The 50,629-nt window shown below is 65.5% G+C and carries 47 protein-coding genes (1 of these 47 only partly in view); 22 read left to right on the forward strand and 25 right to left on the reverse strand.

Going from position 1 to position 50,629, the window contains the following annotated elements; genetic code table 11:
• The 9 genes from gltB to F3I62_RS09615 all read right to left on the reverse strand — a co-directional run.
• A protein-coding gene (gltB, locus tag F3I62_RS09575; RefSeq protein WP_160489416.1) for a glutamate synthase large subunit crosses the window boundary here: on the reverse strand, positions 1-2,435 show its 5' portion. Its footprint begins 2,011 nt before the window's first position; the window shows 2,435 of its 4,446 coding nt (coding positions 1-2,435); its start codon is at positions 2,433-2,435; its stop codon lies off the left edge, out of view.
• 245 nt (positions 2,436-2,680) lie between these two features.
• On the reverse strand, positions 2,681-4,279 hold the full coding sequence (locus tag F3I62_RS09580; RefSeq protein ID WP_160489474.1) for an AAA family ATPase: 1,599 nt from the start codon (positions 4,277-4,279) through the stop codon (positions 2,681-2,683).
• Between the two features lie 10 nt (positions 4,280-4,289).
• Positions 4,290-5,393, reverse strand: a complete 1,104-nt coding sequence (gene aroB / locus F3I62_RS09585; protein WP_160489417.1) for a 3-dehydroquinate synthase — start codon at positions 5,391-5,393, stop codon at positions 4,290-4,292.
• A 49-nt stretch (positions 5,394-5,442) separates the two neighbouring features.
• Entirely contained in the window at positions 5,443-5,961 is a 519-nt protein-coding gene (gene aroK, locus F3I62_RS09590; protein ID WP_160489418.1) for a shikimate kinase AroK, read from the reverse strand.
• Between the two features lie 4 nt (positions 5,962-5,965).
• Positions 5,966-8,071, reverse strand: a complete 2,106-nt coding sequence (gene pilQ / locus F3I62_RS09595) for a type IV pilus secretin PilQ (RefSeq protein WP_160489475.1) — start codon at positions 8,069-8,071, stop codon at positions 5,966-5,968.
• Positions 8,072-8,125: 54 nt separating this feature from the next.
• Entirely contained in the window at positions 8,126-8,650 is a 525-nt protein-coding gene (gene pilP / locus F3I62_RS09600) for a type 4a pilus biogenesis lipoprotein PilP (protein WP_160489419.1), read from the reverse strand.
• Positions 8,647-9,270: a type 4a pilus biogenesis protein PilO gene (pilO, locus tag F3I62_RS09605; protein WP_160489420.1), complete on the reverse strand. Its 624-nt coding sequence runs from the start codon at positions 9,268-9,270 to the stop codon at positions 8,647-8,649. Before pilO ends, pilP begins: the two co-directional genes overlap by 4 nt.
• Entirely contained in the window at positions 9,270-9,893 is a 624-nt protein-coding gene (locus F3I62_RS09610; RefSeq protein WP_160489421.1) for a PilN domain-containing protein, read from the reverse strand. Before F3I62_RS09610 ends, pilO begins: the two co-directional genes overlap by 1 nt.
• Positions 9,893-10,957, reverse strand: coding sequence for a pilus assembly protein PilM (locus tag F3I62_RS09615; RefSeq protein WP_160489422.1), 1,065 nt, complete (start codon positions 10,955-10,957; stop codon positions 9,893-9,895). Before F3I62_RS09615 ends, F3I62_RS09610 begins: the two co-directional genes overlap by 1 nt.
• 184 nt (positions 10,958-11,141) lie before the next feature.
• On the opposite strand from F3I62_RS09615, the gene F3I62_RS09620 reads away from it, so the two are divergent.
• Entirely contained in the window at positions 11,142-13,553 is a 2,412-nt protein-coding gene (locus F3I62_RS09620; protein WP_160489423.1) for a penicillin-binding protein 1A, read from the forward strand.
• Positions 13,554-13,642: 89 nt separating this feature from the next.
• Here the strand turns inward: F3I62_RS09620 and F3I62_RS09625 are convergent, their stop codons facing one another.
• From F3I62_RS09625 to rpmE, 4 genes are all read right to left on the reverse strand, one after another.
• The gene (locus F3I62_RS09625) at positions 13,643-14,911 is read right to left on the reverse strand and encodes a malic enzyme-like NAD(P)-binding protein (protein ID WP_160489424.1); all 1,269 of its coding nucleotides are present in this window, start codon (positions 14,909-14,911) and stop codon (positions 13,643-13,645) included.
• A gap of 95 nt (positions 14,912-15,006) precedes the next feature.
• The gene (locus F3I62_RS09630) at positions 15,007-16,446 is read right to left on the reverse strand and encodes a M48 family metalloprotease (RefSeq protein ID WP_160489425.1); all 1,440 of its coding nucleotides are present in this window, start codon (positions 16,444-16,446) and stop codon (positions 15,007-15,009) included.
• Positions 16,443-17,243, reverse strand: a complete 801-nt coding sequence (locus tag F3I62_RS09635) for a thermonuclease family protein (RefSeq protein ID WP_160489426.1) — start codon at positions 17,241-17,243, stop codon at positions 16,443-16,445. Before F3I62_RS09635 ends, F3I62_RS09630 begins: the two co-directional genes overlap by 4 nt.
• A 26-nt stretch (positions 17,244-17,269) precedes the next feature.
• A complete protein-coding gene (rpmE, locus tag F3I62_RS09640) occupies positions 17,270-17,482 on the reverse strand; it encodes a 50S ribosomal protein L31 (RefSeq protein ID WP_160489427.1) in 213 nt (70 codons plus the stop codon).
• Positions 17,483-17,642: 160 nt separating this feature from the next.
• Between rpmE and F3I62_RS09645 the strand changes: the two genes are divergently transcribed.
• The 10 genes from F3I62_RS09645 (at position 17,643) to F3I62_RS09690 (ending at position 30,359) form a co-directional block, all read left to right on the forward strand.
• Entirely contained in the window at positions 17,643-19,862 is a 2,220-nt protein-coding gene (locus F3I62_RS09645) for a primosomal protein N' (protein WP_160489428.1), read from the forward strand.
• A 124-nt stretch (positions 19,863-19,986) separates the two neighbouring features.
• The gene (gene argS / locus F3I62_RS09650; RefSeq protein ID WP_160489429.1) at positions 19,987-21,726 is read left to right on the forward strand and encodes an arginine--tRNA ligase; all 1,740 of its coding nucleotides are present in this window, start codon (positions 19,987-19,989) and stop codon (positions 21,724-21,726) included.
• Complete coding sequence (locus F3I62_RS09655; RefSeq protein WP_160489430.1) at positions 21,727-22,419, forward strand: SPOR domain-containing protein; 693 nt, start codon at positions 21,727-21,729, stop codon at positions 22,417-22,419.
• A gap of 96 nt (positions 22,420-22,515) precedes the next feature.
• Positions 22,516-23,046 (forward strand): ATP-dependent protease subunit HslV, encoded by a 531-nt coding sequence (gene hslV / locus F3I62_RS09660; protein ID WP_160489431.1) that lies wholly within the window; start codon positions 22,516-22,518, stop codon positions 23,044-23,046.
• 23 nt (positions 23,047-23,069) lie between these two features.
• Positions 23,070-24,410 (forward strand): ATP-dependent protease ATPase subunit HslU, encoded by a 1,341-nt coding sequence (gene hslU, locus F3I62_RS09665; RefSeq protein ID WP_160489432.1) that lies wholly within the window; start codon positions 23,070-23,072, stop codon positions 24,408-24,410.
• A gap of 55 nt (positions 24,411-24,465) precedes the next feature.
• Positions 24,466-24,837 (forward strand): gamma-butyrobetaine hydroxylase-like domain-containing protein, encoded by a 372-nt coding sequence (locus F3I62_RS09670; protein WP_160489433.1) that lies wholly within the window; start codon positions 24,466-24,468, stop codon positions 24,835-24,837.
• 266 nt (positions 24,838-25,103) lie between these two features.
• A complete protein-coding gene (phaC, locus tag F3I62_RS09675) occupies positions 25,104-26,783 on the forward strand; it encodes a class II poly(R)-hydroxyalkanoic acid synthase (protein WP_160489434.1) in 1,680 nt (559 codons plus the stop codon).
• A gap of 183 nt (positions 26,784-26,966) precedes the next feature.
• The gene (gene phaZ / locus F3I62_RS09680; protein ID WP_160489435.1) at positions 26,967-27,824 is read left to right on the forward strand and encodes a poly(3-hydroxyalkanoate) depolymerase; all 858 of its coding nucleotides are present in this window, start codon (positions 26,967-26,969) and stop codon (positions 27,822-27,824) included.
• A 159-nt stretch (positions 27,825-27,983) separates the two neighbouring features.
• The gene (phaC, locus tag F3I62_RS09685; protein ID WP_160489436.1) at positions 27,984-29,666 is read left to right on the forward strand and encodes a class II poly(R)-hydroxyalkanoic acid synthase; all 1,683 of its coding nucleotides are present in this window, start codon (positions 27,984-27,986) and stop codon (positions 29,664-29,666) included.
• Positions 29,667-29,744: 78 nt separating this feature from the next.
• Positions 29,745-30,359, forward strand: a complete 615-nt coding sequence (locus F3I62_RS09690) for a TetR/AcrR family transcriptional regulator (RefSeq protein WP_160489437.1) — start codon at positions 29,745-29,747, stop codon at positions 30,357-30,359.
• A 50-nt stretch (positions 30,360-30,409) separates the two neighbouring features.
• Here the strand turns inward: F3I62_RS09690 and F3I62_RS09695 are convergent, their stop codons facing one another.
• From F3I62_RS09695 to F3I62_RS09705, 3 genes are all read right to left on the reverse strand, one after another.
• Positions 30,410-31,159 (reverse strand): phasin family protein, encoded by a 750-nt coding sequence (locus F3I62_RS09695; protein WP_160489438.1) that lies wholly within the window; start codon positions 31,157-31,159, stop codon positions 30,410-30,412.
• 10 nt (positions 31,160-31,169) lie between these two features.
• Entirely contained in the window at positions 31,170-31,619 is a 450-nt protein-coding gene (locus F3I62_RS09700) for a phasin family protein (protein WP_160489439.1), read from the reverse strand.
• 118 nt (positions 31,620-31,737) lie between these two features.
• Positions 31,738-32,016: a polyhydroxyalkanoic acid system family protein gene (locus tag F3I62_RS09705; protein WP_160489440.1), complete on the reverse strand. Its 279-nt coding sequence runs from the start codon at positions 32,014-32,016 to the stop codon at positions 31,738-31,740.
• Between the two features lie 114 nt (positions 32,017-32,130).
• On the opposite strand from F3I62_RS09705, the gene ubiE reads away from it, so the two are divergent.
• The 10 genes from ubiE (at position 32,131) to F3I62_RS09755 (ending at position 38,595) form a co-directional block, all read left to right on the forward strand.
• Entirely contained in the window at positions 32,131-32,901 is a 771-nt protein-coding gene (gene ubiE / locus F3I62_RS09710; protein WP_160489441.1) for a bifunctional demethylmenaquinone methyltransferase/2-methoxy-6-polyprenyl-1,4-benzoquinol methylase UbiE, read from the forward strand.
• Entirely contained in the window at positions 32,901-33,515 is a 615-nt protein-coding gene (locus F3I62_RS09715; protein WP_160489442.1) for an SCP2 domain-containing protein, read from the forward strand. The genes ubiE and F3I62_RS09715 overlap by 1 nt, the downstream gene beginning before the upstream one ends.
• Positions 33,512-35,101, forward strand: coding sequence for a ubiquinone biosynthesis regulatory protein kinase UbiB (ubiB, locus tag F3I62_RS09720; protein ID WP_160489443.1), 1,590 nt, complete (start codon positions 33,512-33,514; stop codon positions 35,099-35,101). Before F3I62_RS09715 ends, ubiB begins: the two co-directional genes overlap by 4 nt.
• A 127-nt stretch (positions 35,102-35,228) precedes the next feature.
• A complete protein-coding gene (gene hisI, locus F3I62_RS09725; protein ID WP_160489444.1) occupies positions 35,229-35,630 on the forward strand; it encodes a phosphoribosyl-AMP cyclohydrolase in 402 nt (133 codons plus the stop codon).
• Positions 35,623-35,958 (forward strand): phosphoribosyl-ATP diphosphatase, encoded by a 336-nt coding sequence (locus tag F3I62_RS09730; RefSeq protein WP_160489445.1) that lies wholly within the window; start codon positions 35,623-35,625, stop codon positions 35,956-35,958. The genes hisI and F3I62_RS09730 overlap by 8 nt, the downstream gene beginning before the upstream one ends.
• 21 nt (positions 35,959-35,979) lie before the next feature.
• Complete coding sequence (locus F3I62_RS09735) at positions 35,980-36,243, forward strand: twin-arginine translocase TatA/TatE family subunit (RefSeq protein WP_160489446.1); 264 nt, start codon at positions 35,980-35,982, stop codon at positions 36,241-36,243.
• A 9-nt stretch (positions 36,244-36,252) separates the two neighbouring features.
• Positions 36,253-36,621: a Sec-independent protein translocase protein TatB gene (gene tatB, locus F3I62_RS09740; RefSeq protein WP_160489447.1), complete on the forward strand. Its 369-nt coding sequence runs from the start codon at positions 36,253-36,255 to the stop codon at positions 36,619-36,621.
• Entirely contained in the window at positions 36,618-37,406 is a 789-nt protein-coding gene (tatC, locus tag F3I62_RS09745; RefSeq protein ID WP_160489448.1) for a twin-arginine translocase subunit TatC, read from the forward strand. Before tatB ends, tatC begins: the two co-directional genes overlap by 4 nt.
• On the forward strand, positions 37,403-38,110 hold the full coding sequence (locus F3I62_RS09750) for a 16S rRNA (uracil(1498)-N(3))-methyltransferase (RefSeq protein ID WP_160489449.1): 708 nt from the start codon (positions 37,403-37,405) through the stop codon (positions 38,108-38,110). Before tatC ends, F3I62_RS09750 begins: the two co-directional genes overlap by 4 nt.
• Before the next feature lie 71 nt (positions 38,111-38,181).
• Positions 38,182-38,595, forward strand: coding sequence for a UPF0158 family protein (locus tag F3I62_RS09755; protein ID WP_160489450.1), 414 nt, complete (start codon positions 38,182-38,184; stop codon positions 38,593-38,595).
• A gap of 112 nt (positions 38,596-38,707) precedes the next feature.
• On the opposite strand, the gene dtd is transcribed toward F3I62_RS09755, so the two are convergent.
• Entirely contained in the window at positions 38,708-39,145 is a 438-nt protein-coding gene (gene dtd / locus F3I62_RS09760; protein WP_160489451.1) for a D-aminoacyl-tRNA deacylase, read from the reverse strand.
• Positions 39,142-40,113: a prolyl aminopeptidase gene (pip, locus tag F3I62_RS09765; protein ID WP_160489452.1), complete on the reverse strand. Its 972-nt coding sequence runs from the start codon at positions 40,111-40,113 to the stop codon at positions 39,142-39,144. The genes dtd and pip overlap by 4 nt, the downstream gene beginning before the upstream one ends.
• A 143-nt stretch (positions 40,114-40,256) precedes the next feature.
• On the opposite strand from pip, the gene F3I62_RS09770 reads away from it, so the two are divergent.
• Positions 40,257-40,688, forward strand: a complete 432-nt coding sequence (locus tag F3I62_RS09770; protein WP_160489453.1) for a hypothetical protein — start codon at positions 40,257-40,259, stop codon at positions 40,686-40,688.
• Between the two features lie 83 nt (positions 40,689-40,771).
• On the opposite strand, the gene F3I62_RS09775 is transcribed toward F3I62_RS09770, so the two are convergent.
• The 7 genes from F3I62_RS09775 to F3I62_RS09805 all read right to left on the reverse strand — a co-directional run bounded on the left by F3I62_RS09775 (position 40,772) and on the right by F3I62_RS09805 (position 50,421).
• On the reverse strand, positions 40,772-41,341 hold the full coding sequence (locus F3I62_RS09775; RefSeq protein WP_160489454.1) for a lipocalin family protein: 570 nt from the start codon (positions 41,339-41,341) through the stop codon (positions 40,772-40,774).
• Positions 41,341-41,595 (reverse strand): outer membrane protein assembly factor BamE, encoded by a 255-nt coding sequence (gene bamE, locus F3I62_RS09780; RefSeq protein ID WP_160489455.1) that lies wholly within the window; start codon positions 41,593-41,595, stop codon positions 41,341-41,343. The genes F3I62_RS09775 and bamE overlap by 1 nt, the downstream gene beginning before the upstream one ends.
• 73 nt (positions 41,596-41,668) lie before the next feature.
• A complete protein-coding gene (locus tag F3I62_RS09785) occupies positions 41,669-42,268 on the reverse strand; it encodes a DUF924 family protein (protein ID WP_160489456.1) in 600 nt (199 codons plus the stop codon).
• A 3-nt stretch (positions 42,269-42,271) separates the two neighbouring features.
• On the reverse strand, positions 42,272-43,279 hold the full coding sequence (locus F3I62_RS09790) for a class 1 fructose-bisphosphatase (protein ID WP_160489457.1): 1,008 nt from the start codon (positions 43,277-43,279) through the stop codon (positions 42,272-42,274).
• Positions 43,280-43,364: 85 nt separating this feature from the next.
• Complete coding sequence (estP, locus tag F3I62_RS09795; RefSeq protein WP_160489458.1) at positions 43,365-45,323, reverse strand: esterase EstP; 1,959 nt, start codon at positions 45,321-45,323, stop codon at positions 43,365-43,367.
• Positions 45,324-45,457: 134 nt separating this feature from the next.
• Positions 45,458-46,822: a DUF3999 domain-containing protein gene (locus F3I62_RS09800; RefSeq protein WP_160489459.1), complete on the reverse strand. Its 1,365-nt coding sequence runs from the start codon at positions 46,820-46,822 to the stop codon at positions 45,458-45,460.
• A complete protein-coding gene (locus F3I62_RS09805) occupies positions 46,819-50,421 on the reverse strand; it encodes a DUF2339 domain-containing protein (protein ID WP_160489460.1) in 3,603 nt (1,200 codons plus the stop codon). The genes F3I62_RS09800 and F3I62_RS09805 overlap by 4 nt, the downstream gene beginning before the upstream one ends.
• Between the last annotated feature and the right edge of the window lie 208 nt (positions 50,422-50,629).

The raw sequence follows: 50,629 nt of genomic DNA on the forward strand, positions 1-50,629 counted from the left end.
TCGTAGTTGCCCTGCTGCACGGCGGCCTGCAGGGTGTTGACCACGTCCGGGTTGTAGGCGTGGTACTCGCCGCCGTAGACGAACTTGAGCAGACCGCCCTGCTGGATGGCCTTGCGGTTGTTCCAGGCCTCGAAGGCCAGCAGCTTCTGCTCGGCCTCGATATCGACGAAGCGCGCGCCCTTCAGGCGGCTGGCGACGCCACGGAAGCTCAGCTCGACCACTTCATCGGCCAGGCCGACCGCTTCGAACAGCTGCGCGCCGCGGTAGGAAGCGATGGTGGAGATGCCCATCTTCGACAGGATCTTCAGCAGGCCCTTGGAGATGCCCTTGCGGTAGTGCTTGAACACTTCGTCCAGGTCGCCGAGCACTTCGCCGGTGCGGATCAGGTCGGCCAGCACTTCGTAGGCCAGGTACGGGTACACCGCCGAAGCGCCGAAGCCGAGCAGCACGGCGAAGTGGTGCGGGTCGCGGGCGGTGGCGGTCTCGACCAGGATGTTGCTGTCGCAACGCAGGCCGGTCTCGGTCAGGCGGTGGTGTACGGCGCCGACGGCCAGCGAGGCATGGGCCGGCAGCTTGCCCGGGGCGATGTGGCGGTCGGTCAGCACCAGCTGGGTCTTGCCGGCACGCACCGCTTCCTCGGCCTGGTCGGCGATGTTGCGCACCGCCGCTTCCAGCCCGACGCTCTCGTCGTAGTTGAGGTCGATGACGTGGCGTTCGAAGCCCGGCTCGTCGAGGGCCATCAGCGAGCGCCACTTGGCCGGCGAGATCACCGGCGAGCTGAGGATCACGCGGATCGCATGGTCGGGCGACTCCTGGAAGATGTTGCGCTCGGCACCGAGGCAGATCTCCAGGGACATGACGATGGCTTCGCGCAGCGGGTCGATCGGCGGGTTGGTGACCTGGGCGAACTGCTGGCGGAAATAGTCGTAGGTCGAACGCACGCGTTGCGACAGCACCGCCATCGGCGTGTCATCGCCCATCGAGCCGACCGCTTCCTGGCCCTGTTCGGCCAGCGGACGCAGGACCTGGTCACGCTCCTCGAAGGTGACCTGGAACATCTTCATGTATTGCTTGAGCTGGTCGGCATCGTAGCTGGCCACGCCCTGGTCGTCGGCCAGGGTCGCCTGGATGCGCACGGCATTCTGGCGCAGCCACTGCTTGTAGGGGTGGCGCGACTTCAGGCGGTTGTCGATGTCGTCGGTGCTCAGCACCTGGCCGGTCTCGGTATCCACTGCGAGGATCTGCCCCGGGCCGACGCGGCCCTTGGCCAGCACGTCTTCCGGCTGGTAGTTCCACACGCCGATTTCCGAGGCGAGGGTGATGTAGCCGTTCTTGGTGGTGACCCAGCGCGCCGGGCGAAGCCCATTACGGTCGAGCAGGCAGACGGCGTAGCGGCCGTCGGTCAGCACCACGCCGGCGGGGCCGTCCCACGGCTCCATGTGCATGGAGTTGTACTCATAGAACGCACGCAGGTCGGCGTCCATGGTTTCCATGTTCTGCCAGGCCGGCGGGATGATCATGCGCACGCCGCGGAACAGGTCGATGCCGCCGGTGACCATCAGCTCGAGCATGTTGTCCATGCTCGAGGAGTCGGAGCCGACACGGTTGACCAGCGGGCCGAGCTCTTCCAGATCGGGGATCAGCTCGTTGGCAAACTTGGTGCGCCGGGCCTGGGCCCAGTTGCGGTTGCCGGTGATGGTGTTGATCTCGCCGTTGTGGGCGAGGAAGCGGAACGGCTGCGCCAGCGGCCATTTCGGCAGGGTGTTGGTGGAGAAGCGCTGGTGGAATACGCAAATGGCGGTCTGCAGGCGCTCGTCACCCAGGTCCGGGTAGAACTGCTGCAGGTCGGCCGGCATCATCAGGCCTTTGTAGATGATGGTCTTGTGCGAAAAGCTGCAGATGTAGTGGTCGGTGTCGGCGGCATTGGCCACCGAGGAGCGACGACGGGCGCTGAACAGCTTGATGGCGAAGTCCTGGTCGGACAGGCCTTCGCCGCCGACGAACACCTGCTCGATCTGCGGCAGACGCTCCAGGGCCAGGCGGCCGAGGACGCTGGTGTCGACCGGCACCTTGCGCCAGCCAACCAGGGTCAGGCCGGCAGCGAGGATTTCGCGGTTCATGTTCTCGCGCGCGGCTTCGGCCTTGGCCGGGTCCTGGTTGAAGAACACCATGCCCACGGCGTACTGCTGCGGCAGTTCGACACCGAAATGCTGCACGGACATGGCGCGCAGGAACAGATCCGGCTTCTGGATCAGCAGACCACAACCGTCACCGGTCTTGCCGTCGGCGTTGATACCGCCGCGGTGGGTCATACAGGTCAGGGCTTCAATGGCAGTCTGCAGCAAGTTGTGACTTGCCTCGCCCTGCATATGGGCGATCAAGCCGAAGCCGCAGTTATCCTTGAACTCATCAGGATGGTACAGACCTGCTTTCATAGGGACTCTCACCAGGCTGCCTTTATAGGCAAATTGCTTTCTAATTCATCGACCTACCTGCCACGCGCGCAGGGGAAAACCCCAGCATGGCGCAGGCAAAGGGCAGACATTGTACATACGCACCCCTGGCGTCACAAATCTTCGTGACGGGGGGATGAAATCTTATGTCGCGCAGAAGAAAGGCAGTGACCGGCCGTTCGTGTTAGCACCGACCAGTCACCGAACCACTCGCAAATAATGGACCACTAACGGGCCTGCACGGCCTCTTGCTGGATACTGGCAAAACTGCGCGGCCAGGGTTTGCCCGCCTGTACGCTGGCCGGCAGCGACTTGATCGCCGCCTGCGCCGCCGCCCGACTGGAAAACTTGCCGTAGGTCACCACATACAGCGGCTGGCCCTGGTGCATTTTCTTGAAGTAGCGGTACTCCGCGCCGTTCTTGCTGATGAAGGCCTGCGCCCCACCCTCCGAGCGGGTACCGAGAATCTGCAGGGCAAACTGGCTGGCGGGTTGCGCTCCATACCAACCCGCGCTCGCGGAGCCGGTCTTGGCCACGGCGACGACAGCCGGCTTGGGCTGGGGCGCGGCCGGCTTGGCCACGGCCACCGGCTTCGGCGCGGCTGCCGCCACCGGCACTGCAGGCGCAGCGACTGGCTGCACGGGCGCCGCGACGGGCGTAACGGCAGCCGGGGGCGCGTTCGGCACGGCAACCGGCGCGACCGGTTGCGCGGGCGGCAAGGCCGCCAGGTTTTCCGCCTCACCACCCTCTTCGCCTTCGGCCATCCCAGAGGCCTGCGCCAGCGGCTCGCGAATGACCGGCTGGGCCTCGCCCACCAGCGGCAGCGGCAACGGCTGACTGGAGCCGGCGAACTCGATGGACGCACCGCCCTCGGACTTGGCTGCCGGGTCCGGCTCCGCACCAGCCGTTGCGTCCGCGACCGGCGCCACGGCCTCGGACTGCACCTGCGCCGGCGACTCCTGCGCCAGACGCTCCTGCCGCCCCTGCATGAACCACGCAGCGCCGAGCCCGATCGCCACCACCACCAGAGCCAGCAGGTGCTTTCGCGGCAAGCCCAGCAGGCCCGCCGAACCGCTCGCCGCGTTGCGCTGGGCCAGCATCGCCTCGATCAGCACGTCACGCGCCACCTGGTTGATCCGCCCGGGCCAGCCACCGGAAGTGAGGTAGATATCGGTTACCTGGTCATCCGAGAGCAACTCGATACCCTGTCCCGCACCGTCCAGACGCTGGGCCAGGTATTCCCTCACCTCATCCTCACTGTAGGGTTGCAGCTCGATGGCGTGAAAACGCTCTTCGCCGTCGGCCAGAGCCTCGAGCCGCGAGATCAGGGCAGTTTCGGCAAACAGGAACACATGCGGGCGCGCCTCGCCAGCACCCGCCGCCAGGGCGAACAAACCCTCCAGCGTGGCATCCGCCAGCTGCTCGGCATCATCCACCAGCAGGTAGACCTCCTGACCGGTCAGCGCCAGCTGCGCCACCTGCGCGAGAATGCTGCGCACATCGAACTGCTGCATCCCCAGGCCCTGGGCGATCTGGCGGAACAACCCGGCCGGATCCCCCGCGCCGCGAGCCGACACCACTACACTCTGCACCGCCTGCTTGTTGGTGCTGGCGACCAGCGCCTGGCGCAGCAGCGTCTTGCCGCTGCCAATCGGCCCACTGACCACCAGCAGCAATTGGCTGTAGCGCGCCAGGTGATGCAACTGCCCCAGCACCGGCTTGCGCTGCGCCGGGAAAAAACGGAAGCCCGGCACGCGCGCGGCGAAGGGGTCATGGCTGAACTGGTAATGGCCGAGGTAGGCCTCATCGGCATGCAAACTGGTCATGGAACTCTCGTTATGATTCAAGTCGAGCCGCCAGGGCGCGGTAATCCGCAGCCAGAGTGGCATCCAGCACTTCGCGCGGGAATTCATCGGTCACCACCGCATCGCCCATCCGGCGCAGCAGCACCAGACGCAAGCGACCGTCGAGGACCTTCTTATCCACCGCCATATGTTCGAGGAAATCATCCGCCGTCATCTCGGCGGGCGGCACGACTGGCAGCCCAGCCTTGATCAGCAGGCGCAGACCGCGGTCGCGCTCGGACGCGGATATCCAACCCAGGCGAGTAGACATCTCGAGCGCCATGGCCGTTCCTGCAGCGACGGCCTCACCGTGCAACCAGACGCCATAACCCATGTGGGTCTCGATGGCGTGCCCGAAGGTATGCCCGAGGTTGAGCGTGGCCCGCACCCCCGACTCGCGCTCATCGGCACCGACCACACGCGCCTTGGCCGCACAGGAGCGCTCGATCGCCTCGATCAAGGCCCGACCATCCAAGGCCCGCAAGGCCTCGACATGCGCCTCGAGCCAGCCCAGAAAGGCCTCGTCGCAAATCAAACCGTACTTGATGACCTCGGCCAGTCCGGCGGACAGCTCGCGGGCCGGCAGGGTAGCCAGCACCGAGGTATCGATCACCACCGCCTTCGGTTGATAGAAGGCACCGACCATGTTCTTGCCCAGCGGGTGATTGATGCCGGTCTTGCCACCAACCGAAGAGTCGACCTGAGACAGCAGCGTGGTCGGCACCTGGATGAAGTCGACACCACGCTGGTAACAGGCCGCCGCAAAACCGGCCATGTCGCCAACCACGCCGCCGCCCAAGGCGACAACCGTGGTGCGTCGATCATGGCGCGCCTGCAGCAGACCGTCGAAGATCAGCTGCAAGGTCTGCCAGTTCTTGTGGGATTCGCCGTCCGGCAAGATGACGGAGGTCAACTCACAACCAGCCAGGCTGGCTTCGAGGGCCTTCAGATAAAGCGGCGCCACGATCTCATTGGTGACAATGGCAACCTGCCGGCCAGCAAGGTGCTGCTTGAACAGCTCCGCACGAGCCAACAGCCCCTCACCTATGTAGATGGGATAACTGCGCTCACCTAGATCGACTGTAAGAGTCTGCATGACGCCCCCTGAAGAAAGGGCAATAGGATAGCGCAGTTAGGCCCTGGCTTTAACGGGGAGGAAGCGCATCGAGACGATCAATGATTTCCTGCACCACCATGCGCGGCGGACGCTCATCGGTCTCGATGATCACATCCGCAATCTCTCGGTACAGGGGATCACGAATCTGCATAAGACTTGCGAGCACCTTGGCCGGATCGGAATTGCGCAGCAGCGGGCGATTGCGGTCACGCGAGGTGCGATCCAGCTGCTGCTCTACCGAGGCATGCAGGTAGATCACCCGGCCGCCAGCACGAAGCGCCTGGCGATTCTCCGGCCGCAGCACTACACCGCCGCCGGTCGCAATCACCACACCACCAAGCTCGCAGAGCTCCGCGATCATCGACTGCTCGCGCTCGCGAAACCCCTGCTCACCCTCGACATCGAAGATCCAAGGAATGTCAGCACCGGTGCGCTGCTCGATCTCCTTGTCGGAGTCCTTGAACTGCAACTTCAACTCTTTTGCCAACAACCGCCCGATGGTGCTCTTACCAGCCCCCATCGGGCCTACCAGTATCAAATTCCTCACAACATCAACGACTCACGGCGATGGCTTGGTTGTTCATGATGCGTGGAGTGATGAATACCAGCAGCTCATTCTTGCTTTCCTGGACAATATCGCGCCGGAAAAGACGACCAAGAAAAGGCATATCCCCCAGAAGAGGCACTTTCTCCACCGCTTTACTTTGGGTGTTAGAGAAGACGCCACCGATGACAATAGTCTCACCATCACTCACCAGAACCTTGGCGTTCACCTCGTTCTTTCTGATCGGTGGAACACCCAGCACCGCGTTCTCGTAATCCGGCTCGTCCTTATTAACCTTAACTTCCATGATGATACGGTTATCCGGTGTGATTTGCGGCGTAACCTCCAAGGCAAGGGCTGCCTCTTTGAACGAGACGGTTGTCGCGCCACTGGAGCTTGACTCCTGATAGGGCACTTCGGAGCCCTTGAGGATCTTGGCCGTTTCCTTATCAGAAGTTACAACCTTGGGCTGTGAAATTACCTCGCCATTACCGGTCTTTTCCATGGCAGACAGCTGCAGGTCAAGGATCACATTATCCGTCAAGAAACCGATGCCGATACCCGAAGTGCTATTTGCAACCCCCATATCGACAAAGGGCACATTCATGGTCGCATCTTGCGAAGTGTAATCCCCGGCAGTTTTGGTGCCTGGCAACAGGAGGTTGCCATCATCATCAAAGCCCCTCGCGCCATCCTTGCCATAGAAACTCCAATTATTGTCACCAAGGAATGCCCCGCCCCAGCGGACACCCAGACTCTTATCAAAACCGACACTGGCCTCAACAATCCGAGCCTCAATCATCACCTGACGAACTGGTATATCCAGTTGCGCAACTATGCGGCGCAATTCATCCAAATTCTCCTGGGTTTGAAAGGCGATTATACTATTGGTGCGATCGTCAACAGTAACGGAGCCCCGCTCCGCCTTATCCCCGGACTCCAAACCTGCAACAGATTGAAACAGCGCAGCAATATCTGAGGCCTTGGCGTAGTTAACCTGTATCAACTCCCTACGCAGAGGCGCAAGTTCGGCTATTTGATTCTTGGCCTCCAACTCCTGACGCTCACGAGCAGCAATTTCATCTGCCGGAGCGACCAACAGCACATTGCCCACCTTGCGCTTATCAAGCCCGCGGGTCTTGAGCACCAGATCCAGCGCCTGATCCCAAGGCACGTTCTGCAGACGCAGGGTTATATTGCCCTGCACGGTATCGCTGGCCACCAGATTGAGATCAGTGAAGTCAGCAATCAACTGAAGGACCGAGCGAACATCGATATCCTGAAAATTCAGGGACAGCTTCTCGCCCGAGTAAGCAAAGCGCTCAGCCTTACGCTTCTCCACATCATCCTGGGTTAGCGGCTTGACACTGACAGTCAGCTTGTTGTCCGTCTGGAAGACCAAATAGTCATACAGACCGGACGGCTCAATGGAAATATTGGTTTTATCCCCCTCAGTGACAGCACTGACGAACTGAACGGGCGTTGCAAAGTCCTTTACATCCAAGCGCACCTTCAATGCGTCAGGCAACTGGGTCTTAGCAAAACTCAAGCGAATCTTGCCACCCTGCTCCTGAATATCGGGGCTAACCGTGGCATCTGACAATTCGATAACAACATTGCCTTCACCGAGTTCGCCACGCTGGAAATCAACACCCTTAATTTCCCTCCCAACTGACGGCAAGGGACGAGCAGGCTGAGCAACAGCAGGAGAGGACGGTGCCGCAGAACTCGCAGATGCATCACCCACTACTACGTATATGTTATTACCCTCAGCACGAGTACTGTAGGGCATTAGCGTAGACAAATTCACAATCAAACGGGTGCGATCCTTCGCCTCCACCACGGTAACGCTGCGAGCATTACCAACACCTAGCTCGCGGTTCTTGGTACCTAGCTTATTCGCCACTCCCGGCAAATCGAGGGCAATACGGGCAGGCTGCTCAATCGTGTAGCCGCGCGGAGCAACTACAGGCTCATCAAATGTCAGCTTTAACTCAACCTTGTCACCTGGCAGCGAGGCCACATCCAAACCTTGCAAGTTTGCTGCAAGCAGACTGGGCGCAAAAATAGCGACAGCAAGCGAGACACCAAGACGAGATAAATAGCCGTTCATCAGCTTGCCCCATTGTGCAGATATATAATTATTTTCCATGCCTGAAATCGCCATTTAAGAGCGCTCCTTGAGAGACAGAGACCGAGGTCGCTCAAGCCACCCCCCCTCACCATCGGGAACAATTTCAATCACATCCACTTTAGCCTCATCGATCACCGTGACGCGGCCGTGGTTGCGCCCGAGGTAGTCCCCCGCCTTGACACGATGCACTCCGCCCGCCCCACGAATCAGTGCATATACTGAACCTTGGTTCGCAAGCGTTCCGACCATTTCAAAAGTTTCTATATTGAAGCCCTCAAGAAATTGGCGAACCCGTGTTTCGTCGGGTTTTACATCTTTCGAGCCTTTTTGCTGACTCGCGAGATCAATCTTGACAGGCGGCTGGAACGGATTGCGAAGAGCAGCAGCACCGTAGGTAAACGCCTCATAAGGCTGAAACTTTGGCAAGGGCTCAATAGAACCCTTCGGGCGCGCGCGTTCTTGATCCATAAAAGCTTGAAGATCGGAAAAGTCATCGCCACCAACGCACCCAGCAAGAGCCAGCGCACACATTAGAAACAGCAGGCGAGCCACTGTCATTTCTTCAGCTCCTGGTCGTTATACCGGTAAGTCTTGGCGAGAACGCGCATGCGCAACTTGGAAATGTTGCCCTCCTCACTCGGCTTGATCTCGAAATCATGCAGCGTAACAATCCGCGGCAGACTGGCAACACCACTGACGAAAGACGCCAAATCGTGATAACCACCCACTACCGACATCTGAATCGGCAGCTCGATATAGAATTGCTGAGCAACTTCCGGCTGCAACTTGATCTCTTCGAACTCCAAGCCACTCCCCAGACCGGTTCGAGTAATATCCTCAAGCAGCCCCGGCACCTCCGTATCGCTAGGCAACTGACGCAGCAAAGCCCCGAAAGACTCCTCCATTTCCTTCATCTGAACCTTGTACGCTTCCAGATTGGCAGCCTGAAAAGCCTTGCTTGAGAATTGCTGCTTTAGCGTTTCCTCTTCTGCACGCTTCCCATCCAACTGAGCCTGCAGATCTTTAAGATAAAAATTGTAGCCAAGCGCCATGGCCGCAATGAGCAACAGCATGCAAGCAATAGCCTTTACCGCAGCAGGCCAAGAGCCCAGATTGTTCAGATCAAGCTCTGACAGATCTACCTTGCGCAAGGACTCCAGAGATTCAGTAAGGCTCATTATTTTTTACCCCCTGCTTTTACTGGAGCTTTTTTATTAGCGCCCTTCTCTAAAATCGCCTCTTCCTCTGCCTCTTCTCCGGGGCGAGTCTGTTTGACCGTGAGTTTGAAAACGTTGGCCTGGTCAACCGCCCCTGCAGTCACCGCCTTGACCTCAGTCAAATTTGGCTCTTTCAACCAGTCCGAAGAGTCCAGATTACGCATCAGATTGGAGACCCGATTGTTCGACTCGGCTGCGCCGGTGATGGCGATCGACTTGCCTTCCATCTTCAACTCTGAGAAATACACCCCATCCGGCAGCGTGCGGACGAACTGATCGAAAACCCGCCCAATGATCGGCCGGTTGCCCTGCAGATCCTGAATGATCTTCATCCGTTCAAGCAGTTGCGCACGCCGGGTTTTCAGCTCGCTGATTTCCTTGATTCGCGCATCCAGCACGGCAATTTCCTTGCGCACGAACTCGTTACGTGCGGTTTGCTGCTCGATGGCGCCGTTCAGGTACTGGCCGCCGAGGAATACCAAGCCAGCAGAAATCACGAGCACGCCGGCAAGAGCGACCAGAAAGCGCTGCTTGCGCTCTTCGCGCAGCTGTTCGCGCCAGGGAAGAAGGTTGATCCGTGCCATCAGTCAAAACTCCTCATCGCCAGACCACAGGCAATCATCAACGAAGGCGCATCGCTTGCCAGCGCACCAGCATTGACCTTGCCACCCAGCGCCATATCGGCGAACGGGTTGGCCACCAGGGTTGGAGTACCGATTTTTTGCTGGATCAGTCGATCGAGGTCGGGGATGGACGCGGTCCCACCGGCCAGAAGGATGTAATCGACATCGTTGAACTGCCCGGCGGCGAAGAAGAACTGCAGCGAGCGTGAGACCTGCTGCACCACCGCCTCCTTGAAAGGCTGCAGCACTTCGCTCTCGTAGTCGTCAGGCAGGCCGCCCTGCTTCTTGGCCAGGCCGGCCTCCTCGACCGACAGGCCATAGCGGCGCTGAATCTCTTCGGTCAACTGGCGACCGCCGAACATCTGCTCGCGGGTGTAAATGGTGCGACCGTTATGCAGGACGCTGAGGGTCGTCATGGTCGCACCGATGTCGACTATCGCAACCGTCAGCTCGTCGTGGCCGCTACCCAACTGGGCCGCGAGCAGACCATAGGCGCGCTCGAGGGCGTAAGCCTCGACATCCACCACCTTGGCCGTCAGACCGGACAACGCCAATGCGGCTTCGCGCACCTCGACGTTCTCTTTGCGGCAGGCCGCCAGCAGCACTTCCACGCGGTCGGCGTTGCGCGCCGAAACACCCTGCACCTCGAAGTCGATGGCAACCTCTTCGAGCGGGTAGGGGATGTACTGGTCCGCCTCGATCTTCAGCTGGTTTTCCAGCTCGTCGTCGTTGAGACCGGCCTCCATCTCGATCGTCTTGGTGATCACCGCGGAGCCGGCGACTGCAACGGCAGCCGACCGCGTGCCAGTCTTGGCCTTGGCCAGCACGCGCGACAGCGCCTGACCAACGCCTTCCAGCTCGGCGATGTTCTTTTCGACAACAGCATTGGGTGGGAGCGGCTCGACAGCGTAGGCCTCTACTTTGTAGCGGCTTCCCGAGCGACTCAATTCGAGGAGCTTGACCGAGGTCGAACTGATGTCGATCCCCAGAAGCGTGTTCGCTTTCTTATTGAAGAGCCCTAGCACGACCGATTTCCTATCTGCATCCGAGACTTACGGACTATTTATGTTTTTCCACATTAAATAACAGTCTTGACAGAAGCGCAAATGGCTACCCGGCAAAAAAACCGCTTATAATGTGAACAGTTTTCCTCTTTTCACACTGCCCCACGCTTAACTCATTCTTTTATCTGGAAATCCAAGAGTCCTAATGCGTCTGCTGAAGTTTTTCTGGTGGTCTTGCGTCGCCGTTTTTTGTGGGCTAGCCCTCAGTTTCAGCGGTGCCTTCCTCTACCTTAGTCCTGGCCTGCCCTCGGTCGAGTCACTGCGCAGCATCCAGCTACAGATCCCCCTGCGCGTCTACAGCAGTGATAACAAGCTGATCGCCGAGTTTGGCGAGATGCGCCGTTCCCCCATTCGCTTCGATGACATCCCCCAGGACTTCATCCACGCCCTGCTGGCGGCAGAAGACGACAATTTCGCCAACCATTATGGCGTCGACTTTACCAGCCTGATGCGTGCTGCCACTCAGTTATTGTCGAGCGGACACATCCAGACTGGCGGCAGCACCATCACCATGCAGGTAGCGAAGAATTTCTTCCTTACCAACGAACGCAGCTTTTCACGCAAGATCAGCGAGATACTCCTCGCTTTGCAGATAGAACGCGAGCTCAGCAAGAACGAAATCCTCGAGCTCTACGTCAACAAGATATACCTGGGCAACCGCGCCTACGGCATCGAGGCAGCCGCCCAGGTTTACTACGGCAAATCGATCCGCGACACCAGCCTGGCGCAGATGGCGATGATCGCCGGCCTGCCCAAGGCACCCTCGCGCTACAACCCGCTGATCAATCCGAAACGCAGCATGGAACGCCGCGACTGGATTCTCGGCCGCATGCTGAAACTGGGCGCCATCGACCAGGCCCGCTATGACGCCGCCATCGCCGAGCCGGTGGACGCACGCCATCATGTGCAACCGCCGGAACTGAATGCGCCCTACATCGCCGAAATGGCCCGCGCCGAAATGGTCGGCCGCTATGGCAGCGACGCCTACACCGAAGGTTTCCGTGTCACCACCACAGTACCCGCCGCGCTGCAGGAGGCCGCCAACCAGTCCCTGCATGACGGTCTGATCAGCTATGACCAGCGCCATGGCTACCGCGGCCCGGAAACCCGCCTGCCCGGCCTGACCCGCGAAGCCTGGCTGCAGGAACTGAGCAAGCAGAAAAGCATTGGCGGCCTGGAGCCGGTGATCGTCAGTCAGGTCGAGAAGAGCGGCATCCTGGTACTCAAGCGCAACGGTGAGGAAGAGCCGGTGGCCTGGGACAGCATGAAATGGGCCCGCCCCTTCCTCAACACCAACAGCCTGGGGCCAAGGCCGCAGAAACCGGAAGACGTGGTGCAGATCGGCGACCTGGTCCGGGTCGAACGCGAGACGAAGAACAACAGCCTGCTGTTCCGCCAGATTCCGGCCGCACAGAGCGCCCTGGTCTCGCTGGACCCGCAGAATGGTGCCATCCGCGCCCTGGTCGGCGGCTTCTCCTTCGAGCAGAGCAACTACAACCGCGCAGCCCAGGCCAAGCGCCAGCCCGGCTCGAGCTTCAAGCCCTTCATCTATAGCGCCGCACTGGACAGTGGCTTCACCGCCGCCAGCCTGGTCAACGATGCGCCCATCGTGTTCCAGGAAGCGGGCATGGATGAAGCCTGGCGCCCGAAGAACGACAACAACACCTTCCTCGGCCCGATCCGCCTGCGCGAGGCCCTGTACAAGTCGCGCAACCTGGTATCGATCCGCCTGCTGCAGACCATCGGCATCGACTTCGCCCTCAACTACATCAGCAACTTCGGCTTCAACAAGCAGGACCTGCCGCGCAACCTGTCGCTGGCCCTCGGCACGGCCAACCTGACCCCGCTGGAGATCGCCACCGGCTGGACCGCCTTCGCCAACGGCGGCTACAAGATCCAGCCGTACCTGATCGAGCGCATCGACAGCCGCGAGGGCAAACCGCTGTTCATCGCCAACCCGGCGCGCACCGCCAGCAGCGCGGCGAACCTGGAAGAACAGAACGCCATGCCGCTCTCGCTGGAGGCGAATGCCGCCCCGGTCAAGCCGGTGATCGCCGAACAGATCATCGACGAGCGCACCGCCTACATCCTCACCAACATGCTGCAGGACGTGATCAAGCGCGGTACCGGGCGCCGCGCTCTGGCCATGGGCCGCGGCGACCTGGCGGGCAAGACCGGCACCACCAACGAGTCCAAGGACAGCTGGTTCTCCGGCTACAACGCCGATTACGTGACCACCGTGTGGTCCGGCTTCGACCAGCCGGAAAGCCTGGGCCGCCACGAGTACGGCGGCACCGTGGCCCTGCCGATCTGGATGGACTACATGAGCGCCGCGCTGAAGGACAAGCCGGAACACCTGCCGCCCGAGCCGGCCGGCCTGCTCACCCTGCGCGTCGATCCGCTCAGCGGCCGCGCCGCCTCGCCAGGCGCGCCGGACGCCTACTTCGAGCTGTTCAAGAGCGAAGACTCGCCGCCCCCGACCAGCGAGCTGGACGGCCTGGCCATCCCCGGCAGCCCGCTGCCGCAGGATGAAGCCGCCCCCATCGACCTGTTCTGAGGGCTTGCGCTCGACCACGCCGAGCCCGGACCGCAAACGCCACCCACAAAAAAGCCCCGCAGTTGCGGGGCTTTTTTATGCGCTACGGCTTAGCCGTTGAACACGTCATCCACCGACTTCAGCGGGTAGTTCTTCGGGTACGGCAGGGTCGCCACGCCGGTCTCGATCGCCGCCTTGGCCACGGCATCGGAGATCACGGTGATCAGACGTGCATCCATCGGCTTCGGAATGATGTACTCGCGACCGAAGCTCAGCGCGATGCCGCCATAGGCGTCGCAGACTTCCTGCGGCACCGGCAGCTTGGCCAGGTCACGCAGGGCCAGCGCGGCGGCGATCTTCATCTCTTCGTTGATGCGGGTCGCACGCACGTCCAGCGCACCGCGGAAGATGAAGGGGAAGCCGAGCACATTGTTGACCTGGTTCGGGTAGTCCGAACGACCGGTCGCCATGATCACGTCCGGGCGCGCTTCGCGGGCCAGTTCCGGCTTGATCTCCGGATCCGGGTTGGAGCAGGCGAACACGATCGGGTTCGGCGCCATGCGCTTGAGGTCTTCCGCGCTCAGCAGGTTGGCGCCGGACAGGCCAACGAACACGTCGGCGCCGTCGAGGGCGTCGGACAGGGTGCGCTTGTCGGTCTCGTGGGCGAACACCGCCTTGTACTGGTTGAGGTCGTCGCGACCGGCATGGATCACGCCCTTGCGGTCGTTCATGAAGATGTTCTCGACCTTGGCGCCCATGCTCACCAGCAGCTTCATGCAGGAGATCGCGGCGGCACCGGCGCCGAGGCAGACGATCTTGGCCTCCGGCAGGTTCTTGCCGGCGATTTCCAGGGCGTTGAGCATGCCGGCCGCGGTGACGATGGCGGTGCCGTGCTGGTCATCGTGGAACACCGGAATGTCGCACTGTTCGATCAGCGCGCGCTCGATCTCGAAGCACTCGGGTGCCTTGATATCTTCCAGGTTGATGCCACCGAAGGTGATGGAGATGCGCTTGACCGTGTCGATGAAGGCCTGCGGGCTCTCGGAGTCGACTTCGATGTCGAATACGTCGATACCGGCGAAACGCTTGAACAGCACGCCCTTGCCTTCCATCACCGGCTTGGAGGCCAGCGGGCCGAGGTTGCCCAGGCCGAGAATAGCGGTACCGTCGGAAATCACTGCCACCAGGTTGCCCTTGCCGGTATAGCGATAGGCCAGTTCGGCATCGCGGGCAATCTCGCGCACCGGCTCAGCCACACCCGGGCTGTAGGCCAGGGACAGGTCGCGGGCAGTGGCAGTGGGCTTGGTCAGTTCCACGCTCAGTTTTCCCGGACGGGGCTGGGCGTGGTACTCGAGAGCGGCAGTTTTCAAATCGGACATGTTGGCTATTCCCGCTTTTGCTGTGAAACGCAGGCGAGCGAGCATACGCAAGATGGCTGACGCCGACAAGGCCGCTCTACGCGGGCTGCGGCGCCCTAGCGCACCATCTTCAGCCAGGCCTCGGGGCGCGGTTGCCCGCTCGGGTACAGGCCGTTGAGCAGGCGCAGGCGCGTCAGCGGATCGCCCTCGACGCTCATCTGCCCGCTCAGCGCCTCCAGCCCCTGGCCGGGCTTGAGCTGCACCAGACGCAGGCGGCGCGGCTCGGTCAGCTCACGCTCCTGCGCCTGCAGCGGACGGAAACTGCGGATCACCTCGAGGAACCGCTCATCCTGGCTTTCCAGCGAAGCACGACCCTTGACCGCGGCCACGAAGAGGAACGCCTGCTTCTCGCGCATGATCACCGCCACCCGCTTGGCCGCCGCCCCCGGCACCACGCCAGTGGCGACCTCCAGCCCGGCCTGGCGGAAACTGTCCTGCTGCACCAACTGCTGGCGGCCGGCACGGCGGCCGAGGTATTCCTGCGCCGTCGCCGGCTGCGCCAGGGGCTCGAGGCTCATGACCACGAACGCCTGCTGATCGGGGGCGTGCATGATCACCGCATCGGCCCGATTGATCAGCTCCCAGCCCGGCGGGAAGGCCAGGGTGAAATCCAGCCCACCATGATAGAAGCGCTGCCCGCGGCGCACGCCGGCATCGGCCGAGTCGCCGAAGGGCATGCCCTCGATCTGCTGCAGATAGGCATCCCGGCCGACCTCGCCCTGGCCGCTGGCCAGCGGGCTGGCGGCGGCCACCACCTGACGCAGGCGGGTATCGTTGTCCGGGTGGGTGTCGAATAGGCCGTGGTAGCCGGACGGTGGCACCTCCTGCCCCTTGGCCTGGGCCTGGTCGCGGGCGAAGTCCTCCTGAGCCTTGAGCACCTTGACCACCTCGATCATCGCCTGCGGGTCATAGCCGCTGCGCGCCAGGTATTGCGCGCCGAGGCCATCGGCCTCCAGCTCCATGTCGCGCCCGTAGCCGCTGACGAAGGCACCGCCCAGGACATTGGTCAGATCGCCCGCCGCGCCGACCCCGGTGCCCACCGCCACTGCCTGGCCGAGGATGTTCCAGGCCGTCGACTGGCTCTGCTGGCGCACGCTGTGGCGAGCGGTAACGTGGCCGACCTCGTGACCGAGCACTGCCGCCAGCTCGGCCTCCGAACCGAGGTAGGCCATCAGCCCGCGGTGGATATAGATATGCCCGCCCGGCACGGCGAAGGCGTTGATGTCCGGGCTGTCGATGACCGTGAAGCGGTACTGCAACTGGCTGCGATGACCATGGCGGGCAACCCGCTCGCCGACCTGCTGCACATAGGCCTGCAGCTTTTCATCGGGGTAGCGCGGGTACTGCTTGAGGATTTCCTGGCTGTAGCGCTGGCCCAGCTCGATTTCCTGCCGCTCGCTCATCATCACGAAATCGGTGCGCCCGGTCGCCGGATTGACGGCGCAACCGACCAGCTGCCACAGCACGACCAGCAACAACGCACAACGCACAATCATGGCAACACCTCGAGCATGGCCGCATGGGTAAGGGACAGCATCCAGCGCGCCTGCTGCGCATTTACGCCGCCTCTTCGCGCCCGGTCAACCACCCAGCCGCGCGCCTCGACCTCGCGCCCGACCAGCCCCTGCAGCGCGGCGAGATCGAAATACCCCAGAAGCTTAGGCTCTATCCGCAGCACCAGCGGCCCCTGCAGCTCCAGCCACAAGCCGCCGCGATTGCGCTGCACGCGCTCGACGCGCCCGCGCACCAGGGCGAAGCCGCCGCGCTCGAGCGCCTGCGCCGCCACCACTGGGCTGCTGCGCCACAGGCCCAGACGGCCGCCGCGGGCCTGCCGCTCGGCCTGGCGCTGGCAGTCGACCAGCCCGCTAGCCGGCTCGAACGCCACCTGATAGGCCAGCCCCTCGGCAAGCAACTGCGCCTCCAGGTTGCGCCCGGCGTCATCGTAGACGTGCGCCAGGGTGCGCCCGTAGTGATCGCGCGCCGGCTCGCCCGGACGCAGGCCGACGCGCCCGCCATTGGCCTCGACCAGCAGCTGCAGGCGCCGGCGCGCCGCCTCGGCGAACGGCTGTGCGCCCTGGCCGTTGCGCGCCCGCTCGGGCGCATTGAGGCCGATCAGGCGCACGCTGCGGCCGTCGGCCAGGCGCAGGGTATCGCCATCCACCACCCGCTCGACCTTGAGCTGCGGCAGCGCCGGCGGCAGCGGACAGAAAGCCCAGGCCGGCACAAGCAGAAACGCGGAAACGAAAAAGGCGCCCACCAGGGACGCCTTTTTCAGCAGCGCGGCACAACCCATGAGGTCGCCCGTGGCAGCTCGGATGCTTACTTGGAGCCGAACACGCCGAAACGCTGGTTGAAGCGATCGATACGGCCGCCGGTGTCCAGCACTTTCTGCTTACCGGTGTAGAACGGGTGGCACTCGGAGCAAACGTCCAGGCTCAGCGACTTGCACAGAGTCGAACGGGTCTTGATCACGTTGCCGCAGCTGCAGGTTGCGCTGACTTCTTCGTACTGGGGATGGATATCGGCTTTCATCGCACTTTCCTCGGTTGGTGTGCCGCCACCAGGCTTGCTGCCGGGTACCGCACGGAAATAGGCCGCGGATCATACCAGAGCACGCCGGCCGCGCAAGCCACCCGTCGATCAGGGCGACGCGCGGCCGTGTTAGCATCGCCGCGTCCATTGGGAGCCTGCTGTGCCCGACACCATTCTACGCCTCGCCCTGCCCTCGCCGCTGCGCCGCCTGTTCGACTACCGCGCGCCCGCCGGCGTGCCGCGCAGCGCCCTGCAGCCGGGCATGCGCCTGCGCGTGCCGTTCGGCCGCCGCGAGATGATCGGCGTGCTGATCGAGGTGGTCGAACACAGCGAAGTTCCCCTGGACAAGCTCAAGCCGGCCCTGCAGCTGCTCGACCGCCACACACCGCTACCGGCGCCCCTGTTCAAGCTGTGCCTGTGGACTGCCCAGTACTACCAGCACAGCCTCGGCGACACCCTCAGCTGGGCCCTGCCGGTGCTGCTGCGCCAGGGCGAACCGGCCGAGGCGCGCCAGGAGCGTTTCTGGCACGCCAGCGCGGCGGCCGACCTCAACGACCCGCGCCTGGCCCGCGCACCGCGCCAGCGCGAGGCGCTGCGCACCCTGGCCCAGCATCCCCACGGCGTGGCACACGGCCTGCTGAGCAAGCTGCAACTGAACAAGGACAGCCTCGACCTGCTGCTGGAGAAGGGCCTGGTGCAAGTCGAGATCCGCCGCAACGCCGCGCCGGTCCGTCACGGCGGCTGGCTGGCTCAGCCGGAGCTGCCGCTGAACGCCGAGCAGCGCGCCGCCTTCCACAGCGTGCAGGCCGGCATGCACGGCTTCCATGCCTTCCTCCTGTACGGCGTCACCGGCAGCGGCAAGACCGAGGTCTACCTGCAGCTGATCCGCCACTGCCTGGAGGCCGGCAAGCAGGCCCTGGTGCTGATCCCGGAGATCAACCTCGGCCCGCAGACCCTGGAGCGCTTCGCCCGCCGCTTCAACGCACGGATCGCCCTGCTGCACTCCGGGGTCAACGACCGCGACCGCCTGGACGCCTGGCTGGCGGCGCGCGACGGCGAGGCGGACATCGTCATCGGCACCCGCTCGGCGCTGTTCACCCCACTGAAGAACCCCGGGCTGATCATCATCGACGAGGAGCACGATGCCTCCTATAAGCAGCAGGAAGGCCTGCGCTACCACGCCCGCGACCTGGCCCTGGTGCGCGCCCGCCAGGAAAACCTGCCGATCGTCCTCGGCTCGGCCACGCCCTCCCTGGAAAGCCTGCACAACGCCCACGCCGGCCGCTACGCCCTGCTCAAGCTGACCCAGCGCGCCGGCGGCGCCCAGCCGCCGCGCTTCCTGCGCCTGGACGTGAAGAGCCTGCCGCTCGACTCCGGCATCTCCGGTCCGCTGCAGCAGGCCATCGGCCAGACCCTGGCCGCCGGCCAGCAGGTGCTGGTGTTCCTCAACCGCCGCGGCTTCGCCCCGACCCTGCTGTGTCACGACTGCGGCTGGATCAGCCAGTGCCAGCGCTGCGACGCACGCATGACCCTGCACCAGCGCTCCGGCGAGCTGCGCTGCCACCACTGCGGGCATGCCGAACGGCCGCCGCGGCAGTGCCCGGACTGCGGTACCGTCGACCTGCGCCCGGTCGGCGCCGGCACCGAGCGCGCCGAGGAGCGCCTGAACATCCTCTTCCCGGATTTTCCGGTGCTGCGCATCGACCGCGACACCACCGCGCGCAAGGGCACCATGGACAAGCTGTTCAGCACCATCAGCCGCGGCGAGCCGTGCATCCTAGTCGGCACGCAGATGCTCGCCAAGGGTCACCACTTCCCGCGCGTCACCCTGGTGGCCATCCTCGATGCCGACGGCGGCCTGTACTCCGCGGACTTTCGCGCCAGCGAGCGCATGGCCCAGCTGATCGTCCAGGTCGCCGGGCGCGCCGGACGGGCCGAGGAGCCGGGCAAGGTGATCATCCAGTCGCACCTGGCCGACCACCCGCTGCTGGTCCAGCTCACCGAGCAGGGCTACCCGGCCTTCGCCGAGCAGGCCTTGAGCGAACGGCGCGGCGCCGGCCTGCCGCCGTTCGCCCACCTCGCCCTGCTGCGCGCCGAGGCGCACAAGCCGGGCCAGGCCGAGGCCTTCCTCGACGAGGCCTGCACCTACGCCGAACAGCTGCAACAGGAACTGCAGCTACCGGCCATCGAACTGCTCGGCCCGGTCCCCGCGCCGATGGAGCGCCGCGCCGGCCGCCATCGCGCCCAGCTGTTGCTGCAGGCCGGCAGCCGCGCGCCGCTGCACAAGCTGCTGGGCGCCTGGCTGCCGATCCTCGAAGCCATGCCGGGCGGCCGTGCGGTGCGCTGGTCGCTGGATGTCGACCCCATCGATCTGTTCTGAACGCCCCATTCCAGCAGGCTGCACGCAGCTTTTGCCGACCGCCTGGAGCGTGCGACTTGAAGCCACGCCCCCCGGCCACGGATAATGCCCAGTTTTCGACCCGCCACGGCCGACCGAGCAGACCATGAAAGACACTATTCGCCACCTGATCCAGCAAGCCCTGACCCGCCTCACCGCCGAGGGCGTGCTGCCCGAGGGCCTGAGCCCGGTGATCCAGGTGGAGAACACCAAGGACAAGAGCAACGGCGACTTCGCCAGCAACATCGCCATGATGCTGGCCAAGCCGGCCGCCATGAAGCCGCGCGAGCTGGCCGAGAAGCTGGTCGCCGCCCTGCCGGACGACGCCCAGGTGAGCAAGGTCGAGATCGCCGGCCCCGGCTTCCTCAACTTCTTCCAGAACAGCGACGCCCTGGCCCAGCGCCTGGAAGCGGCGCTGGCCGACGCCAGGCTCGGCGTGCGCAAGGCCGGCCCGGCGCAGCGCGTGGTGGTCGATCTGTCGGCGCCCAACCTGGCCAAGGAAATGCACGTCGGCCACCTGCGTTCGACCATCATCGGCGACGGCGTGGCGCGCGTCCTGGAGTTCCTCGGCGACACCGTGATCCGGCAGAACCACGTCGGCGACTGGGGCACCCAGTTCGGCATGCTGCTGGCCTACATGCAGGAACAACCGGTCGACAGCGAGGCCGGCCTGGCCGACCTGGAGGGCTTCTACCGCGCGGCGAAGAAGCGCTTCGACGAGTCGTCCGAATTCGCCGACCGCGCCCGCCAGCTGGTGGTCCAGCTGCAGGCCGGCGACGCCGACTGCCTGCGCCTGTGGCACCGTTTCAACGACATTTCCCTGAGCCACTGCCAGGCGCTGTACGACCGCCTCGGCGTGAAGCTCTCGATGGCCGACGTCAAGGGCGAGAGCGCCTACAACGACGACCTGGCCAACGTGATCGCCGACCTCAAGGCCAAGGGCCTGCTCAGCGAGAGCGAAGGCGCCCAGTGTGTGTTCATGGACGAGTTCAAGAACGCCGAAGGCAACCCGCTGCCGCTGATCGTGCAGAAGGCCGGCGGCGGCTACCTGTACGCCACCACCGACCTGGCCGCCACCCGCTACCGCGCCAGCGTGCTGAAGGCCGACCGCGTGCTGTACTTCGTCGACCAGCGCCAGGCCCTGCACTTCCAGATGGTCTTCGCCGCCGCCCGCCTGGCCGGCTTCGTCCCGGCGGAGATGCAGCTGGAGCACATGGGCTTCGGCACCATGAACGGTGCCGACGGCCGTCCGTTCAAGACCCGCGACGGCGGCACGGTGAAGCTGGTCGACCTGATCAACGAGGCCGAAGAGCGCGCCTACAGCCTGGTCAAGGCCAAGAACCCCGAGCTGGACGACACCGAGCTGCGCCAGATCGCCCGCGCCGTGGGCGTGGGTGCGGTGAAGTACGCCGACCTGTCCAAGCACCGCACCAGCGACTACAGCTTCAACTTTGAACTGATGCTGAGCTTCGAGGGCAATACCGCGCCCTACCTGCTGTACGCCTACACCCGCGTGGCCAGCGTGTTCCGCAAGCTGGGCAAGAGCGTCGAGGAAATTGGCGGGCAAATCAGCCTGGGCGCCGAGCAGGAACAAGCCCTGGCCGGCAAGCTGGCGCAGTTCGCCGACGTGCTTAACGGCATCGCCGACAAGGGCACCCCACACCTGCTGTGCGCCTACCTGTACGACCTGGCCGGGCTGTTCTCCAGCTTCTACGAGAACTGCCCGATCCTCTCCGCCGAGGACGAGGCGCTGCGCAACAGCCGCCTGCGCCTGGCCGCGCTGACCGGGCGCACCCTCAAGCAGGGCCTGGAGCTGCTCGGCCTGGATACCCTGGAGCGCATGTAAGTGGCGGCAAAGAAGAAGCCCGCGCCCAAGCGCGGCGCCAGCCGCTACCAGGCACCGGCGAAGAAGCCGGTGCCTGGCTGGGTGTGGCTGGCCTGCGGCCTGCTGATCGGCGGCTTCATGGTGTTCCTGTTCAGCCTCGAGCCGGGCCGCGACGGCATCAAGCGCGCCAAACCCGAGGAGGCGCAGCGCCCCGGCAGCACGCCGACCGGTGGGCCGGCCAAGCCACCAGCCGGCAAGCCGGAAGCGCCCAAGCCGAAGTACGACTTCTACACCCTGCTGCCGGAATCCGAGGTCATCGTGCCGCCGGAGGCTCTGCCGACCGAGAAACAAGCGGCCGAGAGCAAGCCGGTGACGCCGGAGGAAGCGGCGAAGATCGACGCCGCGCGCGCCGAAGCCCTGCTCAACGGCCAGACTCCGCCACCGCCGCCGGTGGTGGCCAAGACGCCGGCCACCACCCAGTTCTTCCTCCAGGCCGGTTCCTTCCGCAAGCAGGACGACGCCGACAAGGTGCGCGCGCAGATCATCCTGCTCGGCCAGAACGTGCAGGTGGAATCCGGCACGGTGCGCGAGGAAACCTGGTACCGCGTGCTGGTCGGCCCCTACGCCAATCGCGAGCAGCTGGCCAGCGCGCAGAAGCAGCTGGCTGGCAGCGGTTTCAGCAATCTCTTGCTACAACAGCGGCAGAGCCGCTGATCCGCGATTTGTGACCGCCCGGTTGAAAAGCCGGGCCGGCCACCCCATCTGATCTCCATTCGGGCAACTTCGCCCCGCTGCGTGGAGATTCTCCCCTTGACCACCATCGTTTCAGTGCGCCGCAACGGCAAAGTCGTCATGGGCGGCGACGGCCAGGTCTCGCTCGGCAATACCGTGATGAAAGGCAACGCCAAGAAGGTTCGCCGCCTGTATCACGGCCAGGTGCTGGCCGGCTTCGCCGGCGCCACCGCCGACGCCTTCACCCTGTTCGAGCGTTTCGAGGGGCAACTGGAGAAGCACCAGGGCCACCTGGTGCGCGCCGCCGTCGAATTGGCCAAGGACTGGCGCACCGACCGTTCGCTGAGCCGCCTGGAAGCCATGCTGGCGGTGGCCAACAAGGACGCCTCGCTGATCATCACCGGCAACGGTGACGTGGTCGAACCCGAGCAGGGCCTGATCGCCATGGGCTCCGGCGGCGGCTTCGCCCAGGCCGCGGCCATGGCCCTGCTGCAGAAAACCGATCTCTCCGCCCGTGAGATCACCGAAACCGCATTGAACATTGCCGGTTCCATCTGTGTCTTCACCAATCAGAATCTGACCATCGAGGAAGAAGACTGCGCCGAATAAGCGCGGCTTCCGGAGCCCACCCCATGCCCATGACGCCCCGTGAGATCGTTCACGAACTCAACCGCCACATCATCGGCCAGGACGACGCCAAGCGCGCCGTGGCCATCGCCCTGCGCAACCGCTGGCGGCGCATGCAGCTGCCCGCCGAGCTGCGCCAGGAAGTGACACCGAAGAACATCCTGATGATCGGCCCCACCGGCGTCGGCAAGACCGAGATAGCCCGGCGCCTGGCCAAGCTGGCCAACGCCCCGTTCCTCAAGGTCGAGGCAACCAAGTTCACCGAGGTCGGCTATGTCGGCCGCGACGTCGAGTCGATCATCCGCGACCTGGCCGATGCCGCGCTGAAGATGCTGCGCGAGCAGGAAGTGCAGAAGATGGGCATGCGCGCCGAAGACGCCGCCGAGGAGCGCATCCTCGACGCCCTGCTGCCGCCGGCCCGTACCGGCTTCAACGAGGACCCGACGCCGAGCCATGACTCCAACACCCGCCAGCTGTTCCGCAAGCGCCTGCGCGAGGGCCAGCTGGACGACAAGGAGATCGAGATCGAAGTGGCCGAGCAGCCGGCCGGCGTCGAGATCATGACCCCGCCGGGCATGGAGGAGATGACCAACCAGCTGCAGAGCCTGTTCGCCAACCTGGGCAAAGGCAAGAAGAAGAACCGCAAGCTCAAGGTCAAGGACGCCCTCAAGCTGGTGCGCGACGAGGAAGCAGCGCGCCTGGTCAACGAGGAAGAACTCAAGGCCAAGGCCCTGGAAGCGGTGGAGCAGCACGGCATCGTGTTCATCGACGAGATCGACAAGGTGGCCAAGCGCGGCAATGTCGGCGGCGCCGACGTCTCGCGCGAGGGCGTGCAGCGCGACCTGCTGCCGCTGATCGAGGGCTGCACGGTCAACACCAAGCTGGGCATGGTCAAGACCGATCACATCCTGTTCATCGCCTCCGGCGCCTTCCACCTGTCCAAGCCCAGCGACCTGGTCCCCGAGCTGCAGGGTCGCCTGCCGATCCGCGTCGAGCTCAAGGCCCTGTCGCCGCAGGACTTCGAGCGCATCCTCACCGAACCGCACGCGGCGCTGACCGAGCAGTACTACGCGCTGCTGCAGACCGAAGGGCTGCACATCGAGTTCCTCCCGGACGGCATCCAGCGCATCGCCGAGATCGCCTGGCAGGTCAACGAGAAGACCGAGAACATCGGTGCGCGACGCCTACACACCCTGCTCGAACGCCTGCTCGAGGAAGTCTCCTTCAGCGCCGGCGACCTGGCCGGGAAACAGAACGGCGAGCCGATCCGCATCGATGCCGCCTACGTAAACAGCCACCTCGGCGAACTGGCCCAGGACGAAGACCTGTCGCGCTATATCCTCTGACGGTTGCGGGTGGATAATGCCCAGCGTTATCCACCCGCTACTCGGAAGCCCATCCATGCGCATGCCCAGCTCGATCAAACTGCACAAGGCCTCCAAGACCCTGGAGCTGCATTACGGCGAGCAGAGCTACAGCCTCAGCGCCGAATTCCTGCGCGTGCACTCGCCCTCGGCCGAGGTGCAGGGCCACGGCAACCCCATCCTGCAAACCGGCAAGCTCGGCGTCGGCCTCAGCCGCCTGGAGCCGGCCGGCAATTACGCACTGAAACTGTGCTTCGACGACGGCCATGACAGCGGATTGTTCACCTGGGACTACCTCTATCAGCTGGCCACCCGCCACGACGAACTCTGGGCCGACTACCTCGCCGCGCTGGCCTCGGCCGGGAAATCCCGCGACCCGGACGAGTCCATCGTCAAGCTGATGCTCTAGATCGGCCTCGCGCAATATTGTCTTAACGGTTAGGGCGCACTTTCTAAAGTGCCTGGGCATACTGCCGCGCGCAATCCCATCAGGATTGGCGAACTTGCGCAAAAGTGGAAACTCGGGTAACCAAGGAACTGGCAGGTTCCATGCATTTGGCATAGCCAGGTATGAGCAAGCGCGGAGAGCTTCCGCAACCGGTAACCCGAGCAGTACCAGCCCCTCGCCCTGTGTCAGCGTGCAGGTATTCGTCTCAGGACAATGGAGCGTCGTAGATGAGCAACAAGAACAACGAAGATTTGAAGCAGCAGGCCTCGGAAAGCACCCTGGGCCTGAACCCGGTGATCGGCCTGCGTGGCAAGGACATCCTGACCTCTGCCCGCATGGTCCTGGCCCAGGCCATCAAGCAACCGTTCCACAGCGCCAAACACGTCACCCACTTCGCCTTCGAGCTGAAGAACGTTCTGCTCGGCCAGTCGGAACTGACCCCCGAGGAAGGCGACCGTCGTTTCGCCGACCCGGCCTGGAGCCAGAACCCGCTGTACCGCCGCTACCTGCAGACCTACCTGGCCTGGCGCAAGGAGCTGCACGAGTGGATCGAGGACAGCCACCTCAGCGAACAGGACACCAGCCGCGGCCACTTCGTCATCAACCTGATGACCGAAGCCATGGCACCGACCAACAGCATGGCCAACCCGGCCGCGGTCAAACGCTTCTTCGAAACCGGCGGCAAGAGCCTGCTCGACGGTCTCTCGCACCTGGCCAAGGACATCGTGCACAACGGCGGCATGCCCAGCCAGGTCAACATGGATGCCTTCGAGGTCGGCAAGAACCTGGCCACCAGCGAAGGCGCCGTGGTGTTCCGCAACGACCTGCTGGAGCTGATCCAGTACAAGCCGATCACCGAACAGGTGCAGGAGCGCCCGCTGCTGGTGGTGCCGCCGCAGATCAACAAGTTCTATGTCTTCGACCTGTCGCAGGAAAAGAGCGTCGCCCGCTTCCTCCTGCGCAACGGTATCCAGACCTTCGTGGTCAGCTGGCGCAACCCGACCAAGGCCCAGCGCGAATGGGGCCTGTCGAGCTACATCGAGGCGCTCAAGGAAGCCATCGAGGTGGTCCTGGCGATCACCGGCAGCAAGGACCTGAACATGCTCGGCGCCTGCTCCGGCGGCCTGACCACCGCCTCCCTGCTCGGCCACTACGCCGCCCTCGGCGAGCAAAAGGTACACGCCCTGACCCTGCTGGTCAGCGTGCTGGACACCAAGCTCGACACCCAGGTCGCCCTGTTCGCCGACGAGAAGAGCCTGGAGGTGGCCAAGCGCCGCTCCTACCAGTCCGGCGTACTGGAGGGCAGCGACATGGCCAAGGTGTTCGCCTGGATGCGCCCCAACGACCTGATCTGGAACTACTGGGTCAACAACTACCTGCTCGGCAACGAGCCGCCGGTGTTCGACATTCTCTACTGGAACAACGACACCACTCGCCTGCCGGCCGCCCTGCACGGCGAATTCATCGAGATGTTCAAGACCAACCCGCTGACCCGCGCCGGCGCGCTGGAGGTCTGCGGCACGCCGATCGACCTCAAGCAGGTCACCTGCGACCTGTTCTGCCTGGCCGGCACCACCGACCACATCACGCCGTGGGACGCCTGCTACAAGTCGGCCCACCTGTTCGGCGGCAAAGTCGACTTCGTGCTGTCCAACAGCGGGCATATCCAGAGCATCCTCAACCCGCCGGGCAACCCCAAGGCACGCTACATGACCAACAGCGAGATGCCGCTGGATCCGCGCGCCTGGCAGGCCGGCGCCACCAAGCACGCCGACTCCTGGTGGCTGTACTGGCAGACCTGGCTGGCCGAACGCTCGGGCAAGCTGAAGAAGTCGCCAACCAGCCTCGGCAGCAAGGCTCATCAGCCAGGCGAGGCGGCTCCCGGCACTTACGTGCACGAGCGCTAGACACACGACAACAACATCACCTGTATCACTGCACCTTGCGCAGTACTGCCGACGACACCTGGAAGTGCCGTCCGCTGCCCCGGCCGGCAAGGCCGGGGCAGTGCCTGCCCACCCAGCCGGTGGGTCACTGGAGAGCCGCGCTGGATATCGGCTCGCCACGGATCAAACCATAGGGCTTAGCGCATGCCGCAACCTTTCGCATTCCGTACCATCGAACTGGACGGCCAGACCATCCGCACCGCGGTCCGCCCCGGTAACAGCAAGCTCACGCCGCTGCTGATCTTCAACGGCATCGGCGCCAACCTCGAGCTGGTGATGCCATTCGTCCAGGCCCTGGACCCCGAGCTGGAAGTGATCGCCTTCGACGTCCCCGGCGTCGGCGGCTCCTCCACGCCCAACGCCCCGTACCGTTTCCCCGGCCTGGCCAAGCTGGCCGCGCGCATGCTCGACTACCTGGACTACGGCCAGGTCAACGCCATCGGCGTGTCCTGGGGCGGTGCGCTGGCCCAGCAGTTCGCCCACGACTACCCCGAGCGCTGCAAGAAGCTGGTGCTCGCCGCCACCTCGGCCGGTGCGGTGATGGTGCCGGGCAAGCCCAAGGTGCTCTGGCGCATGGCCAGCCCGCGTCGTTATATCCAGCCGTCCTACGGCGTGCATATCGCCCCGGACATCTACGGCGGCGCCTTCCGCCGCGACCCCAAGCTGGCCCTGGCGCACGCCAGCAAGGTCCGCTCCGGCGGCAAGATGGGTTACTACTGGCAGCTGTTCGCCGGCCTCGGCTGGACCAGCATCCACTGGCTGCATCGGATCAAGCAGCCTACGCTGGTACTGGCCGGCGACGATGACCCGCTCATCCCGCTGGTCAACATGCGCCTGCTGGCCTGGCGCATCCCCAACTCGGAGTTCCACGTCATCGACGATGGCCACCTGTTCCTGGTGACCCGCGCCGAGGCCGTGGCGCCGATCATCATGAAGTTTCTCGAGGAAGAACGGCACCGCGCGGTGATGCACCCGCAACCCGTGCCCATTCGCGGGCACTGACCGCACAACTGTAGTGCTGCGCCGGCAGACTGGCCCTTACCCAGGGCCCTGCCGGAGTAAAAGGAATTCTTGCGCGGCAGTCTGGAATGCGTTCCGGCGCGCCTTGGTACAAGCCTTGCTGTCATCTACCCATGACGGTTTGACGATGGAGCCTGCCCCATGCCTGAAAAGACTGCCCCGGGATCCTTGCCGGTACCCGCCAACTACATGAATGCGCAAAGCGCGATGATCGGCCTGCGCGGCCGCGACCTGTTCTCCACCCTGCGCACCCTGGCGTTCCAGGGCCTGCGCCAGCCGGTGCACAGCACGCGCCACCTGTTCGCCTTCGGCAAACAGCTGGGCCGGGTGATGCTCGGTGACACCCCGCACCAGCCCAACCCGCAGGACGCCCGCTTCAGCGACCCGACCTGGCGCCTCAACCCCTTCTACAAACGCAGCCTGCAGGCCTACCTGGCCTGGCAGAAGCAGCTCAAGGCGTGGATCGACGAGAGCGACCTGTCGCCGGACGACCGCACCCGTGCGCACTTCCTGTTCGCCCTGCTCAACGACGCCATCGCCCCCTCCAACAGCCTGCTCAACCCGCAGGCGCTCAAGGAACTGTTCAATACCGGCGGCAGCAGCGTACTGCGTGGCGCCCGTCACCTGTTCGACGACCTGCTGCACAACAGCGGGCTGCCCAGTCAGGTCAACAAGCAGGCCTTCGAGGTCGGCCGCAACCTGGCCACCGCCGCCGGTGCCGTGGTGTTCCGCAGCGAGATGCTGGAACTGATCCACTACAAGCCGATGAGCGAAAAGCAGTACGCCACCCCGCTGCTGATCGTGCCGCCGCAGATCAACAAGTTCTACATCTTCGACCTCAGCCCGGAGAAGAGCTTCATCCAGTACTGCCTGAAGAACGACCTGCAGACCTTCGTCATCAGCTGGCGCAACCCGGATGCGCGGCATCGCGAGTGGGGCCTGTCGAGCTACGTGCAGGCCCTCGAGGAAGCCATCGACGTGTGCCGCGCCATCACCGGCAGCAAGGAGGTCAACCTGATGGGCGCCTGCGCCGGCGGCCTGACCATCGCCGCCCTGCAGGGGCATCTGCAGGCCAAGAAGCAGCTGCGCAAGGTCGGCTGCGCCACCTACCTGGTCAGCCTGCTGGACAGCCAGGTGGACAGCCCGGCGATGCTGTTCGCCGATGAGCAGACCCTCGAGTCGGCCAAGCGCCGCTCCTACCAGAGCGGTGTACTGGACGGCCGCGACATGGCCAAGGTGTTCGCCTGGATGCGCCCCAACGACCTGATCTGGAACTACTGGGTCAACAACTACCTGCTCGGCAAGGAACCGCCGGCCTTCGACATCCTCTACTGGAACAACGACAACACCCGCCTGCCGGCCGCCCTGCACGGCGACCTGCTCGACCTGTTCAAGCACAACCCGCTGACCCGCGCCGGGGCCATGGAGATCTGCGGCACGCCGATCGACCTGAGCAAGGTCACCCTCGACAGCTTCAGCGTGGCCGGGATCAACGACCACATCACCCCCTGGGACTCGGTGTACCGCTCGGCCCTGCTGCTGGGCGGCGATAGCCGCTTCGTGCTGTCCAACAGCGGGCATATCCAGAGCATCCTCAACCCACCGGGCAACCCCAAGGCCACCTACCTGGACAACGGCAAGCTCAGCGGCGATCACCGCGCCTGGTACTACGACGCGAAGAAACAGGAAGGCAGCTGGTGGCCCGAATGGCTGGCCTGGATCCAGCAGCGCTCCGGCGAGCGCCGCGAGACCGTGCTGAGCATCGGCAACAGCAAGTACCCGGCCATGGAGGCGGCGCCCGGCACCTATGTGCACGTCCGCTGAAGATCAACGAAAACGACTGGCCGGGGCGCGCCCGGCCGGTTATGGTCGGAGCTCCCGCGGCCACAGAACACTCATGGAATGAAGACTCGCGATCGCATTCTCGAATGCGCCCTGAACCTGTTCAACCGGGAGGGCGAACCGAATGTCTCGACCCTCGAAATCGCCAATGAAATGGGCATCAGCCCGGGCAACCTGTACTACCACTTCCACGGCAAGGAACCGCTGATCCTCGAGCTGTTCGAGCGTTTCCAGAACGACCTGGCGCCGCTGCTCGATCCGCCTCTGGATGTCGAACTGGGCGCCGAGGATTACTGGCTGTTCCTGCACCTGATCGTCGAGCGCCTGGCGCAGTACCGCTTCCTCTTCCAAGACCTGTCCAACCTGGCCGGGCGCCTGCCCAAGCTGGGCCGCGGCATCCGCCAGTGGCTCAACCAGCTCAAGCGCACCCTGGCCACCCTGCTGGCCCGGCTCAAGGCCGAAGGGCAACTGCAGAGCGAAACCCAGTCGCTTGGCCAGCTGGTCGAGCAGATCACCCTGACCCTGCTGTTCTCCCTCGACTACCAGCGCATCGTCGGTGCTGATGGTGAAGTGCGCCTGGTGGTCTACCAGATCATGATGCTGGTCGCCCCCCACCTCACCCCGGGCTCACGCCACGCCGCCGAGCAGCTGGCGCAGCGCTACCTGGAGGCCTGAAACGCAAACGCCCGGCACTGGGCCGGGCGTTTGTGGTGCCGAGTCGAAACTCAGGACGGGGTGGCTGGCGTCGCCGGAGCAGCGGCCGGAGCCGGAGCAGCAGGCGCGGCTGCCGGGGCAGCAGCGACCGGCTTGGCGGCAACCGGCTTGGCGGCGGCTTTCGGTGCGGACGGCTTCTTCGCCACGGCCGGCTTGGCCGCCGGTTTCGCGGCAGGCTTGGCAGCGGCCTTGGCAACCGGCTTGGCGGCCGGTTTGGCCGCTGGCTTGACGGCAGCTTTGGCGACCGGCTTGGCGGCAGCCTTGACCGCCGGTTTAGCAGCAGGCTTGGCGACCGACTTCACCGAGACACCGGTGAGTTTCTCGATCTGCTTGGTCAGGGTGTCGACCTTGGCCTGCAGCGCCTTCACTTCGTTGCGGCTCGGCACGCCGAGGCGGGAGATCGCACTGTTCAGACGCTTGTCGAAAGCCTCTTCCAGCTCGTTCCACTTGCCCAGGGCCTTGTCCTTGACTTCGTCGACTTTCGACTTGGCCGTGTCAACAGTCGAACCGACGGTGGTCTTCACCGCGCCCAGCTGCTTGTCGACTTCGGTCTTGGCTTGCTTCTCGGCTTTCTCGCCATCCTTGACCAGACCGTCGAACAGCTTGGTGCCGTCCTTGCTGACCTTGGAATAGGCGCCGAGACCGGCCAGCCAGATCTGCCGCGAATACTTCTCGACTTCGCCGATCCAGGAACTGGTTTCCTTCTTCGCCGCTGGCTTCTTAGCTGCCGGTTTTGCAGCGGTAGTTTTTTTAACAGCCATCCTGCTCTCCTTATTGGGTACGCGCGACACGTTCAAGCAATGCATTCAACTCGTCCAGCTTAGCAGAGAGTGCCTCAACATCCTGCTTGGACGGAATACCCAGACGATTCAGGGCGCTGGCAACGCGGCTGTCGAAGGCTTTCTCGACCTTGTCGAGCTGCACTTCGACCTTTTCCTTCACGCCGAACACGCTGCTCTTGACGCTTTCCAGCTGGCTGCTGATCTGGCTGTTGGCCGCGTCGACCTGCTCGGTCACCAGCTTCTTGCCCTGCTTCTCGACGCCTTCACCGGCCTTGACCAGCTCCTTGAAGTAGCCAGCGCCTTCCTGGCCGGCCTTGACGTAGGCACCCAGGCCTGCCAGCCAGACCTTGTGGGCATAGGCCTTCACGTCGGTCAGCACGGTGGCTTTGCTTTCGACTTCGACAGCGACTTTCTTCTTAACGGCGGCTTTAGTGGCCATGGGGCACCTCACGCTCAAGTGATGGAAGGTTGGTCCTTTCGCAGGACTTGAGCTCAAGGTAGGGGGAAAAATTAGAAATCACATACTAGGTGGTGAAATAGCTGCGCCAGGTCAGCCTTCACGCCTGCAGGTGCTTGTCCAGGGTGTCTTCGATTTCACGCTTGATGGTGCCGCCCAGGGCCGACAACAGCAGGCCGAGGTTGAGCTTGACCCGCACCTGGTCGGCGCTGACCTCGATGCTGCCGTCGGCACCGCTGCGCTTGAACTCCAGGGTGTCGCCGGCCCAGCGGTATTTCACGTCGTATTCGCGCGCCAGGCGCTCGGCGAGCATCTCGGCCTTTTCGCGAGCGGCTTCGCGGCCGAGGGAATGGGAACGTTCGACGGTGATACGGGCCATGCACAACTCCGACAGCGACCTGGTGTCGCACGACTATACCGCGCCGCCTGGCGCCAAGACAAAGGCCGGCCACGGGTTTAGAATGGCCGCCACTTTGATTCCGGTGACCGCGACATGAACGACCCGCGCAAGGCCCACGACAGCGAACCGACCACCCACTTCGGCTTTCAGGACGTCCCGGAAAGCCAGAAGGCCGAGAAGGTCGCCGAGGTATTCCACTCGGTAGCCGCCAAATACGACCTGATGAACGACGTGCTGTCCGGCGGCATGCACCGCCTGTGGAAGCGCTTCACCATCGAGCTGTCCGGCGTGCGCCCGGGCAATCGCGTGCTGGATATCGCCGGCGGCACCGGCGACCTGGCGCGCAAGTTCTCCAGCCTGGTCGGCCCGACCGGCGAAGTGGTGCTGGCCGACATCAACGAGTCGATGCTCAGAGTCGGCCGTGACCGCCTGCTCGACAAGGGCGTGGCCGGCAACGTGGTGTTCGTCCAGGCCGACGCGGAAAAGCTGCCGTTCCCGGACAACCACTTCGACGTGGTCACCATCGCCTTCGGCCTGCGCAACGTCACCCACAAGGAAGACGCCCTGCGCTCCATGCTGCGCGTGCTCAAGCCGGGCGGCCGCCTGCTGGTGCTGGAGTTCTCCAAGCCTTCCAGCCCGCTGCTGGCCAAGGCCTACGACGCCTACTCGTTCGCCTTCATGCCGCTAGCCGGCAAGCTGATCACCAACGACGCCGACAGCTACCGCTACCTGGCCGAGTCGATCCGCATGCACCCGGATCAGGACACCCTCAAGGCAATGATGGTCGAGGCCGGCTTCGAGCGCGTCACCTACCACAACATGACCGGCGGCATCGTCGCCCTGCACCGCGGCATCAAGCCCTGATGCTGCTGACCGGGCTGCTGGCCGGCGTCGAACACGGCCTCAACCGCGTGCTGGCCATGGACAGCACCGCGCTACCGCGCCTGGCCCGGCTGGACGGCAAGGTCATCGCCATCGACTGCCAGAGCCCGGCCCTGCAACTGTTCCTCCTGCCCAGCGGCGAGGGCCTACAGCTGGCCAGCCAGTGGAGCAGTGCCGACTGCACCCTGCGCGCCCCGGCGGCCAGTCTGCTGCGCCTGGCCCTGGCCCGGGACAAGACCGGCGTGCTGCACCGCCCGGAAGTCGAGCTGGAGGGCGACAGCGCCGCCCTGCTGGAGCTGACCAACATCCTCCAGGACCTCGAACTGGACTGGGAATACGAGCTGTCGCGCTGGCTCGGCCCGGTCGGCAGCCAGCTGCTCGGCGGCCACCTGCGCAGCCGGGCGAGCTGGGCCGGCAACAGCCTGGACAGCCTGCGCCACAACCTCGCCGACTACCTCAGCGAAGAATCGCGCCACCTGGTCGGCCAGCGCGAGGCCGACGCGCGTTTCGCCGAACTCGACCACCTCAAGCTCGCCCTCGACCGCCTCGACGCGCGGATCGAGCACCTCGCCCGCAAGGTAAAACCCTCCGAATGAAGCTGCTTGCCGCCCGCCGCCTGCTGCGCATCCTGCGCGTGGTGATTCGCTACCGCCTCGACGACCAGCTGCTGCACCTGCCGCTGCCCACCTGGATGCGCGTGCTGCGCTTCGCCCTGCCCTGGCGCTGGCTGCCGCGCCGCCCCTCGCCACTGAGCCGTGGCGAGGCCCTGCGCCTGGCCCTGGAGGACCTCGGGCCGATCTTCATCAAGTTCGGCCAGTTGCTCTCCACCCGCCGCGACCTGCTGCCGCCGGACATGGCCGACGAGCTGGCCAAGCTGCAGGACCAGGTGCCGCCCTTCCCCGCCGCCGAGTCGGTGGCACGCATCGAAGAACAGCTCGGCGCCAAGGTCGGTGAAGTCTTCGCCCGCTTCGAAGTCGAACCGCTGGCCTCCGCCTCGGTGGCCCAGGTGCATGCCGCGCAGCTGAAAAGCGGCGAGGAAGTGGTGGTCAAGGTGATCCGCCCGGGGCTCAAGCCGATCATCCGCTCCGACCTGGCCTGGCTGTACCTCGCCGCGCGCCTCGCCGAGAAGGCCTCCGCCGATGCCCGCCGCCTGCGTCCGGTGGAAGTGGTCAGCGACTACGAGAAGACCATCTACGACGAGCTCGACCTGCTGCGCGAGGCGGCCAACGCCAGTCAGCTGCGGCGCAATTTCGACGGTTCGGATCAGCTCTACGTACCGCAGGTGTACTGGGACTGGTGCCGGCCGAAAGTGCTGGTGATGGAGCGCATCTACGGCGTGCCGGTGACCGACCTGGCCACCCTGGCCGACCAGCGCACCAACATGAAACTGCTGGCCGAACGCGGCGTGGAAATCTTCTTCACCCAGGTGTTCCGCGACAGCTTCTTTCATGCCGACATGCACCCCGGCAACATCTTCGTCAGCACCCGCACACCGTGGAGCCCGCAGTACATCGCGATCGACTGCGGCATCGTCGGCAGCCTCACCCCCGAGGACCAGGACTACCTGGCGCGCAACCTGATCGCCTTCTTCAAGCGCGACTACCGCCGCGTGGCGCAGCTGCACATCGACTCCGGCTGGGTGCCGGCGGAGACCAAGGTGAATGATTTCGAGGCGGCGATCCGCACCGTGTGCGAGCCGATCTTCGAGAAGCCGCTGAAGGACATCTCCTTCGGTCAGTTGCTGCTGCGCCTGTTCCAGACCGCGCGCCGGTTCAACATGGAAGTGCAGCCGCAGCTGGTGCTGCTGCAGAAGACCCTGCTGAATATCGAAGGCCTGGGTCGCCAGCTGTACCCGGAGCTGGACCTGTGGAGCACCGCGCAGCCCTTCCTCGAACGCTGGATGCGCGAACGCATCAGCCCGCTGCACCTGCTGCGCAACCTGCAGCAGCAGGCCGAGCAGGTGCCGCACCTGTCGCAGATGGCCCGCGACACCCTGGAGCGCCTCAACCAGCAACCCGCTGCCACGCCCGTCACTGCCGCGCCGGCGCACGCCTGGCCGCTGCGCCTGGTCGGCGCGGCGCTGATCGTCGGCGGCGTCAGCCAGGGCCTGAGCCTGGCCGTCGCCAGCTGGGCCGCCTGGCTCAGTCTGAGCGCCGGCCTGCTGCTGATCCTGCGCCGATAGCCAGTGCCGGCCACGGCTGGCACACTAACCGAGCGCCAATTGTGTGCAGCGCCTGCACCAGCAGCGCTCAGCATTTACCGGCTGCGCCCAGCGCAGCATGAGACAAGCCCGCACGGGCGGAATAGCGATGACTGACTGGCTCGACGAAATCACCTGGAACGAAGACGGCCTGGTCCCGGCCATCGCCCAGGACCACAAGACCGGCCGCGTGCTGATGATGGCCTGGATGAACCGCGAGGCCCTGGCCCTCACCGCCGCCGAGCAGCGCGCCATCTACTGGTCACGTTCGCGTGGCAAGCTGTGGCGCAAGGGCGAGGAGTCCGGCCATGTGCAGAAGCTCCACGAACTGCGCCTGGACTGCGACGCCGACGTGATCATCCTGATGGTCGAACAGCTCGGCGGGATTGCCTGCCATACCGGGCGCGAAAGTTGCTTCTACCGGGTGTGGGAGAATGGCGCGTGGCACACCGTCGATCCGGTCCTGAAAGACCCGCACGCCATCTACCATACGGAACACAAGCATGACTGACACCCTCACCCGCCTGGCCGAGGTGCTGGAGGCGCGCAAAGGCGCGGCGCCGGACAGTTCCTACGTGGCCAGCCTGTATCACAAGGGCCTCAACAAGATTCTGGAGAAGGTCGGCGAAGAGTCGATCGAAACCATTCTTGCGGCCAAGGACGCGGCCATCAACGGCGATTGCAGCGACCTGATCTACGAAACCGCGGACCTCTGGTTCCACAGCCTGGTCATGCTCGCCGCCCTCGGCCAGCACCCGCAGGCCGTGCTGGACGAGCTGGACCGGCGTTTCGGCCTGTCCGGGCACGTCGAAAAAGCGGCGCGCCCCACATCCGACTGATCATTTGCGAGGACTGAGTACATGGGCATTTTCGACTGGAAACACTGGGTCGTCATTCTGATCGTGGTGGTGCTGGTGTTCGGTACCAAGCGCCTGAAGAACCTCGGCTCCGACCTGGGCGAGACCATCAAGGGCTTCCGCAAGGCGATGAACACCGAGGAGGGCGACAAGCCCGCCGAGCCGCAGCCGCAACAACCGGCGCCGGCCGCCGGCGAGCAGCTGCACAAGCCGCAGACCATAGACGCCCAGGCCCAGCGGGTCGAAGAGCCGGCGCGCAAGGACTGATCCCAGGCCATGTTCGATATCGGCTTCTCCGAACTGCTGCTGGTCGGCCTGGTCGCGCTGATCGTCTTCGGCCCCGAGCGCCTGCCCGGGGCCGCGCGCACCGCCGGCCTGTGGATCGGCCGGCTGAAGCGCAGCTTCGGCGCGATCAAGGCCGAAGTGGAGCGCGAGATCGGCGCCGACGAGATCCGCCGCCAGCTGCATAACGAGCAGATCCTGCAGATGGAGCGCGAGCTCAAGCAGTCGATCCTGCCGCCCGCCAGCGCCCCCGCCGACGCAGCGAGCGGCGAGCCGCCTGCCGCGACCGGCAGCGCCGAAGCCGCGCCGAGCCCCGTCGGCAGCGCCCCCGTCCCGCCTTCGGAGCCTTCGCGCCTGCCATGAGTCAAAGCCAAACCGAACCGGATGCCGAGATGCCCCTGGTGGCGCATCTGACTGAGCTGCGCTCGCGCCTGCTGCGCTGCGTGATCGCGATCTTCGTGGTGTTCGCCGGGCTGTTCTACTTCGCCCAGGACATCTACACCATCGTCTCGGCACCGCTGCGCGCCTACCTGCCGGAAGGGGCGACGATGATCGCCACCGGCGTCGCCTCGCCGTTCCTCACCCCGTTCAAGCTGACCGCCTGGTGCGCGCTGTTCCTCGCTATCCCGATCATCCTGCATCAGGTCTGGGGTTTCATCGCGCCGGGGCTGTACAAGCACGAGAAGCGCATCGCCATGCCCCTGCTGGTCTCCAGCATCCTGCTGTTCTACGGCGGCATGGCCTTCGCCTACTTCCTGGTATTCCCGCTGATCTTCCACTTCTTCGCCAGCGTGACCCCGGAAGGGGTGGCGATGATGACCGACATCAACGAGTACCTGGACTTCGTCCTCACCCTGTTCTTCGCCTTCGGCGTGGCCTTCGAGATCCCGGTGGCGACCTTCCTGGTGATCTGGGTCGGCGTGGTCGACATCGCCACCCTGAAGAAGAGCCGTCCCTACGTGATCGTCGGCTGCTTCGTGGTCGGCATGATCCTCACCCCGCCGGACATCTTCTCGCAGACCCTGCTGGCCGTGCCGATGTGGATGCTGTTCGAGGTCGGCCTGCTGTTCGGCGGCCTGGTGCGCAAGCGCAGCGAACATGAGCCGGACGACGACTCCGGCGACCAGCCGCCCGCGCCGCTGCCGTGAACCTGCTGCTGCTGGAAGACGCCGACTTCGTCGCGGCGGATCGCGTCGTCCTCGCCGGGCGGCGCCTCAAGCACCTGCAGGAAGTGCACCGCGCCGCCGTCGGCGACAGTCTGCGGGTCGGCCGCCTCGGCGGCCTGATGGGCAGCGGCACCCTGCTGGAACTGAGCGAACAACACGCCACCCTGCAGCTCAGCCTGGACCTGCCACCGCCGGCCAAGCTGCCACTGACCCTGCTGCTGGCCCTGCCGCGGCCGAAGATGCTCAAGCGCGTGCTGCAGACGGTCAGCGCCATGGGCGTGCCACGGCTGATCCTGCTCAACAGCTACCGGGTGGAAAAGAGCTTCTGGCAGACCCCTTTTCTCGAACCAGAAGCGCTGCGCGAGCAACTGATCCTCGGCCTGGAACAGGCGCGCGATACCGTGCTGCCCGAGGTGATCATCGAGAAACGTTTCAAGCCCTTCGTCGAAGACCAGCTGCCGGGCATTGCCGCCGGCAGTCTCGGCCTGGTCGGCCATCCCGGCGACTTCCCGGCCTGCCCGCGCGCGGTCGAGCAGCCGGTGACCCTGGCCATCGGCCCGGAAGGCGGCTGGATTCCCTACGAAGTCGACAAGCTGCGCGAAGCCGGCCTGCAGCCGGTGCAGCTGGGCGAACGCATCCTGCGGGTGGAAACGGCGGTGCCGGCGCTGCTGGCGCGGTTGTTCTGAAAGGTTCAGCGTTGTTCTGAAACAACTGCAGGCTTAGGCTGGAACGACGCCAGCCTCGCAGGAATCCTGCCATGCGCCCCCTGACCATCGATCTCGATCGTTTGGCCGCCGCCTTCGTTTGCGAGCAAGGTGACTTTCGCCTCGACCTGCTCAGCGGCAGGATCCTCGACATCCCGCCCGCCGGCACCGATCCGCAGATCGAACAGCTGCTGGAAGAGGAGCCTGAACGGCTGCTGGCGGTGGACTGCCTGGCCCAGGCAGATATCCTCGCGCTGATGGCCGAGTTCCTCCCGGAAGTCGAGCAACCGGCCGCCTACACCGCCCTGCAGGCCGCCCTGGACAGTCGCAAGCCGCTGCGCAGCTTCCACAACGCCCTCAACCAGTTTCCCGGCGTGCGCGCCGCCTGGCAGGCCTTCGAGGCCGAACGCCTGCGCGAGCTGGCGCTGGACTGGCTGGCGGAGAATCAGCTGGAGCTGCGTCTGTAGGGTGCGCCGTGCGCAACAGCAGGCCCGTACCACAGCCCGGTGCGCACGGCGCACCCTAGGGTCATGTTCGGCGGAGTGCATAGCCCGGATGCAATCCGGGCCAAGGCATTGCTCAGCTTTCCAGCAGGAAGGTCACCGGCCCGTCGTTGACCAGGTGCACCTGCATGTCGGCGCCGAAACGCCCGGTGGCGACCTGCGGGTGTTGCTGGCGGGCCAGCTCGACCAGCTGCTCGAACAGCTCGGCGCCCAGCGCCGGCGAAGCCGCGCTGGAGAAGCTCGGGCGCAGCCCGCTCTTGGTGTCGGCGGCCAGGGTGAACTGCGAGACCAGCAGCAAACCGCCCTGCACATCCTTGAGCGACAGATTCATCCTGCCCTCGGCATCGCCGAACACCCGGTAATTGAGCAGCTTGTGCAGCAGCTTGGCGACGCTGGCTGGGTTGTCCTGCGGCTCGACGCCGACCAGCGCCAGCAGGCCCTGGTCGATGGCGCCGACGATCTCCCCGGCCACTTCGACGCGCGCCCCGCGCACGCGCTGGATCAGCGCCTTCATGCTTCTTCGAGCGGCAGGTCGAGCAGGCGCCGGGCCATCTGGTCGGCGGCGCGCACCAGGGCATCGGTGATGCCGACTTCGGCGGCGGCATGGCCGGCATCGCGGATGATCTGCAGCTCGCTGTTGGGCCAGGCCTGGTGCAGCGCCCAGGCGTTGTCCAGCGGGCAGATCAGGTCGTAGCGGCCATGCACTATCACCCCCGGCAGGTGGGCGATCTTGGGCATGTCGCGCAGCAGCTGGTCGGGGGCGAGGAAGGCGTTGTTGACGAAGTAGTGGCACTCGATGCGGGCGATCGACAGGGCGCGGTGCGGCTCGCTGAAGCGCTCGACCACCTGCGGGTTGGGGCGCAGGGTGGCGGTGCGCCCCTCCCAGGTCGACCAGGCCTTGGCCGCATGCATCTGGGCGATCTGGTCGGGGCCGGTGAGGCGATTGTAGAAGGCCTGCATCAGGTCGCCGCGCTCCTCCTGCGGGATCGGCGCCAGGTAGTCCTCCCAGTAGTCCGGGAACAGGCGGCTGGCGCCTTCCTGGTAGAACCAGTGGAAGTCCTGCGGGCGGCACAGGAAGATGCCGCGCAGGATCAGCCCGTGCACCCGCTCCGGATGGGCCTGGGCGTAGGCCAGCGCCAGGGTCGAGCCCCAGGAACCGCCGAACAGCACCCACTGCTCGATGCCGAGGTGCTCGCGGATGCGCTCCATGTCGGCCACCAGTTCCTGGGTGGTGTTGTTCTCCAGGCTGGCGTGCGGGGTGGAGCGGCCGCAGCCGCGCTGGTCGAAGGTGACGATGCGGTACAGGTTGGGGTCGAAGTAGCGGCGGCTGGCCGCATCGCAGCCGGCCCCCGGCCCGCCGTGGATGAACACCACCGGCAGGCCGTCCGGAGAGCCGCTTTCGTCCACGTAGAGGACGTGCGGCTCCTGCACCGCCAGCTCGTGGCGGGCAAAGGGTTTAATCTCCGGATACAAAGTCTGCATGCTGCACTCCCGAATCTGTGCGAAAGAGACTGCCCGGCAGCGGCATCTGTGCCGTCCATCCCGTGCAGGCTCGGAGGTCCCTTTTGATCAGGCGCCAATCGTCTACCGTGCCGGCCATCATAACCATGAAAGCGGAGTTGAGCATGCCCAGCAGGCTATTTGCCTTGTCTTTCCTCGTCCTCCTCGGTCTCCTCGGCGGCTGCACCCGGAGCGACCCGCAGGCCGCGCTGGAGGCGGCCGTGCAGCAGCTGCAGGACAACCTGGAGGCGAAAGACAGCAGCGCCGTGCTGGAGCAACTGCACCCGCAGTTCGGCGCCCAGCAGCAATACGACCGGGCCTGGGCCCAACGCACCATGGCCCTGCTGTTCCTGCGCCACAAGCAGGTCAGGGTGCTGGCCCTGAGCCAGAGCAGCCGCATCGATTCGACCTACGACAGCAAGGGCCACACCGAGGCGCAAGTCGCCCTGACCGGCGCCGAGGGCCTGGTTCCAGACAGCGCCCGGCATTACAGGGTCAGGTTGGAATGGTGGCTGGAAGGCGGCGAGTGGCAGCTGGCGCGGCTCGAGTGGGAGTAGGCACGACATCCCATAGGGTGAGCCGCACGCACCACAGGCCGCTGCTGCGCGTGGCGCCCGCTGGGGTCGTGAACCGGCGCTGATTACGGCTCGATCTTGGCATCCGCCACACGCCAGATCAGCGCGCTGGTGTCATAGCCACGCGCTTGGGCCTGCTCCAGCAGCTCGGCGCGGGTTTCCAGGGAAATCTCGGCCTCGCGCGACAACAGCCAGAGGTACTCGCGATTGGGATTGCCGACCAGCGCGGTGCGGTAGTCGTCATCCAGGTACAGCACCCAGTAGTCACCCTTGGCCACGCCGGGGAACAGGCGGCTGAACCAGTTATCGAAACGGACCCACAGCTTGTCGGTCTGCCCGGCCACCTGCGGGGTCGCCTGGCCCTGGGCTTCGATCCACTCGCCGTCGAGGGTGCGACAGCGGTTGCGCACGCCAACCGCACCATCGGCCTGCAGCCGGTAGTGCGCCTCGGACTGCGCACAGTTGCGCTGGAAGAACATCGGCAGGCGCGCCTGCTCGTACCAGGTGCCCTGGTAGCGTTGCAGGTCCACCGTTCCGGCGGTCTGCGGCGCCTGGCCGGTTGCGCCCGGGCCGGCACAACCGGCCAGGCCCAGCAGCAAGGCCGGCAGCAGCAGGTGGCAGAGTAAGCGCGGCATCACTTCAGGCCCTGGCCGGAAAACATCATCACCTTGTCGCCGGCGTACTGCACGCTGATGAAGGTTTTCTCGTCACCCCAGGTGCAGCTGGTGATGCCGATGGCACCGGAGCACTCGGCCGGGCTGCCGAGCAGGCTTTCCACCTCGGCCTTGGGCATGCCGGCCTTGAGCTTGGCGTAGTTTTCCTGGTTGACCTTGCTGCAGGCAGCGAGCAGGACACAGGCGGACAGCACGACGAGGGTACGCAGCGACATGAAGCAACTCCAGAGGGAAGGATGACAGGGCAAGAGCTTGGCACATGCGCGGCTCTTCTGCGGCGATTGGACGTCAGAAGCGTGAGCCGGGTTCCGCCAGGAAGCTCAGTTCGGCGGCCGTCGAGGGGCGGCCGAGCAACGCATTGCGATGGGGAAAGCGGCCGAAGCGGGCGATCACCTGCTGGTGGCGCACGGCATAGTCGAAGTAACCGGCGAACAGCTGGCGCTCGGCAGCCGGCGCCTGCTGGCGCAGGGCAGCGAACCGTTCGACGGCCAGGTTCTGCGTGGCCAGGTCCTCGGCATGCTCCAGCACCAGATAGACGAACACCTGGCGAATCGCCGGCAGCTGCTGCTCCAGCCCCTGCGCCAGCCCCCAGCGCACCAGTTGCTGGGCGCGGGCATCGCCAGCAAAGGCCTGCGGCGTCGCGCGATGGATCATCCGCGGCAGCTGGTCGAGCAGCAGAAGCAGGGCCAGCCAGCCCTCGACCTGCGCGGCCCAATCCTGCAGCCCGCCGGCCAGGGCCTGGGCACTCAGTTCGCCGAAACGCTCACGCGCCTCGGCATCCTGGCTGGCCTGGTAGCCGAACCACAGCTTGCCGCGCTGGGCCGCCACCGCGCTGGCAGTTTCGCCGTCACCGAACCACCAATCGAGCAGGGGCTGCCAGGCAGGCACGAGTCAGCCCTTGTGGTAGGCCGTGACGCGCTCGACTTCTTCCTTGGAACCGAGGAACACCGCCACGCGCTGGTGCAGGGACTCCGGCTGGATGTCGAGAATGCGCTGGCTGCCGTTGGTGGCAACGCCGCCGGCCTGCTCGATCAGCATCGACATCGGGTTGGCTTCGTACATCAGGCGCAGCTTGCCCGGCATCGAAGGATCGCGGGCGTCGCGCGGGTACATGAACAGGCCGCCACGAGTGAGGATGCGGTGTACGTCGGCGACCATCGAGGCGATCCAGCGCATGTTGTAGTTCTTGCCCAGCGGGCCTTCCTTGCCGGCCAGCAGCTCGGAGACGTAGCGCTGCACCGGGGCTTCCCAGTGACGCTGGTTGGACATGTTGATGGCGAATTCGGCGGTGCTTTCCGGCACGCGGATGTTCTCGTGGGTGAGCACGAAGCTGCCCATCTCGCGGTCCAGGGTGAAACCCATCACGCCATCGCCGAGGGTCAGCATCAGCATGGTCTGCGGGCCGTAGATGGCGTAACCGGCCGCGACCTGCTCGGTACCCGGCTGGAGGAAGGCCTCTTCGCCGAGGTCGCCACTTTCGCCATTGCGATCCGGGCAACGCAGCACGGAGAAGATGGTGCCGACCGAGACGTTGACGTCGATGTTGCTGGAGCCGTCGAGCGGGTCGAACACCAGCAGGTAGGCGCCTTTCGGGTATTTGCCGGGGATCTGGTAGGCGTTGTCCATTTCTTCGGACGCCATGCCGGCCAGGTGGCCGCCCCATTCGTTGGCTTCGAGGAGGATCTCGTTGGAGATCACGTCGAGTTTCTTCTGCACCTCACCCTGCACGTTCTCGGTGCCCATGCTGCCGAGCACGCCGCCGAGGGCGCCCTTGGACACGGCATGGCTGATTTCCTTGCACGCGCGCGCGACGACTTCGATGAGGAAACGCAGATCGGCCGGGGTGTTGTGGCTGCGGGTCTGTTCGATCAGATAGCGGCTGAGGGTGACGCGCGACATGGGAGAGGCTCCGGGAGGGAAGTCAAAATCGCGCGCAGTTTAACCGGTCGGAGGCGGCGGCGTCTCACCGCCGCCCGACCGTTCGTTACAAATCCCAGGACAGGGACAGATTGATCCCCTGCTGGTCGTCGTCATCGCTGTTGCGATAGGTGTAGCTACCGCGCAGCGCCAGGCCTTCGACCAGCTGGTGGCTGACGCCCAGGGTGGCACGGGTGGTCTTGTCGGTCGGCACGTAGCCTTCCAGGGTGTACTCGATGCCCGGCAGGCTGTTCAGCGACATGCTGACTTCGCTGACGTCGTCCTCGTACTCGCGCTCCAGCGCTACTTCACCGAACAGGCGGGTCTGCTGGCTGAGGTCGAACAGGCCCTGCAGACCCACGCCCAGACGCTTGGAGTCGCGTTCCTGGTCGTCGTAGCTGAGCGCCGTGGAGAGCTGGCCGTCTTCCCCATAGCCATCGACTTCGACCCGCGCGTAGTCGGCGCTGACGAAGGGGCTCAGGTGCCACTGGCTGTCCGCGCTCGGGGCGATGTCATAGCCGAGCCGGCCGGTGAAGGCCCACAGAGTCCCCTCGGTGTCGCCCTTCTCGGCGCGGGTGGCCGAGCCCAGGTCGAACTGGCGCTTGAGGTCGTCGTAGTCCAGGTAGCCGGCACTGGCTGCCAGCTCGCCCCACCAACGGTTCTGCTGATACTGGGCAAAGGCGGTGCCCAGGTAGCTGTTCAGGTCGTAGTCGGAGTCGGCGTCACCGGCTTCCAGACTCTGCTCGTAGAAGCCGGCGGCCAGGCCGACCCGCCAGGCCTCGGTAAGGCGATAGCTGCCACCGAAGTTGAGGTTGTAGCCATTGCCATCGGCAGAACTGTCGTAGACGTCGTAGTCGAGGCGCTGGCCACCGGCACTGGTGAAGGCACGCCACTGGCCGACCGCCTGCCAGGCTTCCCAGTCGGCCTGCCATTGGGCGCGCAGCTGGTCCTGGTGCGAGCGCAGGTTGCCATGGGCCATTTCCGGCAGCAGGGTGATTTCCCAGGGTGCCGCCAGCAACGAGTAGGCGTAGTCGGCGAAGAGTATCTGCCCCGCGATCGTTGGGTGCACGCCATCGTCGAACAGCAGCCGAGTTGGGTCCGGCGTGCTGCCATTAATCCCGTAGACCGGGTTGGGAACGGCGCAATCATCGAAGCAGCTGGCCACCAGATCCTGATCGGCGGCCAAGCCATAACGACCCGGGTCTTGCAGAACCTCGTGCACCAGCAGCGGCACATTGAGCGGGATAATCTCCGCATCGATTGCCTGCAACTGGCTGACCAGCTCCTGGTTGAAATCGCTCACCAGCCCGGAAATGGTGCCGGGCAGAGAGGGGATGAAGCCGCCCAAGTTGGTCGCAAACGGCGTGCGCCCCACGTCCGGCAGCAGCGACACCATGATGTAGCGCGCACCCGCCCCCTCCAGCGCCCGGACCCCATCGGCCAGCCGCGTTGCCGCCTGCTGGGCCTGCAACGTCGCCACATCCGCTGGCGCAAGAGGGTTGATCAGCCCGTCGAGAAAGTCGTTACCACCGCCATTCACATAGAACAGGGTATTGGCATCCACCCGCCGACCACTGCTGGCCAGCTCCGCCAGATACCCGGGACGCTGGCGCAAGTTGGTGCCATCCTCCAGCTCAACGACCGAGCCCTCGCCAGTGCCGACAATGGAATCGGTGATCTGCGACGTGGTGTTGCCCCCCACCGCGTAGTTGCTGCCATCCGGCAGACCCAGCGACTGATTAACCGGGGAAGTGGAGCCGCTCATGCTGCCCAGCCCCAGCTTGCCATTCAGGATCTGGGTGGCATTGAGGCCGAACGACTCGCCGCTGCCGGGCTGGTAGGTGGGCCCGGTACGGTTGGTGAAGCGGACGGTCGAGCCGGACGGACCGTCCGGGTCGGCAAACTGCCCGGCGTCGCTGAGGCTGTCGCCAAACACCACCAGGGTCGAATAGGGGGATGCATGCAGGGAGAACGAGGTACTGGCCAGCAGGCAAGCCGCCGCCAATGGAGTCAGAACGCGCTTCATCGGAATGTCCTTATGATTGTTATTAGACCGCGTGGCACCGCGCGACTCTAGCGTGATTCGAATCTCAATTCACCAGGGCACCCGCAAAAAAACACAAAGGCCGCCAATCGAAGGGGTTGGCCACCTGATACGGGCTATTGACCGCCAGTTGCCGGTTTACGCAACAGGCTGAAGGCCATCCCACCCAGCAGGGCGACCCCGGCCAGCAGCACCGCCCACAACCCCATGCGTTTCCAGTCGGCCTGGCTCCGCGCCTGCTGCGCCACCGCCTCGACGGCGGCCGGCACGCTCTGCGGCGCCGTGGCCAGGCCGAGGCTGGCCAACCGCGCCGGCTCGTAGCCGGGAATCAGCGTGCCGAGCGGCAAGGCCGCCGACTGCGCACCCGGCCTGCCGATGGCCAGCTGGTAAGGCGCCGAACCGCGGGCGAGGAACACCACCTGGGTGCTGCGCAGCGCCACCTGCAGGCGCGGCGCATCCGGGCCCAGGCCACCGCCGCGCTCGTCGACCCGCAGGCGCAGTTGCTGGATCGGCGTGCCGTGCAGCTCGATCTCGTCCTGGCGCACTTCCCGGCCATCCTGCGGCAGGCGATAGAGCAGGCCGTGCGCCAGCGGTTGCCACTCCAGCTTGCCGTCGCGGCGGCTGGCCAGGCTGACCGGGGCCAGGGTATTGGCCTGCGGCAGGCTGAAGCGCACGCGCTGCAGCGGTAGCGACAACGGCAACGTCCAGCTGTACTCGCCCGGCCTGTCGCTCTGCGCCGCCAGCGGCGCCGACCAGGCCAGCGCTGGCGCCTGCTCGCTGCTGCTGATACTGATCAGGTTGGCCGCCAGCAGCGTCGGTGCCTGCTGCGGCGCCTGCCAGAGCAGGCGCAGGTAGCGCGCCTTGCGTCCGGGCAGCTCGACCTCGCGCTGGTCGATGCGCTCATTGGCGAAGCTTAGGCGGGCGATGCTGCCCTCGCCCCAGCTGCTCCAGTGCTGCAGATCGTCACTGGCCTCAATGGAGAAACGCTGGAAGCCTTCGCTGTCGCTGCTCCAGTCCAGCTGCAGGCGATGCAGCGGCAGGTCCACGGCGCTGGCGTCGAGCAGCCAGCCGCGGCGCACCTGGGTAGCGCTGCCCGCCGCCTCCGGCGCCACCTCGACCAGGGTGCCGCTGGTGCTGCGCTGCACGCGGATGGCCGGCGCACCCGGCGCCGCAACTTCGCCCAGCAGCGGGAACCACTTCACCGCCGCCTGCTGGCGCTGCTCGCTGGACTGCCCATCGCCCAGGGTCAGGGCGTAAGCCAGGGCCTCGCCCTCGGCATTGAACACCCGCAGATCGCGCAGGTCGGCATGCCGGGCGGCAAAGTGCAGGGCCAGCGGCAGTTCCAGGCGATACCAGGGGCCCTCACCGGAGAGCGTCAGAGGCACGCGGGTGGCGTAGTCCTGCGCCTGCTCCTTGGCCACGGCCCAGGGGGCCAGCAACAACGCCGCCAGCAGCGGACCACAGATCGACAACTTGTTCATGCTTTCACCTGTACGGACTCACCATCCGCCTTGCGCGGCGGCAACGGCGCGAAATAGCCGACGACCAGCAGCAACACGCCGACGCCGATAAAGGACACGATGCGCTCCAGGCCACCGCGGTTGCCCAGCTCGACGAAGAACAGCTTGGCCACCACCACGCCGATCAGCGCGGCCCCCACCAGCCACAGCTCGCGCCGCCCACGCAGGTGGCCGACGATCATCAGCGGCAGGGCGATCAGGGTCCAGACGATGGACAGCCCGGCCTGCACCAGCATCGAGTCGAGCAGCGGCTGCGGCGCATAAGGCACTCCGCCCCAATGGTGGGCGGCGCGGAATACCGTGGCGGTGAACAGGGCGAACAGCGAAATCCCGGCCACCAGCTGCGCCGCGCGCTCCACCCGGGGCGCCGCGACGCCCAGTTGCGGCAGGCCGCTGCGCAACCACTGGTACACCCCGAGCAGGGCGAACAGCAGGCCCAGTTCCAGTGGGTTGAGCAGCGGCACATAGGGCAGCGGCTCGGCGCCGCCGTCGCTGGCCAGATTGGCCAGCCAGAACCAGCCGAGCAGCAGCGCGGCCAGCGGCGCGGCAGCCCACACCCGGTATTCGCGTGGATAAGTCGCCACCGGCCACGGCCACTGCCGCGGCGCCGCCATCGCAAGGAGGAAGGCACTCGGCAACAGCGCCCAGCCCAACCAGCGCCAGGCGTTGTACTGTTCGGACAGCAGCATCAGCAGGTAACGCAGCTCCAGCGCCAACACCGCGAGGATCAGCCAGCAGCCCAGCACATGGGCGGCACTCAGGGCGCCACTCGGCAACAGGCCGGCCAGGCGGCGCAGCGCGAGCAGGTGCACGGCACACAGCAGCCCCCAGGCCAGCCAGCCGAAATCCGCCGCCGGGTGATAGCTGCGCTCGCCGACATGCAGCAGGATCACCCCGGCCACCGGCACCAGCAGCGTGCACAGCAGGGCCAGGGCCCGCCAGCGCAGGCGCGCCGCCAGCCAGGTCCACAGCGCCACGCTCAGCGCCGCCGCCAGCAACAGCAGCGAGCCCTGCAGCCCGGGGGCGACGAAGCGCACGATCTCCGCCGCCAGGGCCAGCGCCCACCAGCCAGCGCCCCAGACCAGCAGCAGTTGCGCCAGCCGCTGCAGGCTCAGGCTGCCCAGTGCGCCGGCCTGTTGGCGCAGCAGCACATGGCGCAGGCGCCAGGCGCCGATCTGCGCGGCGAGGGCCAGCACCAGCGGCGTCCAAAAGCCGGCATGGGCCAGCGGACGCAATCCTGCGCTGGGCAGCTGGCCGAGCAACAACGGGCTGGCGGCGAGGAAGGCGATGCCGCCGACCGCCTGCAGCAGTAGGCCGAAGAAGAAGCTGGCGCGCAGCTGCAGGCGCAGACTGAGCCAGACGATCAGCAGGCCGCTGCCCGCCCACACCGCGCTGGCGCTGGGCCAGGGCAGGACGAACAGCACCGCCAGGTTGATGAACAGCAGGCCGACCAGCAGCACCAGCGACAGGCCGCGCAGCAGGCGCCGATCGCCGCTGACCAGCTTGTCGCGCGCCGCAATCAGCATGCCGGCCACCAGTGCCAGGCCGATCAGCGAACAGACCAGCAGGCCGCGCCAGCCGGAACCGAGCACGCCGGCCTGGCCGGACTCGGCGCCCTGCAACTGGCCGAGGAACACCAGGCCGCCGAGCAGCTGCACGGCGAAGGCGCCGAACAGGAAGGTGCGCGACTGCAGACGCAGGCCGCCCCACAAGGTCGCCAATCCGGCCAGGGCCCAGCTGATCGCGGTACCCTCGGCGGCAAAACACAGCGGCGCGATCAGATAGAGAAACAGCAAACCGCCCACCGCCAGCACCGGCAGGCCGCGGCGCTCCCAGGCCTTGCTGGCCTCCAGCGGCGCCTGGCGCAGCTGCCAGAAGCTGAACAGCAGCGCCGCGCCGAGCATCAGCGCGCCCAGCGGCGCACCGTCCAGCAGGGTGGCGGCGCCGATATCCAGCCCGCCGAGGAAGGCCAGCGCCGCCCCCGCCTGCAACAACAGGGCGAAGGCACGCGCCAGCGGCCGTTGCTGGCGCAGGCCGAGCCAGAAGATCCCGGCGCCCTCCACCGCCCAGGCCGCCGACGTCCAGCGCGCATCCAGGCCCAGGGGAATGGCCAGGGTGGCGAAGACCACGCCGAGGGCCAGGCAGGTCTCCGCCAGCAGCAGGGTGCGCCCCGGCGCGCGGCCGTTGAACACCCGGGCCAGCAGCAGGTAGAACAGGCCCAGGCCCAGGGCGCTGAAGGCCGTGGCGAACTCGATATGCCGCACCAGCGCGTACTGCAGGCCGAAGCCGATCAGCGGCGTGCCGAACAGCACGCTGCTGTCGACATAGTCGGCCTTGCCCCGCGCCCAGCGCAGCAGCTCGCCACGTCCCTGCGGCGCCGCCGGCGCCTCGCGCAGCTTGCGCCGGGCGAACAGCAGGCCGATGGCCACGTACATCAGGAAGAACAGGATCAGGAACGGCTCGGTGCTCCCCAGCAATTGCGGCTGGTACGAACGCAGGCCCCAGGCGAAGCCGATGCCGAAGGTGCCGAGGAAGCCGACCAGGTTGAGCAGGCGCCAGGCCTTGAACCAGGCAATGGCGAAGATGCCGCCGTTGAGCAGGATGAAGTAGGAGAACAGCGCCACATGGTTGCCGCTGCCGGTGGACGTCAGGATCGGCGCGGCGAAGCCGCCCAGCGCCGCGGCCACCGCCAGCCCCCGGGCATTCTGCAGCACCGCCAGGATCGCCGAAAACAGCGTGACCAGCACCAGCAGGCCGAGGGCCAGCTTGGGCTCCAGCAGCGGGTGCAGGCGCATCGCCGCGAAGGTGGTCAGGTACAGCACGGCGACGCCGGTGCCCTGCAGGATCAGGCCGTAGTTGCCGACCCGCTCGCGCAGCCACCAGCCCAGCCCGAGCAAGGCCATGGCGCTGGCCGCGACGCCGGCGTAGCGCATCTCGACCGGCACCACCATGCCTTCGGTGGCATAGCGCAGGAGGAAGGCCAGGCCGAGGAACAGCAGCACCACGCCGACCCGCAGCACGGTATTGCCGCCCAGCAGCCAGGCCTGGGCCAGGTCGATGGCACGCTCGATGGGCGAAGGTTCGCGCGGCGTGGGCGCCACCCGTTCGGCCGGGCGGGCCGGCTGGAGCGGTTCGGCCCGCCAGCTGGCCGCGGGTTCGCGGGGCGGCTCGGGCAGGGCATCCAGCTCCGGCAGCTCGAAGACCAGCTCGCCAGCCGGCTCGGCCCGGGTCGGTTCGGCGACCACCGCAGGCGCCGGGGCGAGTTCCGCCACGGGCGGAGTGACCACGGCCGGACCCTGCGCCTGCGGCGGCGCTTGCTCCGCCGTGGCCGGCGCCTCGAGCTTGAGCAGGCGCTCGTACATCGCCGTGGTGCCGCGTTCGAAGCGCTCGGCAAAGCCCTGCAGCTCCCGGCGCAAGGTGGCGTTATCCGCCTCCAGGCGGTGCAGGCGCAGGGCCTGGCCCACGGCTAGGCCGACCACCCCACCGAGCAGGGCGCTCGTCACCGACTCTCCGGCCAGCGCACCGAGCAGCAGACCGACCAGCATGAAAATCCATTGCATGCATTGATTCCCTGAGCAAAAACCATGGGCCACGGATGCCGGCCCCACAGCGGCAGTTCGAGTATATCGGCCAGCCGGGCCGACCTTATACAGACGAATGCAGCCCAACTCACAGGCACAGGCAAATTCCGGCGCCGGACAAATCGCAGGCAGAAAAAAGCCCCGCCGAGGCGAGGCTTGTTTCAGCGGTTCAACCGGCTCAGAACTG

Origin of the sequence: Pseudomonas sp. R-28-1W-6, from assembly GCF_009799925.1 — a bacterium.
Classification (GTDB): Bacteria; Pseudomonadota; Gammaproteobacteria; order Pseudomonadales; family Pseudomonadaceae; genus Aquipseudomonas.

Excerpts from the sequence above, each read along its gene's own strand:
- F3I62_RS09580 (WP_160489474.1), bottom strand. The coding sequence starts at position 4,279 with ATGACCAGTTTGCATGCCGATGAGGCCTACCTCGGCCATTACCAGTTC.
- aroB (WP_160489417.1), bottom strand. The coding sequence starts at position 5,393 with ATGCAGACTCTTACAGTCGATCTAGGTGAGCGCAGTTATCCCATCTAC.
- pilQ (WP_160489475.1), bottom strand. The coding sequence starts at position 8,071 with ATGAACGGCTATTTATCTCGTCTTGGTGTCTCGCTTGCTGTCGCTATT.
- pilP (WP_160489419.1), bottom strand. The coding sequence starts at position 8,650 with ATGACAGTGGCTCGCCTGCTGTTTCTAATGTGTGCGCTGGCTCTTGCT.
- pilO (WP_160489420.1), bottom strand. The coding sequence starts at position 9,270 with ATGAGCCTTACTGAATCTCTGGAGTCCTTGCGCAAGGTAGATCTGTCA.
- F3I62_RS09610 (WP_160489421.1), bottom strand. The coding sequence starts at position 9,893 with ATGGCACGGATCAACCTTCTTCCCTGGCGCGAACAGCTGCGCGAAGAG.
- F3I62_RS09620 (WP_160489423.1), top strand. The coding sequence starts at position 11,142 with ATGCGTCTGCTGAAGTTTTTCTGGTGGTCTTGCGTCGCCGTTTTTTGT.
- F3I62_RS09625 (WP_160489424.1), bottom strand. The coding sequence starts at position 14,911 with ATGTCCGATTTGAAAACTGCCGCTCTCGAGTACCACGCCCAGCCCCGT.
- F3I62_RS09630 (WP_160489425.1), bottom strand. The coding sequence starts at position 16,446 with ATGATTGTGCGTTGTGCGTTGTTGCTGGTCGTGCTGTGGCAGCTGGTC.
- F3I62_RS09635 (WP_160489426.1), bottom strand. The coding sequence starts at position 17,243 with ATGGGTTGTGCCGCGCTGCTGAAAAAGGCGTCCCTGGTGGGCGCCTTT.
- rpmE (WP_160489427.1), bottom strand. The coding sequence starts at position 17,482 with ATGAAAGCCGATATCCATCCCCAGTACGAAGAAGTCAGCGCAACCTGC.
- argS (WP_160489429.1), top strand. The coding sequence starts at position 19,987 with ATGAAAGACACTATTCGCCACCTGATCCAGCAAGCCCTGACCCGCCTC.
- hslU (WP_160489432.1), top strand. The coding sequence starts at position 23,070 with ATGCCCATGACGCCCCGTGAGATCGTTCACGAACTCAACCGCCACATC.
- F3I62_RS09670 (WP_160489433.1), top strand. The coding sequence starts at position 24,466 with ATGCGCATGCCCAGCTCGATCAAACTGCACAAGGCCTCCAAGACCCTG.
- phaC (WP_160489434.1), top strand. The coding sequence starts at position 25,104 with ATGAGCAACAAGAACAACGAAGATTTGAAGCAGCAGGCCTCGGAAAGC.
- phaZ (WP_160489435.1), top strand. The coding sequence starts at position 26,967 with ATGCCGCAACCTTTCGCATTCCGTACCATCGAACTGGACGGCCAGACC.
- phaC (WP_160489436.1), top strand. The coding sequence starts at position 27,984 with ATGCCTGAAAAGACTGCCCCGGGATCCTTGCCGGTACCCGCCAACTAC.
- F3I62_RS09690 (WP_160489437.1), top strand. The coding sequence starts at position 29,745 with ATGAAGACTCGCGATCGCATTCTCGAATGCGCCCTGAACCTGTTCAAC.
- F3I62_RS09695 (WP_160489438.1), bottom strand. The coding sequence starts at position 31,159 with ATGGCTGTTAAAAAAACTACCGCTGCAAAACCGGCAGCTAAGAAGCCA.
- F3I62_RS09700 (WP_160489439.1), bottom strand. The coding sequence starts at position 31,619 with ATGGCCACTAAAGCCGCCGTTAAGAAGAAAGTCGCTGTCGAAGTCGAA.
- F3I62_RS09705 (WP_160489440.1), bottom strand. The coding sequence starts at position 32,016 with ATGGCCCGTATCACCGTCGAACGTTCCCATTCCCTCGGCCGCGAAGCC.
- ubiE (WP_160489441.1), top strand. The coding sequence starts at position 32,131 with ATGAACGACCCGCGCAAGGCCCACGACAGCGAACCGACCACCCACTTC.
- F3I62_RS09715 (WP_160489442.1), top strand. The coding sequence starts at position 32,901 with ATGCTGCTGACCGGGCTGCTGGCCGGCGTCGAACACGGCCTCAACCGC.
- ubiB (WP_160489443.1), top strand. The coding sequence starts at position 33,512 with ATGAAGCTGCTTGCCGCCCGCCGCCTGCTGCGCATCCTGCGCGTGGTG.
- hisI (WP_160489444.1), top strand. The coding sequence starts at position 35,229 with ATGACTGACTGGCTCGACGAAATCACCTGGAACGAAGACGGCCTGGTC.
- F3I62_RS09730 (WP_160489445.1), top strand. The coding sequence starts at position 35,623 with ATGACTGACACCCTCACCCGCCTGGCCGAGGTGCTGGAGGCGCGCAAA.
- F3I62_RS09735 (WP_160489446.1), top strand. The coding sequence starts at position 35,980 with ATGGGCATTTTCGACTGGAAACACTGGGTCGTCATTCTGATCGTGGTG.
- tatB (WP_160489447.1), top strand. The coding sequence starts at position 36,253 with ATGTTCGATATCGGCTTCTCCGAACTGCTGCTGGTCGGCCTGGTCGCG.
- tatC (WP_160489448.1), top strand. The coding sequence starts at position 36,618 with ATGAGTCAAAGCCAAACCGAACCGGATGCCGAGATGCCCCTGGTGGCG.
- F3I62_RS09755 (WP_160489450.1), top strand. The coding sequence starts at position 38,182 with ATGCGCCCCCTGACCATCGATCTCGATCGTTTGGCCGCCGCCTTCGTT.
- dtd (WP_160489451.1), bottom strand. The coding sequence starts at position 39,145 with ATGAAGGCGCTGATCCAGCGCGTGCGCGGGGCGCGCGTCGAAGTGGCC.
- pip (WP_160489452.1), bottom strand. The coding sequence starts at position 40,113 with ATGCAGACTTTGTATCCGGAGATTAAACCCTTTGCCCGCCACGAGCTG.
- F3I62_RS09770 (WP_160489453.1), top strand. The coding sequence starts at position 40,257 with ATGCCCAGCAGGCTATTTGCCTTGTCTTTCCTCGTCCTCCTCGGTCTC.
- F3I62_RS09775 (WP_160489454.1), bottom strand. The coding sequence starts at position 41,341 with ATGCCGCGCTTACTCTGCCACCTGCTGCTGCCGGCCTTGCTGCTGGGC.
- bamE (WP_160489455.1), bottom strand. The coding sequence starts at position 41,595 with ATGTCGCTGCGTACCCTCGTCGTGCTGTCCGCCTGTGTCCTGCTCGCT.
- F3I62_RS09790 (WP_160489457.1), bottom strand. The coding sequence starts at position 43,279 with ATGTCGCGCGTCACCCTCAGCCGCTATCTGATCGAACAGACCCGCAGC.
- estP (WP_160489458.1), bottom strand. The coding sequence starts at position 45,323 with ATGAAGCGCGTTCTGACTCCATTGGCGGCGGCTTGCCTGCTGGCCAGT.
- F3I62_RS09800 (WP_160489459.1), bottom strand. The coding sequence starts at position 46,822 with ATGAACAAGTTGTCGATCTGTGGTCCGCTGCTGGCGGCGTTGTTGCTG.
- F3I62_RS09805 (WP_160489460.1), bottom strand. The coding sequence starts at position 50,421 with ATGCAATGGATTTTCATGCTGGTCGGTCTGCTGCTCGGTGCGCTGGCC.